Source organism: Rhodococcus sp. IEGM 1366 (genome assembly GCF_033142425.1).
GTDB classification, from domain to species: domain Bacteria; phylum Actinomycetota; class Actinomycetes; order Mycobacteriales; family Mycobacteriaceae; genus Rhodococcus_F; species Rhodococcus_F globerula.
Map to the genome: position 1 here is coordinate 291,664 of NZ_JAWLRZ010000002.1, position 56,275 is coordinate 347,938.

The 56,275-nt window shown below is 63.2% G+C and carries 55 protein-coding genes and 1 pseudogene (2 of these 56 running past the window's edge); 36 read left to right on the forward strand and 20 right to left on the reverse strand.

Annotated features, from left to right (window positions below; genetic code table 11):
* Window positions 1–1,443 carry the 5' portion of an alpha/beta fold hydrolase gene (locus R4P64_RS07240; protein ID WP_317820012.1) on the reverse strand. 1,092 nt of this gene lie to the left of the window's left edge, so the window shows 1,443 of its 2,535 coding nt (coding positions 1–1,443); the start codon lies at window positions 1,441–1,443; its stop codon lies beyond the left edge, outside the window.
* Between the two features lie 163 nt (window positions 1,444–1,606).
* On the opposite strand from R4P64_RS07240, the gene R4P64_RS07245 reads away from it, so the two are divergent.
* From R4P64_RS07245 to bluB, 3 genes are read left to right on the forward strand one after another with little or no spacing between them, the layout of a single operon-like run.
* A complete protein-coding gene (locus R4P64_RS07245; RefSeq protein ID WP_033231114.1) occupies window positions 1,607–2,221 on the forward strand; it encodes a lipocalin family protein in 615 nt (204 codons plus the stop codon).
* Between the two features lie 34 nt (window positions 2,222–2,255).
* On the forward strand, window positions 2,256–3,278 hold the full coding sequence (locus R4P64_RS07250) for a GTP-binding protein (protein WP_317820015.1): 1,023 nt from the start codon (window positions 2,256–2,258) through the stop codon (window positions 3,276–3,278).
* Complete coding sequence (gene bluB / locus R4P64_RS07255; protein ID WP_033231112.1) at window positions 3,275–3,904, forward strand: 5,6-dimethylbenzimidazole synthase; 630 nt, start codon at window positions 3,275–3,277, stop codon at window positions 3,902–3,904. Before R4P64_RS07250 ends, bluB begins: the two co-directional genes overlap by 4 nt.
* Before the next feature lie 15 nt (window positions 3,905–3,919).
* On the opposite strand, the gene R4P64_RS07260 is transcribed toward bluB, so the two are convergent.
* The 4 genes from R4P64_RS07260 to glp form a co-directional block, all read right to left on the reverse strand.
* On the reverse strand, window positions 3,920–5,332 hold the full coding sequence (locus tag R4P64_RS07260) for a DEAD/DEAH box helicase (protein ID WP_033231111.1): 1,413 nt from the start codon (window positions 5,330–5,332) through the stop codon (window positions 3,920–3,922).
* A 234-nt stretch (window positions 5,333–5,566) separates the two neighbouring features.
* Window positions 5,567–5,980, reverse strand: a complete 414-nt coding sequence (locus tag R4P64_RS07265; RefSeq protein WP_033231110.1) for a molybdenum cofactor biosynthesis protein MoaE — start codon at window positions 5,978–5,980, stop codon at window positions 5,567–5,569.
* Window positions 5,973–6,965 (reverse strand): bifunctional molybdenum cofactor biosynthesis protein MoaC/MoaB, encoded by a 993-nt coding sequence (gene moaCB / locus R4P64_RS07270; protein ID WP_317541500.1) that lies wholly within the window; start codon window positions 6,963–6,965, stop codon window positions 5,973–5,975. The genes R4P64_RS07265 and moaCB overlap by 8 nt, the downstream gene beginning before the upstream one ends.
* A gap of 50 nt (window positions 6,966–7,015) precedes the next feature.
* Complete coding sequence (gene glp / locus R4P64_RS07275; RefSeq protein WP_317820018.1) at window positions 7,016–8,215, reverse strand: gephyrin-like molybdotransferase Glp; 1,200 nt, start codon at window positions 8,213–8,215, stop codon at window positions 7,016–7,018.
* Window positions 8,216–8,332: 117 nt separating this feature from the next.
* Between glp and moaA the strand changes: the two genes are divergently transcribed.
* From moaA to R4P64_RS07290, 3 genes are all read left to right on the forward strand, one after another.
* On the forward strand, window positions 8,333–9,406 hold the full coding sequence (moaA, locus tag R4P64_RS07280; RefSeq protein ID WP_317820512.1) for a GTP 3',8-cyclase MoaA: 1,074 nt from the start codon (window positions 8,333–8,335) through the stop codon (window positions 9,404–9,406).
* Window positions 9,399–9,656 carry a MoaD/ThiS family protein gene (locus R4P64_RS07285; RefSeq protein ID WP_080711593.1) on the forward strand — a complete coding sequence of 86 codons (258 nt, stop codon included), beginning with the start codon at window positions 9,399–9,401 and terminating at the stop codon, window positions 9,654–9,656. Before moaA ends, R4P64_RS07285 begins: the two co-directional genes overlap by 8 nt.
* Before the next feature lie 364 nt (window positions 9,657–10,020).
* A complete protein-coding gene (locus tag R4P64_RS07290; protein WP_116101516.1) occupies window positions 10,021–10,785 on the forward strand; it encodes a hypothetical protein in 765 nt (254 codons plus the stop codon).
* A gap of 80 nt (window positions 10,786–10,865) precedes the next feature.
* On the opposite strand, the gene nadE is transcribed toward R4P64_RS07290, so the two are convergent.
* A complete protein-coding gene (nadE, locus tag R4P64_RS07295) occupies window positions 10,866–11,690 on the reverse strand; it encodes an ammonia-dependent NAD(+) synthetase (protein WP_317820020.1) in 825 nt (274 codons plus the stop codon).
* Between the two features lie 33 nt (window positions 11,691–11,723).
* Between nadE and R4P64_RS07300 the strand changes: the two genes are divergently transcribed.
* Window positions 11,724–12,278: a nucleosidase gene (locus R4P64_RS07300; protein WP_317541506.1), complete on the forward strand. Its 555-nt coding sequence runs from the start codon at window positions 11,724–11,726 to the stop codon at window positions 12,276–12,278.
* Window positions 12,279–12,293: 15 nt separating this feature from the next.
* Here the strand turns inward: R4P64_RS07300 and R4P64_RS07305 are convergent, their stop codons facing one another.
* Together R4P64_RS07305 and R4P64_RS07310 are read right to left on the reverse strand one after the other, a co-directional pair.
* A complete protein-coding gene (locus R4P64_RS07305) occupies window positions 12,294–13,073 on the reverse strand; it encodes an META domain-containing protein (RefSeq protein WP_317541508.1) in 780 nt (259 codons plus the stop codon).
* Window positions 13,074–13,109: 36 nt separating this feature from the next.
* A complete protein-coding gene (locus R4P64_RS07310) occupies window positions 13,110–13,709 on the reverse strand; it encodes a TetR/AcrR family transcriptional regulator (protein ID WP_033231103.1) in 600 nt (199 codons plus the stop codon).
* A 107-nt stretch (window positions 13,710–13,816) separates the two neighbouring features.
* Here R4P64_RS07310 and R4P64_RS07315 point away from each other — a divergent pair, with 107 nt between their 5' ends.
* A complete protein-coding gene (locus R4P64_RS07315) occupies window positions 13,817–14,383 on the forward strand; it encodes an NAD(P)H-dependent oxidoreductase (protein WP_033231102.1) in 567 nt (188 codons plus the stop codon).
* Window positions 14,384–14,458: 75 nt separating this feature from the next.
* Here the strand turns inward: R4P64_RS07315 and R4P64_RS07320 are convergent, their stop codons facing one another.
* Complete coding sequence (locus R4P64_RS07320; RefSeq protein ID WP_317820024.1) at window positions 14,459–15,298, reverse strand: siderophore-interacting protein; 840 nt, start codon at window positions 15,296–15,298, stop codon at window positions 14,459–14,461.
* Window positions 15,299–15,600: 302 nt separating this feature from the next.
* On the opposite strand from R4P64_RS07320, the gene R4P64_RS07325 reads away from it, so the two are divergent.
* From R4P64_RS07325 to nrdE, 3 genes are all read left to right on the forward strand, one after another.
* Window positions 15,601–15,831: a redoxin NrdH gene (locus R4P64_RS07325; protein ID WP_033231100.1), complete on the forward strand. Its 231-nt coding sequence runs from the start codon at window positions 15,601–15,603 to the stop codon at window positions 15,829–15,831.
* Between the two features lie 102 nt (window positions 15,832–15,933).
* Window positions 15,934–16,413 carry a class Ib ribonucleoside-diphosphate reductase assembly flavoprotein NrdI gene (nrdI, locus tag R4P64_RS07330; protein ID WP_033231099.1) on the forward strand — a complete coding sequence of 160 codons (480 nt, stop codon included), beginning with the start codon at window positions 15,934–15,936 and terminating at the stop codon, window positions 16,411–16,413.
* Window positions 16,371–18,554 (forward strand): class 1b ribonucleoside-diphosphate reductase subunit alpha, encoded by a 2,184-nt coding sequence (gene nrdE, locus R4P64_RS07335; RefSeq protein WP_411742645.1) that lies wholly within the window; start codon window positions 16,371–16,373, stop codon window positions 18,552–18,554. Before nrdI ends, nrdE begins: the two co-directional genes overlap by 43 nt.
* A gap of 70 nt (window positions 18,555–18,624) precedes the next feature.
* Here the strand turns inward: nrdE and R4P64_RS07340 are convergent, their stop codons facing one another.
* Both R4P64_RS07340 and R4P64_RS07345 read right to left on the reverse strand, forming a co-directional pair.
* A complete protein-coding gene (locus R4P64_RS07340; RefSeq protein ID WP_317820026.1) occupies window positions 18,625–18,837 on the reverse strand; it encodes a hypothetical protein in 213 nt (70 codons plus the stop codon).
* A gap of 12 nt (window positions 18,838–18,849) precedes the next feature.
* On the reverse strand, window positions 18,850–19,767 hold the full coding sequence (locus R4P64_RS07345) for an SPFH domain-containing protein (protein ID WP_033231097.1): 918 nt from the start codon (window positions 19,765–19,767) through the stop codon (window positions 18,850–18,852).
* Window positions 19,768–19,938: 171 nt separating this feature from the next.
* Between R4P64_RS07345 and nrdF the strand changes: the two genes are divergently transcribed.
* Window positions 19,939–20,904: a class 1b ribonucleoside-diphosphate reductase subunit beta gene (gene nrdF, locus R4P64_RS07350; protein WP_033231096.1), complete on the forward strand. Its 966-nt coding sequence runs from the start codon at window positions 19,939–19,941 to the stop codon at window positions 20,902–20,904.
* An 89-nt stretch (window positions 20,905–20,993) separates the two neighbouring features.
* Here nrdF and R4P64_RS07355 read toward each other — a convergent pair whose 3' ends face one another.
* From R4P64_RS07355 to R4P64_RS07365, 3 genes are read right to left on the reverse strand one after another with little or no spacing between them, the layout of a single operon-like run.
* A complete protein-coding gene (locus tag R4P64_RS07355; protein WP_219111972.1) occupies window positions 20,994–21,470 on the reverse strand; it encodes an NUDIX hydrolase in 477 nt (158 codons plus the stop codon).
* A 4-nt stretch (window positions 21,471–21,474) separates the two neighbouring features.
* On the reverse strand, window positions 21,475–22,539 hold the full coding sequence (locus R4P64_RS07360; RefSeq protein WP_317820028.1) for an ABC transporter substrate-binding protein: 1,065 nt from the start codon (window positions 22,537–22,539) through the stop codon (window positions 21,475–21,477).
* A 37-nt stretch (window positions 22,540–22,576) separates the two neighbouring features.
* The gene (locus R4P64_RS07365) at window positions 22,577–23,569 is read right to left on the reverse strand and encodes an iron-siderophore ABC transporter substrate-binding protein (protein WP_317820029.1); all 993 of its coding nucleotides are present in this window, start codon (window positions 23,567–23,569) and stop codon (window positions 22,577–22,579) included.
* Window positions 23,570–23,928: 359 nt separating this feature from the next.
* Here R4P64_RS07365 and ctaD point away from each other — a divergent pair, with 359 nt between their 5' ends.
* From ctaD to R4P64_RS07385, 4 genes are all read left to right on the forward strand, one after another.
* Window positions 23,929–25,662, forward strand: coding sequence for a cytochrome c oxidase subunit I (gene ctaD / locus R4P64_RS07370; RefSeq protein WP_072782333.1), 1,734 nt, complete (start codon window positions 23,929–23,931; stop codon window positions 25,660–25,662).
* 150 nt (window positions 25,663–25,812) lie between these two features.
* Window positions 25,813–27,033 carry a phosphoserine phosphatase SerB gene (gene serB / locus R4P64_RS07375; protein WP_033231092.1) on the forward strand — a complete coding sequence of 407 codons (1,221 nt, stop codon included), beginning with the start codon at window positions 25,813–25,815 and terminating at the stop codon, window positions 27,031–27,033.
* Complete coding sequence (locus R4P64_RS07380) at window positions 27,030–27,803, forward strand: peptidyl-tRNA hydrolase (RefSeq protein ID WP_317820030.1); 774 nt, start codon at window positions 27,030–27,032, stop codon at window positions 27,801–27,803. The genes serB and R4P64_RS07380 overlap by 4 nt, the downstream gene beginning before the upstream one ends.
* Window positions 27,804–27,923: 120 nt before the next feature.
* Window positions 27,924–28,613 carry a membrane protein gene (locus R4P64_RS07385; RefSeq protein WP_317820516.1) on the forward strand — a complete coding sequence of 230 codons (690 nt, stop codon included), beginning with the start codon at window positions 27,924–27,926 and terminating at the stop codon, window positions 28,611–28,613.
* 14 nt (window positions 28,614–28,627) lie between these two features.
* Here R4P64_RS07385 and glgX read toward each other — a convergent pair.
* A pseudogene (gene glgX / locus R4P64_RS07390) lies at window positions 28,628–30,568 on the reverse strand (glycogen debranching protein GlgX); the annotation flags it as partial.
* Window positions 30,569–30,601: 33 nt separating this feature from the next.
* Between glgX and R4P64_RS07395 the strand changes: the two are divergent.
* Genes R4P64_RS07395 through R4P64_RS07415 form a run of 5 tightly spaced genes read left to right on the forward strand, consistent with a single transcriptional unit; the run spans window position 30,602 to window position 35,310 of the window.
* The gene (locus R4P64_RS07395) at window positions 30,602–31,453 is read left to right on the forward strand and encodes an ABC transporter ATP-binding protein (protein ID WP_033231090.1); all 852 of its coding nucleotides are present in this window, start codon (window positions 30,602–30,604) and stop codon (window positions 31,451–31,453) included.
* 11 nt (window positions 31,454–31,464) lie between these two features.
* The gene (locus tag R4P64_RS07400) at window positions 31,465–32,292 is read left to right on the forward strand and encodes an NUDIX hydrolase (RefSeq protein ID WP_033231089.1); all 828 of its coding nucleotides are present in this window, start codon (window positions 31,465–31,467) and stop codon (window positions 32,290–32,292) included.
* Window positions 32,293–32,302: 10 nt separating this feature from the next.
* The gene (locus R4P64_RS07405) at window positions 32,303–33,082 is read left to right on the forward strand and encodes an enoyl-CoA hydratase/isomerase family protein (RefSeq protein ID WP_317820032.1); all 780 of its coding nucleotides are present in this window, start codon (window positions 32,303–32,305) and stop codon (window positions 33,080–33,082) included.
* Window positions 33,083–33,134: 52 nt separating this feature from the next.
* A complete protein-coding gene (locus R4P64_RS07410; protein WP_372472364.1) occupies window positions 33,135–34,148 on the forward strand; it encodes a class I SAM-dependent methyltransferase in 1,014 nt (337 codons plus the stop codon).
* 4 nt (window positions 34,149–34,152) lie between these two features.
* Window positions 34,153–35,310: a THUMP-like domain-containing protein gene (locus R4P64_RS07415; protein WP_317820033.1), complete on the forward strand. Its 1,158-nt coding sequence runs from the start codon at window positions 34,153–34,155 to the stop codon at window positions 35,308–35,310.
* A gap of 19 nt (window positions 35,311–35,329) precedes the next feature.
* On the opposite strand, the gene R4P64_RS07420 is transcribed toward R4P64_RS07415, so the two are convergent.
* Entirely contained in the window at window positions 35,330–36,637 is a 1,308-nt protein-coding gene (locus R4P64_RS07420; RefSeq protein WP_287162655.1) for a PQQ-binding-like beta-propeller repeat protein, read from the reverse strand.
* 117 nt (window positions 36,638–36,754) lie between these two features.
* Here R4P64_RS07420 and R4P64_RS07425 point away from each other — a divergent pair, with 117 nt between their 5' ends.
* Together R4P64_RS07425 and R4P64_RS07430 are read left to right on the forward strand one after the other, a co-directional pair.
* Window positions 36,755–37,516, forward strand: a complete 762-nt coding sequence (locus R4P64_RS07425) for an acyltransferase (RefSeq protein ID WP_033231084.1) — start codon at window positions 36,755–36,757, stop codon at window positions 37,514–37,516.
* A 28-nt stretch (window positions 37,517–37,544) separates the two neighbouring features.
* A complete protein-coding gene (locus R4P64_RS07430; RefSeq protein WP_287162657.1) occupies window positions 37,545–38,174 on the forward strand; it encodes a maleylpyruvate isomerase family mycothiol-dependent enzyme in 630 nt (209 codons plus the stop codon).
* On the opposite strand, the gene R4P64_RS07435 is transcribed toward R4P64_RS07430, so the two are convergent.
* Genes R4P64_RS07435 through R4P64_RS07445 form a run of 3 tightly spaced genes read right to left on the reverse strand, consistent with a single transcriptional unit; the run spans window position 38,160 to window position 41,775 of the window.
* Complete coding sequence (locus R4P64_RS07435) at window positions 38,160–39,404, reverse strand: glycosyltransferase family 4 protein (protein ID WP_033231082.1); 1,245 nt, start codon at window positions 39,402–39,404, stop codon at window positions 38,160–38,162. The two genes, R4P64_RS07430 and R4P64_RS07435, sit on opposite strands and share 15 nt — an antisense overlap.
* Window positions 39,401–40,936, reverse strand: coding sequence for a glycoside hydrolase family 57 protein (locus R4P64_RS07440; protein WP_317820518.1), 1,536 nt, complete (start codon window positions 40,934–40,936; stop codon window positions 39,401–39,403). Before R4P64_RS07440 ends, R4P64_RS07435 begins: the two co-directional genes overlap by 4 nt.
* Before the next feature lie 29 nt (window positions 40,937–40,965).
* Window positions 40,966–41,775 carry a class I SAM-dependent methyltransferase gene (locus tag R4P64_RS07445; protein ID WP_045070389.1) on the reverse strand — a complete coding sequence of 270 codons (810 nt, stop codon included), beginning with the start codon at window positions 41,773–41,775 and terminating at the stop codon, window positions 40,966–40,968.
* 247 nt (window positions 41,776–42,022) lie between these two features.
* Between R4P64_RS07445 and R4P64_RS07450 the strand changes: the two genes are divergently transcribed.
* From R4P64_RS07450 to R4P64_RS07490, 9 genes are all read left to right on the forward strand, one after another.
* On the forward strand, window positions 42,023–42,823 hold the full coding sequence (locus tag R4P64_RS07450; RefSeq protein WP_033231080.1) for an electron transfer flavoprotein subunit beta/FixA family protein: 801 nt from the start codon (window positions 42,023–42,025) through the stop codon (window positions 42,821–42,823).
* Window positions 42,824–42,871: 48 nt separating this feature from the next.
* Entirely contained in the window at window positions 42,872–43,828 is a 957-nt protein-coding gene (locus tag R4P64_RS07455) for an electron transfer flavoprotein subunit alpha/FixB family protein (RefSeq protein WP_045070388.1), read from the forward strand.
* 135 nt (window positions 43,829–43,963) lie between these two features.
* Window positions 43,964–44,794 (forward strand): GNAT family N-acetyltransferase, encoded by an 831-nt coding sequence (locus R4P64_RS07460; protein ID WP_172936101.1) that lies wholly within the window; start codon window positions 43,964–43,966, stop codon window positions 44,792–44,794.
* Complete coding sequence (locus R4P64_RS07465; protein WP_317820036.1) at window positions 44,791–45,648, forward strand: lysophospholipid acyltransferase family protein; 858 nt, start codon at window positions 44,791–44,793, stop codon at window positions 45,646–45,648. The genes R4P64_RS07460 and R4P64_RS07465 overlap by 4 nt, the downstream gene beginning before the upstream one ends.
* 44 nt (window positions 45,649–45,692) lie before the next feature.
* Window positions 45,693–46,922, forward strand: a complete 1,230-nt coding sequence (locus R4P64_RS07470) for a cysteine desulfurase family protein (RefSeq protein WP_317820037.1) — start codon at window positions 45,693–45,695, stop codon at window positions 46,920–46,922.
* Entirely contained in the window at window positions 46,922–48,034 is a 1,113-nt protein-coding gene (mnmA, locus tag R4P64_RS07475) for a tRNA 2-thiouridine(34) synthase MnmA (protein WP_033231077.1), read from the forward strand. The genes R4P64_RS07470 and mnmA overlap by 1 nt, the downstream gene beginning before the upstream one ends.
* Window positions 48,031–49,053, forward strand: coding sequence for a methionine synthase (locus R4P64_RS07480; protein WP_317820039.1), 1,023 nt, complete (start codon window positions 48,031–48,033; stop codon window positions 49,051–49,053). The genes mnmA and R4P64_RS07480 overlap by 4 nt, the downstream gene beginning before the upstream one ends.
* 105 nt (window positions 49,054–49,158) lie before the next feature.
* Complete coding sequence (gene ligA / locus R4P64_RS07485; RefSeq protein WP_202026010.1) at window positions 49,159–51,198, forward strand: NAD-dependent DNA ligase LigA; 2,040 nt, start codon at window positions 49,159–49,161, stop codon at window positions 51,196–51,198.
* A 53-nt stretch (window positions 51,199–51,251) separates the two neighbouring features.
* Window positions 51,252–51,740 (forward strand): GNAT family N-acetyltransferase, encoded by a 489-nt coding sequence (locus tag R4P64_RS07490; RefSeq protein ID WP_317820042.1) that lies wholly within the window; start codon window positions 51,252–51,254, stop codon window positions 51,738–51,740.
* A 55-nt stretch (window positions 51,741–51,795) separates the two neighbouring features.
* On the opposite strand, the gene R4P64_RS07495 is transcribed toward R4P64_RS07490, so the two are convergent.
* Window positions 51,796–52,446 (reverse strand): ACT domain-containing protein, encoded by a 651-nt coding sequence (locus tag R4P64_RS07495; protein ID WP_033231073.1) that lies wholly within the window; start codon window positions 52,444–52,446, stop codon window positions 51,796–51,798.
* A gap of 254 nt (window positions 52,447–52,700) precedes the next feature.
* Here R4P64_RS07495 and gatC point away from each other — a divergent pair, with 254 nt between their 5' ends.
* The 4 genes from gatC to R4P64_RS07515 form a co-directional block, all read left to right on the forward strand.
* Window positions 52,701–53,000: an Asp-tRNA(Asn)/Glu-tRNA(Gln) amidotransferase subunit GatC gene (gene gatC / locus R4P64_RS07500; protein WP_033231072.1), complete on the forward strand. Its 300-nt coding sequence runs from the start codon at window positions 52,701–52,703 to the stop codon at window positions 52,998–53,000.
* Complete coding sequence (gene gatA, locus R4P64_RS07505; protein WP_317820044.1) at window positions 52,997–54,478, forward strand: Asp-tRNA(Asn)/Glu-tRNA(Gln) amidotransferase subunit GatA; 1,482 nt, start codon at window positions 52,997–52,999, stop codon at window positions 54,476–54,478. The genes gatC and gatA overlap by 4 nt, the downstream gene beginning before the upstream one ends.
* Window positions 54,479–54,673: 195 nt before the next feature.
* On the forward strand, window positions 54,674–55,801 hold the full coding sequence (locus R4P64_RS07510) for an NDMA-dependent alcohol dehydrogenase (protein ID WP_033231475.1): 1,128 nt from the start codon (window positions 54,674–54,676) through the stop codon (window positions 55,799–55,801).
* A 72-nt stretch (window positions 55,802–55,873) separates the two neighbouring features.
* Window positions 55,874–56,275, forward strand: partial view of a hypothetical protein gene (locus R4P64_RS07515; RefSeq protein WP_045070373.1) — the 5' portion only. Its footprint extends 129 nt past the window's final position; 402 of the gene's 531 nt are visible here — the first part of the coding sequence; its start codon is at window positions 55,874–55,876; its stop codon lies off the right edge, out of view.

Here is a 56,275-nt window from a genome sequence, read left to right on the forward strand (position 1 = left end):
CGAGGCCAGCATCACGATGTGGCGGGGAACCATCCAGCCGGGCAGGCTCAGAGATACCGCGCGTCGAATCTCCGCGGGAGACAGAGCAATTCGCTGTGAATCACTCACGACGTATGCGCAGAGCTCTGGGTGGTCGTTCTCGGTCCGAACGATCACGGCCGCATCGACGACGCCGGCCACCGCGCGGATGGCGACGTCGACTTCGGTGGGTTCGACAAGGTATCCACGAATTTTCACAGCATCGTCGAGTCGGCCTTTGAGTTGCAGTTCGCCGTCCCTGTCGATGCATCCGCGGTCGCCGGTGCGATACAGGCTGATGCCGTCGCCCAGCGGTGTGAATCGTTGCGCTGTCCGCTCCGGGTCGCCGTGATACCCGTCGGCCAAGTCGCTGGAAATGACATGGATTTCGCCGATCTCGCCGTCGGGCAGCTGGTTGCCCTCGGAATCGACTATCCGGACTTCCTTCCCGTCACGTGCTCGACCGGCGGGGACGATGCCCTCCGGGAACGTGGCTGCGGGAGGAAAGACGTTGTAGGCGACGACCCCCGTTTCCGTGGTTGCCATCCAGTTGACATAGGTCACGTCCGCGAACCCGCGATCACGGTGACGTTGGTAGTCGTCGCCGTGAACAGCCTCGCCGTAGGTAACGACAACGCGTAGGGAACTCTGGGGATCTGCGCCCGGTTCGGCGGCATTCTGCTGCGTCCATGCCCGCAGGAACGACGGTGCGCAATGAGCTGTGGTGATCGAGTTTCTCCGGAGCCAACTGCCCAGGGTGGAACTGCCGTCGACGCGGGGGTCCCAGCAATACACGGTGACACCGTTCATCAAACCCATGATGAGTGCGGTGATACCCGCGCCGAAGCTGACGGGCAGAAGGTTCCCGATGTGATCGTCCGGTCGGAGATCGATGGCGGCGGCAAGTTCGTCCGCCTTGTTCAGACACATCGAATGGCTGAGCACCACTCCCTTGGGTGCGCCGCTGGTGCCGGAAGTGAATGCGATCATGGCTGGATCGGAGCTCAGTGACTCGAGTGCGTTGCCGAAACGGAACGGAGTGGCAGCGGCGTGTTCGAGGATTGTTGCGATGGAGACCGCGCCCGACGTGGACAGGATGTGCTCGCGCCTGGCCGGCGGCAGCTGCGGGTCGATCATGACGAGTGGCCGACCGGAGATCAGTGTGGCAAGGATGCGGACAACGGCCTCGGCGGTGGGGTCGAGTTCGACAGCTACCGGACAGCGGCCGTGCGGCCCGCGAATATCGAGTTCACGCGCGAGTGCGTCTGCGCGGACTTCGAGATCTGCGAACGTGATCTGATCCCGTGGGGTGACGACGGCAACGGTGTCGTGCTGCATAGAGGTGACGCGGCGCCACCGCGATTCGATGGTTTCGTCGATGACGGCATACCGCGTCCGTTCGAGCCCTAGATCGACCACGTTCATGTCTGACGCTCCGTTCCAGCTATCAGTTACTTATTAGCAAAGACTACAGAAGGTTGGGTATCGAGGTCTATAACAAACCAAAAGTAGTTTTCCATACGACCAATCCGCGGGACCATCCGCTCCGAATGTCAGGCGAGAAAACAAACGAACGGAAGGCAATGACATGAAGTGGTCGGGGAGATGTGCGATTGCGGCAGTCGGAGCGGGTGTCGGTATGGCGATGACGGCCATGCCGGCGCAGGCAGCTCCGATGTCAGCGGACTTGTGGCAGCCGTTGGCACCCGTCGAAAAATTGGATGTCGAACGCTACGTCGGCGACTGGTACCAGCTGGCAGCGGTGCCTCAGCCGTTCAACCTGATGTGCGCCAAGGACACCCGGGCGCGATACGAGGTGCTCGACTCGTCGAATGTGAGCGTGCAGAATACGTGCACGACCTGGGCTGGGGACCAGAGCGGCATCGCCGGTAATGCGCGGGTTACCGATACGCAGTCCGCAGCGCAACTTCATGTCAGTTTCCCGGGCGTACCTTTTCAGGATGGACTGGACGGGCCGCCCAACTACATCGTCACCTACATTGCCGACGACTACTCGTGGGCACTGGTGGGTGACCCGCTTCGAACGTCCGGGTTTGTATTGTCGCGTTCACCCGCAGTCGATGCCGCGGGGTGGAGTGAGATACGCCGAGTTGCCGAGAGTCGCGGGTACAACGCATGCACGATCGTGACGTCACCGACAACCGAAGGCAAGAAGGAGATTCAGCCGCTCTGCACAATCTGACGGCCCGCTAGGATTGCGTGGTGCCTAGGATTTCTTGGTGAAAAAACAGATTCCCGTGATCGTCGTCGCAGGATTTCTGGGTTCGGGAAAGACGACGCTCCTCAATCACCTTCTGCACAACAACAACGGTGTGCGCATCGGGGTCATCGTCAACGACTTCGGCTCGGTCAACATCGATTCGATGATGGTGGCCGGCCAAGTCGACTCGACGCTCTCACTGAGCAACGGGTGCCTGTGCTGCGCGGTCGATGTCTCCGATATGGACGAGATGCTCGACAAGTTGGCGCACAGCCAATCCGAGATCGACGTCATCGTCATCGAAGCCAGCGGGCTGGCGGAGCCGCGCAACATGATCAGGTTGGTGCTGGGCAGCGAGAATCCGCGGGTCGTGTACGGCGGCCTGGTTGTTGTAGTCGACGGGGCCAACTTCCGATTGACACGTAGCACCCATCCCGAGCTCGATCAGCACGTCGGGTTAGCGGATCTACTCGTCGTGAACAAGATCGACTGCGTCGACTCTGCGGAACGCGACGTCTTCACGGAGGTGATTCGTGGGCTCAACCCCCGAGCACCGATTGTGGACACGACTCACTCTCGCGTGGACCCAGCTCTGCTGTTCGATTTCGCGGCCGCGCCGCAGCCGTTACCTGGTCAGCAGATGAGCCTCGACGAACTGCTGCGCGACGATCATCACGACCACATTCACACCCACTACGAGGCAGTCGATTTTGTGTCCGACACGGCGCTCGATGCGCGCGCCGTCACAAAATTTCTCGAGAACCAACCGGCCGGTGTGTACCGGATCAAGGGGTTCGTGAACTTCGATATCCGGGGTTACACAGGCAAATTCGAAGTACAGACAGTGGGTGATCACGTGCGAATCACACCATTACGGTGGAAGGCCGGCGAGCCGCGGACTACACAGTTGGTCGTGATCGGCAGCGGCATGGACAGTGCGGTCGTCCGGGACATGTTGAGTGAGTGCATACGCGTCGAGGGAGTCGAGTTGCACCCCGATGCGATGCTGGGATTGCACCGCTATACCGTCGGAGCGTGAGTGAATCAGCTGTATCTGTGTACGAAGCGATCCGGCGCCGGCGCGACGTGCGGGCAGAGTTTTCCGGTGAGGTTATTCCGGACGATGTGCTGATGCGCATCCTCGACGCGGCACATCGGGCGCCGAGCGTCGGGAACACGCAGCCGTGGGATTTTGTGGTGGTCCGCAATCCGGACACGCTCTCGACATTTGCCGCGCACGTCGCGGAGGCGAGGGTCAATTTTGCTCAGTCTCTGCCTGACGATCGGCGCGAGACGTTCGACCCCATCAAGATCGAGGGGATCACGGAAAGCGGTACCGGGATCGTTGTCACCTACGACCCGTCGCGCGGAGGCCCCAACATTCTCGGCCGTCACACGGTCGACGACACCGGCTTGTTCTCTGCAGTTCTCGCAATTCAAAACCTGTGGCTGGCCGCGGTTGCCGAGGACATCGGCATCGGGTGGGTGTCGTTCTACGACGAGGAATACCTCACCGAACTGATGAACATTCCGGCTCCGGTGAGGCCCATTGCCTGGCTGTGCATCGGGAAAGTAACTCAGTTCCAACAGGTTCCGGATCTCGAGCGCTTCGGATGGAAACAGCGCCGGCCATTGGCCGACGCTGTCCATTTCGAAACCTATTGAGTTGTCCGCTCGCGGTTAGCGGGCCGCGGGACGTCCACCGGTACGGGCCCGGCCTGCGCCGCCGGACCGCGCGCCACGAGACTGACCACCCTGGCCGCTGCGAGCCTGACCGCCCTGACCTGAACGTGCCTGGCCGCTGCGAGCCTGACCGCCCTGACCGGAACGGGCCGGACGAGATCCGCGGCCGCCGCCCTGCGGTGCCACCGGAGCCTTGGGTGCGGGGGTGACATGCGGTGCGATGTCGCCGACAAGCTTCACGACGTGCTCGGAGTTCGCAGTCGATCGAACGGGCGTCACCTTGATAGCTGCCTTGCGCATGAGGATCGCGAGATCCTTGCGCTGCTCGGGCAGGACGACGGTAACTACGTCACCGGCGCTGCCGGCGCGAGCGGTACGGCCACTGCGGTGCAGGTACGCCTTGTGCTCGGCCGGGGGATCGACGTGCACAACCAACTCGACGTCGTCGACGTGAACGCCGCGAGCGGCAACGTCGGTGGCAACCAGAACGCGAGCCTCGCCGGCGGAGAACGCGGCAAGGTTGCGATCGCGGGCAGCCTGCGACAGGTTGCCGTGCAGGTCGACGGACGGAATGCCCGACTCGGTGAGCTGGCGTGCCAACTTACGAGCCTGGTGCTTGGTGCGCATGAAGAGGATGCGTCGGCCGGTGCCGGACGCCAGCTTCTCCACCAGAGCCTTCTTCGCTTCGACGCCGTCGACGTCGAACACGTGGTGCGTCATCGCGGCGACGGGGGAGTTGGCCTCGTCTACCGAATGCATGACCTCGTTCTTGAGGAAACGCTTGACGAGCTTGTCGACGCCGTTGTCCAGGGTGGCGGAGAACAGCAGTCGCTGGCCGTCGGCCGGAGTGGACGAGAGAATGCGGGTGACGACGGGCAGGAAGCCGAGGTCGGCCATGTGGTCGGCCTCGTCGAGGACCGTGATCTCGACGGCGTCGAGGCTTACGAACTTCTGCTTCATGAGGTCTTCGAGGCGACCGGGGCACGCGACGACGATGTCGACTCCGGCCTTGAGTGCCTGGACCTGACGGTGCTGCGAGACGCCACCGAAGATGGTGGTGACGCGCAGGTCGTAGGCCGCGGCAAGCGGCTCGAGGGTTGCGGTGATCTGGGTGGCTAGCTCGCGGGTCGGCGCGAGAACCAGTCCGAGCGGGCGGCCCGGACGACGCTTGCCGCCGGCCAATTCACCCGCGAGGCGCGAGACCATGGGGATGGAGAAGGCAAGCGTCTTACCGCTGCCGGTCTTTCCGCGGCCCAGGACGTCGCGTCCCGACAGAGTGTCGGGGAGGGTGTCGATCTGGATCGGGAAGGGGGAGGTGATTCCGCCGTCTTCGAGTGCTTTGACCAGCGGCGGACGTACACCGAGGGAAGCGAAGGTAGCGGTAGTGGTGACAGTCGAGGTGTCGGACAAGTGTGTTCAGAGCCTTTCGGGGCACTTTGCGTGCCCGGATGCCGACACGGCAAAACAGCCGTATCTGACAATCAAGCACAGTGGTGGCGGCGCTGCCGGTCGGCAGGCTTCTTCGCCGTAAGAAGTGCGGGTGCGTTAAGCACTCTTCGCGAACTGAAGTTGCGTTCTTTCGACGCTGGGTGCCCACTTTCGGACACCTAGTGATGCTGAGTCTACCTGGACCGCGCGACTTCTCTACAACCCGACCCACTCGGAAACGCCACTGGCGAAGCGCTGACGCTTCCAGATCGGCACTTCGGCCTTGATTCGTTCCACCAGTTCGGCGCACGCTGCAAACGCTTCCGCGCGATGCGGGGCAGCGACCGCGGCAACCAAAGCGTGGTCGCCGATCTCGAGATGTCCGACGCGGTGAATCGCTGCGACGGGTAGGCCGGTAGAAGCCGACACTTCCTCGCAGCAGGTGCGCAGAAACCGTTCGGCGTCGGGGTGTGCCTGGTACTCGAGGGCTGAAACAGCTTGGCCGCCATCATGATTGCGCACCGTGCCGGTGAAGACGACAACTGCGCCGTTCTTCGGTCCGGCGACGGCAGCGTCGACGGTGGCGGCTTGAATCGGATGTTCGGAAATTCGTGCGAGCAGTTCAGTCATCGTGCATTCCTCCGCCTGCAACCTGCGCGAGCAAGTGATCGATGATGGGGTCGAGGACGGCAAGTCCGTCCTTCACGCCGCCCGGAGATCCGGGCAGATTGACGATGACAGTGCGCTCTGTGAGTCCTGCCACTCCGCGGCTGAGCGAGGCGTGTGGGGTCTTTTCGAGCCCCTTTGTGCGGATCGCTTCCGCGATTCCCGGTAGTTCGCGGGTGAGAACGGCAAGCGTCGCTTCGGGCGTGGCATCAGTGGGAGAAGCGCCGGTTCCGCCGGTGCTGATGATCAGGGCTGGGGAACCGGTTCTGGCGTCGTCGATGCCCGCGGCGATGTCGGCGTCGGCGTAGACCAGTGGGCCGCGCACTTCGAAATCGCGATCCCGGAGCCATTGTTCGATGACCGGGCCGGTTGTGTCGTGGCGGGTCCCAGCGGCGCCCCCGGTAGACGCGACAAGGACGGCCGCGGTGCGCGTGGTGTCGAATGTGTTTGGGGCAGTGCTAGATTCAGGCGCCGGGCCGCTCTCGCGCGTCCAATGTCCGCGTTTACCACCGTCTTTGGTGAGCAGGCGGACGCCGTTCATGGTGGCAGCGGGGTCAATGGCTTTGACCATGTCGTGCAACGTGAGCCCGGCCACGGCAACCGCTGTCAGCGCCTCCATCTCGACGCCCGTCTGCCCGCGAGTCTTGGCCGTAGCTTCGACGGTGATCGAGGTCTCGGTGAACCCGAACTCCACTTTGACGGACGACAACGCGAGTTGATGACACAGCGGAATGAGCTCGGACGTCTTCTTTGCGCCCGCGATGCCGGCGATCCTTGCTGTCGAGAGGACATCGGCTTTGGGCATTCCGTCGGCCCGGACGAGGCGAATGACTTCCGCAGTGGTGACCAGTTCACCTGCGGCCACCGCAATGCGCGTCGTCTCGGCTTTTGCGCTCACGTCGACCATGCGGGCGCGGCCCTCGCCGTCGACGTGTGTCAGTTCGGTCATTGAAAGTCCTTACCGTCCTTTTCAGTTCCAGCGTTTCAGTTCCAGCGTTTTCAGTTCCAGGCAGAGAGCGGAATGACGCTTACCGGTGTTCCGGCATCAAGTTCGGTGACGTCGGCTGGAATGTCGAGAAGTACGTCCGCCCAGGCCATCATGGCAACAAGATGGGAGCCGGTGCCGGACACCGGTTCGACGCCGTCGCCGGAGCGTCGTCCGCGGAGGAACTGGCGCTTGCCGGGGATTGATCGCAGCGCGGCAGTCAAGGGGCGACGTTCGGATGCGATGGGTGGCAGTCCGGCGGCGCGTCTGATGTTCTCGCGTGCAAACACTTCGAACGACACCATTGTGCTCACCGGGTTTCCGGGGAAGCTCAGTATCGGAACCTCGTTGACCACAGCTGAGCCCTGCGGACCGCCCGGCTGCATCGCGACGTGACCGAACGCAGCACCGAGGGGTTGCAGCGTTTCCTTCACGACCTCGAAGTCGCCCATGGACACACCGCCGGAGGTGAAGACAAGGTCTGCGACAGATGTTGCGTACGAAAGTAATTCGCGGAACACATCCGGATCGTCGGTGCTGCGGGCGATGGATACGACGTCGGCCCCGTTGGCGCGGGCCAAGCTCGCCAGAGCGGGCCCGTTGGAGTCGTAGATCTCGCCGGGGTTGAGTTGTGTTCCTGCGCTTTTCAATTCGGCGCCGGTAGTGATGACGGCGACCCGTGGCGGTGTGTATGTGATGACAGTTGCTGCGCCGACGGCCGCGAGTGCCGCGATGTGCCGCGGTTCCAGGCGAGTGCCTTCTCGAACCAGGAGCATGCCAGCCGTGATGTCGCTTCCGCGTTCACGGACGAACTCTCCGGCGGCGCGTCCACGGTTGATCGTGACGGCGTGCTTCGAGACGCCGGTGGTGTCTTCGACTGGGATGACGGTGTCTGCGCCTTCGGGCATGGGTGCGCCGGTCATGATCCGAAATGCCGAGCCCGCGAGATGTTTCGGGGGAGTGCCACTACCCGCTGCGAGAACTCCTCGGACAGCGAGTGTGACGGGCGTGTTGCGTACGGACTCGGCGTCGACGGCGTAGCCGTCCATTTGCGAATTGCGGAACAGAGGCAGATCGACAGGGGAGGTGACGTCCGCCGAGACTATCGACCCCAGCGCCTCGGTGAGGGGCAGGGCGGTGGGTGCCAAAGTGTGCAACGCGGCCAGCAATCCGGATACGTGCTCTTGATGGTCTTCGACGGAACGTGCGCTCACAGCGATAGCCTCGACATGGTCCGATTCTAGATGGTCTGGTTCCAGGTCGAGTGATACGAGTGACACTTCCCGTTGCCCGCTGCGCCATACTGGAGTGATGTGGAACCTGGTGCAGCGATGACTCCGGTGGTGGTGGGGATCCCCACTGTCCGGAGCAATTCTGTCCGCGGCAATCCCGCGTCGATGACGGGCCGGCCTGACACCGACGTATTGATCGACAAGTTCGGGCGCGTTGCCCGTGACTTGCGAATCTCGATCACCGAAAAGTGTTCACTGCGTTGTACATATTGCATGCCAGAGGAAGGCCTGCCGGTCATTCCCGCTGAAGATCTGTTGTCCACCGAAGAGATTGTTCGCGTTGTAGGTATCGGAGTCGATCGTCTCGGCATTCGAGAAGTTCGTTTTACCGGCGGCGAACCGTTGATGCGCAAAGATCTCGAGAAGATTATCTCCGGCTGTGCTGAGCGTGTTCCCGGAATTCCTTTGGCAATGACTACTAATGCCGTCGGATTGGAACACCGCGCGCAGCAATTAGCGGCAGCCGGATTGACCCGCGTCAATGTCTCTTTGGATTCAGTGGATCGCGCGCATTTTGCAGAACTGACGCGTCGCGACAGACTGCCGTCGGTGTTAGCGGGAATTCACGCTGCGGCGCGAGTAGGTCTGGCTCCACTGAAAGTGAACGCTGTTCTTATGCGTGAGACGTTGAGCGGGGCGGCGGAGCTTCTCCACTGGTGCGTGGACGCCGGCGTGGAATTGCGATTCATCGAGCAGATGCCCCTCGACGCCGATCACACGTGGGCGCGAGAGAACATGGTGACCGCCGAGGAACTTCTCACCGTATTGGGCACTCGATTCACTTTGGCCGCGATCGGGCGTGACGACCCCAGTGCACCGGCCGAGGAATGGAAAATCGACGGCGGTCCGGCGACGGTGGGAATTATCGCTTCGGTGACTCGATCTTTTTGCGCCGACTGCGATCGGACACGTATGACAGCCGAGGGAACTATTCGGTCATGTCTGTTCAGCGATCGTGAAGTGGACCTGCGAGCAGCACTGCGTTCAGGCGGCGGTGACGATGAGATCGCTGATCTGTGGCGGGGCGCAATGTGGAACAAGTGGGCAGGTCATGGGATTGCGGCAGAAGGCTTTGTGCCGCCGGAGAGAAGTATGGGTGCAATCGGTGGCTGATTCGGAATCGATGTCGGTTCGATACTTCGCTGCAGCCGCAGACGCTTCGGGTTGTCGTAGCGAGACACTCGCGCTGCCGCATTCAAGCACGCTCGCTGATCTTGTTGCTGTTCTGTCTGACAAATACGGCCCCGACATGAAGCGCGTTTTGTCCGTTTCTGCGTATCTCGTCGGCGAGGAATTGACGCGTGATACCGGTCGCGTGGCGGGGCCTGCGGTAGACATTTTGCCGCCTTTCGCGGGCGGCTAGGGCTGTCGATCAAAATAAACCTCAAAATTCTTTTGCGGTTTACTGTCGCTGACAGGTACCGACCTAAATGATGAGATCGGATGTCCTAAGAGACCCGGTATGACGTGTTGATTCGATTTGCGATGCAGCTTCGTTGTGCTGGTCAGCGCATTTTACCTCGGTGTTCGACTGACATTTGATTGTCGTTCTGATTAGTCGGAATTGCCTGACTGAACTCATACTTTTGGGGGATGTAACATTTTTGGTATCCAGGTAGATGCGTCATTCACATGAATGACAAGGGATTTTCCGAGTCGAAATTTTCACCAAATTCATGTGTTACCTTTTGTCGTAATTCCCCCCGTGAATGGTGAAAGGTACTTACATGTCCCGCAATTCCACACGTCGTCTCGGTTTCGCTTTTGCTCTCGTCGGCGCAGCAGCGCTGACGGCTCCGGCACTTGCCGGAGCGACCACCGGCTCACTCGGTTCTTCCGATGCCCCCGCCGCAGGCTTCACCTGCTCGGCACTGTCGACCGAGACAACCCCCAATGGCTGGGGCATTCCGTTCGACGACGAGAAGAAGCAGGTTGCCTTCTACTCGGACACCGATGTCCTCGATACGGATGGTTCACTGAAGCTGGAGATCACCGCACCCTCGCCTGACAACCGTTCGGTGTCGTACCACTCTGCCGGCTCGATCAAGCTCTCTGACGCCGTCAAGACGGAGATCGGCTTCGCGGAGAAGGCAGCCAGTTCACAGGCATCGTTCCAGCTGCGTCTGAGCGGCACCACGAACCCGGCTGACAATGGATTTGCGACCGTGTACTGGGTAGCAAACGGAAACGACTCCGTTGACACCACCAACGGCGGAGCACACACCAACATCCAGAACGGCAAGTGGATCAGTACCCGTGACATCGGCGGTGCCCCTAAGAACGTTCCGACGGACCTCGCGGCAATCGCCGCAGCAAACCCCGACGCTACGGTTGAGCATTACGGCGTCAGTATCGGTCGCGCAGATGCCGGGCTGACCCACGTCGACGCTGTGAAGTTCAATGGCTGCACCACGAACTTCGCGCTGAAGGACGAGCCTGCCAGCCCGTTCGGCAGCCTGGGCAACATCTTCGGCAGCCTCTCGGCCAGCTGATAACAGCAGAACGAAGCACGGCGCCCACCTTCCTCTCGGAAGGTGGGCGCCGCGTTCGTATGTAGGGGGAGCGGGCCGGGCTAGCGCCACCAAGTGTCGAGCGGGGTAACCGGAACGGTCCGCTTGTGACGGGTGTTCAGGTACATCTTTTCGAGTTTGTCGGATACCTCCGTGGAGACGTCCTTGCCTTCGAGGTAGTCGTCGATCTGGGCGTAGGTAAGGCCAAGCGCCACCTCGTCGGGGAGGGCGGGGCGGTCGTCTTCGAGGTCGGCGGTGGGCACTTTGCGCCACGTGCTCTCGGGCGCGCCCAGTTCCCGCAACAGTGCGGCGCCCTGCCTCTTGCTCAGGCCGGTCAGCGGGGTGATGTCGACTCCGCCGTCGCCGAACTTGGTGAAGAATCCCGTGATGGCCTCGGCAGCGTGATCGGTGCCGATCACGATGTACCCCAATTGGCCGGCGATGGCGTACTGGATCATCATGCGCTCCCGAGCTTTGATGTTGCCGCGCACGAAGTCTCGCAGTTCACCGTCGCCCAGGGCCTCGGAAGCTTCACGGGCTGTGGCGTCGGCTCCTGGCTTGACGTTGACGGTCAGGCTGCGGTCGGGCTTGATGAAACCGAGCGCGATCTGCGCGTCGGACTCGTCGGCCTGCTCGCCGTACGGCAATCGAACGGCAACAAACTCGGCGCTGTGGCCCTCCTCGCGCAGTTCTGTCACCGCGCGCTGAGCGAGCGCACCGGTCAGTGTGCTGTCCTGCCCGCCGCTGATGCCCAGCACGTATCCCTTGGCGGGAGTGGACAGCAGATAGTCCTTCAGGAACTGAACCCTGGTGCGGACTTCGGCCGCCGGCTCGATGGACGGCTTCGCGCCTAGTTCGTCGATGATGCTCTCGCGCAATGTGGCCATGAGGGAACTTTAGCGACAGGTATCGTCTCGCGCATGAGTGCGAAGAAAGTTCTGGTGGTCAGCGCAACCAAGGCGGAGGCGGCGTACGTTCCGCAGGAGTGCGAGTTGGTGATCACCGGTATCGGAAAGGTCAGTGCGGCAACGGCAGTCGCGTCGGCGCTGGCACGGTTTCTTCCCGGAGAGTTGCCGTTGGTCGTCAATATCGGCACTGCAGGCGCGCTGCACGTGCATCACGGCGGGCTGTTCGTGCCGGGTGTCGTGATCAATCACGACATCAGCAGTGCGGCGATCAGATCGTTCGGCCACGAGGTTGTGGATCGACTGGCCTTAGTCGACGGCGACGATTCGGTTCTGGCCACCGGCGACGCATTTGTCTCCGACGCGGCCGTCCGGGATGCGCTCGCGCAGCGGGCCGATCTGGTGGACATGGAAGGTTTTGCGGTCGCCTACGCGGCGCAGGCCGCCGGTGCTCGGTGCCGGTTGGTCAAGCATGTGAGCGATCAGGCTGACGATTCCGCTCTGGACTGGCCGGCCCAAATCGATGCCAGCGCCCGCGAATTGGGGCGCTGGCTGGCCGAGAACGCCTGAGTCGGACTCGTTCGATCAAGCCTGGGCTGTCAGGATCAAGCCGTTGCCGTCGGGCTTTCGGAGCGTCATGGTTCCGGCGTCGACGGCGACGGTGACCTCACCGTCGAGCACTGTCAGGACGTGCCGTTCGATGTCGGCAACCTCTGGCTCGCACGCCATCCTCGTGGTACCCATCGGGGCGAAGGTGATGGTGGTGTCGGTGACCGTTGCCGAGCCCATCATGCGGTTGCATCCGGTGCTGCCGGTAACCGATCCGTCGGCGGCGATCGTGAGTTCCGGCGCCGAGGTTTCGAGTGCCAGGCTGGATGTGACGGCGTCGGGAGTGATGAGTGACGTCACGGTCCAGGCAGTGCCCTGAACAGGACGGTCCGGGTCGACGACCTTCTTGTCGGCCAGCGTGACGGTGATCGTGTCGGTGGAGAGCGTGAGCGTGTCACCGGACAGTGTCCAGGACGGCTGCGCGGACAGGAGCGTTGTCACCCAAGCATCGGATTCCATGACGGTGGGCTCACACGCCATCATCGTCGAGGCCATCGTGTCGGTGGCGATCTTGCCGTCCGTGAATTCGACTGCGCCGCTCGCTGTATTGCAGCCGGCAGTCGCCGCCACCAGGCCGGGCGTCGTGAAGTCGAGGGACAGCGGGCCGCCGCCGGGAATCGGGGTTCCGTCCACCTGGGTGGAGATGAATACCCGCCCTGCGGGATCGGCGACCGAGTCCGGTGTTTCCGAGTTGCTGGAACAGCCGCTGACGGCTGCGATGGCGAGGAGGCCGAGGACGGCGGCTGCGATGCGCATTGGCTCAGACTAGGCGCTGGAATGTGTTCGAGGTCTTCAACATCGAGTAACGCGCCGGGCAAGATTTTCCCAACCGTCAGCGAGTCTTTCCGTCGTCATCCCGAGGTCGCGAACCTGGTACAGAACCAACGACGCTTCGAGTGGCGCCAATAGTGCCGAGGCGAGAAGTTCCAGATCGCCCTCGACGCCGGCCGTGCGGAGCAAACTGATCACGTGCGCGATGCTCAGCGAGCGGGCCGGGCCACCGAAGCGAAACTCCGGCGCGTTCTCGGCAGCGCGGAGAACGTCGCCCTGGACCTCGACCATGGCGATGCGGGCGCGACCGAAGGCGACCAGTCGGTCTATCGGCGGCGCGCCAGGCCCCAGTGGCGGCGGACCGAACATGAAGGCGTGCTGCAACTCTCGCTCGGTGTGGTCCAGGAGTGCTTGCATCAATCCAGCACGACTGCCGAAGCGGCGAAAGACTGTGCCCTTGCCCACACCTGCGCGGCACGCGACGGCGTCCATGGTGACGGCGTCGACTCCGCGTTCGGCCACGAGCAGCGCTGCGGCGTCGAGCAGAAGTGCCCGGTTACGTGCGGCGTCGCCGCGCTCGGCCGGTTGCGCGCCGATCTGGGGTAGGGGGATTGCGCTCACCCGGTCGAGGTTACATGGCTGTTGAATATAAGTGGACCGTGGTCCGTTTAGAGGGTATAACTTTCAACCAGAGCCGCCCACCGCACCAATCTCGAAGGAATCACCCAATGTCACAGAGCAATGTTCTCGTTCTCGTCGGAAGCCTGCGCGCCGGATCCGTCAACCGTCAGCTCGCCGAGACTGCAGTGTCCGCTGCGCCGGAGGGTGCTGCCCTGACGATCTTCGAAGGCCTCGCCGACGTTCCCTTCTACAACGAAGACCTCGACGTCGAAGGTGCATCGATCCCCGCAGTCGACGCCCTGCGTGCCGCAGCCGGCAATGCCGACGCCTTCCTGCTCGTCACCCCCGAGTACAACGGCACCATCCCCGCTGTCCTCAAGAACGCCATCGACTGGATCTCGCGTCCCTACGGCGCGGGTGCTGTCTCCGGCAAGCCGGTTGCAGTCATCAGCGCATCGCCCAGCGGCAACGGTGCGAAGTGGGCCAACGACGACACGGTCAAGGCTGTCGGCATCGCAGGCGGCAACGTGCTCAGCGATTCCGCTCTTGCTGTCGCCAGCACGTTCGACAAGTTCGGCACCTCGCACGCACGCGAGAACGCTGAGGTTGTCGCACAGGTGTCCAAGGTTGTCGCAGACCTGGTCGACGCCACGAAGACGCTCGTCAACGCATAATCTGTACCAGTTCTCGAACGAGGGTCACGCCGGACAGGCGTGACCCTCGTTTCATGTCAGCCGGGGTCGGCCGCGCTACAGGCCTTCGCGTTCCATGGCGGCGTCGACGGCATCACGAACGGACTCGAAGTCCTTGCCCGCCATCATTGCTGCGCCCATTGCCTCGTCGATGCGCTCCGCGGCGAGAGCATAGCGACGTTCCCAGTTCTCCTTGTCCGCGCGCCAGTAACCCATGGTGTGCATGGCGGTCGCGGGGATCTTCAGCGTGTGACGCAGGTAGGCGCGAACCTTGCGCGCTGCTGCGGCCTCGACTGCGCACCAGACGTATCCGGTGCCGGGGGGTAGGGGATCGGCGGCCAACTCGGTGAGAAGGGAGTCGGCGTCACCGATCCATCGGATGTCGGCGTCGGCTGCGGTCGTGAAGCTCTGCTGCTCGCTCGGATCGGGAATCTGCGCGATCAGCTGTACGGAAATCCCGGCCGGCAGGCTCTCGAGAATTCGGCTGACTGCGGGGAGTGCGGCGTGGTCGGCGAGCAACGTCAGCCACTCGATGTTCTCGGGCGGGCGGAACCATCCGTTGGCGCTCGAGAGGTGCACGGTGTCGCCGGGGCTCGCCGTCTCGGCCCAGCGCGCCGCCCCGCCGTGTCCGTGCAGAACGAAGTCGATATCGAGCTCGCCGGTGTCCGCGCTCCAGCGGCGCACTGTGTAACTACGCGCGTGTGGGGGCTCGATTGGAAACCGGACAAGCACCCGTTCGTCGGGTAGGTCACTTGATGCGAAGTCGGCCAGGCCGGCGCCGCCGAAGGTGATTCTGCGCATCCCTGGCGTTATCTGCGTTGCCTCGAGAACAGTTGCCAGGTGGCGTGGGGCTTCGTCGCTGGGGAGGTCGATCGGGGCTGATTCCACGTCGCTCATGGTAGAGCTGCGGGGTGTTCCGAGACCCGGTCGAGTAGGCGGCGCACCTGTGAGCGCCGACACGCCGACACGGCGTGGAATTGGCGCGGAGTTATGGGTGCTGAGCTGGGTCGACCTGGGAATTTCATCTATGTGACTCACAACATCTTCGGTTATGTGATTCTGTCGGCCACTAGGTGTAGTGTCTTGAGCACTGAGAGACCACAACGCGGAACGCCTCGAGCGAAGCTCCGGCAATCGGTCGAATCGGTGCTGAACATCACTACATCGGCCTTTGTTGGCTAAGCGAAAGAGGGACTCTCATGAGCATCACCGTCTACACCAAGCCCGCTTGCGTTCAGTGCAATGCCACCTACCGCGCCCTCGACAAGGCCGGTCTCGAATACGACATCATAGACATCACCGAGGATGCCGAGGCACGTGACTACGTCATGGCGCTCGGATACCTCCAGGCACCCGTCGTGGTTGCCGGTGAAGATCACTGGTCGGGTTTCCGTCCCGATCGCATCAAGACGCTGGCCGTCGCTGCTTGAAGCGCGGCTGCGCCGGTGGCCGACGACGCTGTCGGCCCTGTAGTTGAAAGTGTTGAATAGTCGAAAAGTTCCGGGCACCGCATGAGGAAATGGTGACAACCGATGACTTCGCTGGTTTATTTCTCCAGCGTGTCGGAGAACACCCACCGATTCGTTCAACGTCTCGGGCTGCCTGCGACACGCATACCCATCCATGACCGTGACGGCTCATTTCTCGTCGACGAGCCCTATGTACTGATCCTGCCGACTTACGGCGGCGGGGCAACAGTGACAGGCCGCGACACCAGCTATGTGCCCAAGCCGGTCATTCGTTTTTTGAACAATCCACACAACAGGTCGTTGATCAGAGCTGTGATCGCGGCAGGAAACACCAATTTCGGTGAATCCTTTTGTTACGCAGGAAACATCATTTCCCAGAAATGCCACGTTCCTTTTCTGTACCGCTTCGAACTCATGGGCACTGCCGAGGACGTCGAACGGGTACGAGAAGGCTTGGGGGAGTTCTGGAATCATCTCGAAGCAGAGAAGGAGAACGGGCAGTGGCGCCAACCATCACTGACACGATCGCGGCTGGAAGCGTAGAACGTGACGCACGCGGCGGTGATTCCACCAACGGTCTCGACTACCACGCACTCAATGCCATGCTCAACCTGTACGGCGCAAACGGCGAGATCCAGTTCGAGATGGATGTCGCGGCGGCCCGTCAGTACTTCCTGCAGCACGTCAACCAGAACACGGTGTTCTTCCACAATCTCGACGAGAAGCTCGACTACCTCGTCGAGGAAAACTACTACGAGCCTGAGGTTCTCGATCAGTACTCACGTACGTTCGTGAAGTTCCTGATCGATCACGCGTACTCCAAGAAGTTCCGCTTCCCGACGTTCCTGGGCGCGTTCAAGTACTACACGTCCTACACGCTCAAGACGTTCGACGGAAAGCGCTACCTCGAGCGTTTCGAAGACCGCGTGTGCATGGTGGCCCTGACGTTGGCTGCCGGCAACGAAGATCTGGCCGTCGAACTTGTCGACGAGATCATTGCCGGTCGCTTCCAGCCCGCAACCCCCACATTCCTCAACTCCGGCAAGAAGCAGCGCGGCGAGCCCGTTTCCTGCTTCCTCCTGCGCATCGAAGACAACATGGAGTCCATCGGGCGCTCCATCAACTCGGCTCTGCAGCTCTCCAAGCGTGGCGGCGGAGTTGCGTTGCTGCTCACCAACATTCGTGAGCACGGTGCGCCGATCAAGAAGATCGAGAACCAGAGCTCGGGTGTCATCCCGATCATGAAGCTCCTCGAGGACTCGTTCTCGTACGCAAACCAGCTCGGAGCGCGTCAGGGTGCCGGTGCCGTCTACCTGCACGCACACCACCCCGACATCTACCGCTTCCTCGACACCAAGCGTGAAAACGCCGACGAGAAGATCCGCATCAAGACGCTGTCGCTCGGCATCGTGATCCCGGACATCACGTTCGAGCTGGCGAAGAAGAACGAGGACATGTACCTGTTCTCGCCGTACGACGTCGAGCGCATCTACGGCGTTCCGTTCTCCGACATCAACGTCTCCGAGAAGTACTACGAGATGGTCGACGACAAGCGAATTCGCAAGTCCAAGATCAAGGCTCGCGAATTCTTCCAGACCGTCGCAGAGTTGCAGTTCGAATCGGGCTACCCGTACATCATGTTCGAGGACACGGTGAACAAGGCCAACCCCATCGAAGGCAAGATCACGCACTCGAACCTGTGCTCGGAGATCCTGCAGGTCTCCACGCCGTCCGAGTTCAACGAGGACCTGACCTACAGCCACGTCGGCAAGGACATCTCCTGCAACCTCGGTTCGCTGAACATCGCGAAGACCATGGACTCGCCCGACTTCGCCAAGACCATCGAGGTCGCGATCCGCGGCTTGACCGCGGTGTCGGATCAGACGCACATCTACTCCGTGCCGTCGATCGAGCAGGGCAACAACGACTCTCACGCCATCGGCCTCGGCCAGATGAACCTGCACGGCTACCTTGCTCGTGAGCGAATCTTCTACGGCAGCGAAGAAGGCATCGACTTCACGAACATCTACTTCTACACCGTGTTGTTCCACGCTCTGCGGGCATCGAACCGGATCTCCGTCGAACGCGGTTCCTACTTCAAGGGCTTCCCGCAGTCGAAGTACGCGTCGGGTGAATTCTTCGACAAGTACACCGACCAGGTGTGGGAGCCAGCCACGGACAAGGTTCGTGGACTGTTCGCCGCCGCCGACCTTCACATTCCGACGCAGGACGACTGGCGTGAGCTGAAGGCGTCGGTGCAGAAGCACGGCATCTACAACCAGAACCTGCAGGCCGTGCCGCCCACCGGTTCGATCTCGTACATCAACTACTCCACCAGCTCCATCCACCCGGTGGCGTCGAAGATCGAGATCCGCAAGGAAGGCAAGATCGGTCGCGTCTACTACCCGGCGCCCTACCTGACCAACGACAACCTGGAGTACTACCAGGATGCCTACGAGATCGGGTACGAGAAGATCGTCGACACCTACGCTGCCGCAACGCAGCACGTCGACCAGGGCCTGTCCCTGACCTTGTTCTTCAAGGACACCGCCACCACCCGCGACATCAACAAGGCGCAGATCTACGCATGGCGTAAGGGCATCAAGACGCTCTACTACATCCGTCTGCGTCAGCTGGCACTCGAAGGCACCGAGGTCGAGGGCTGCGTTTCCTGCATGCTGTAAAGGGCTCCGCCCCCGTGCGCCTTTTTGGTAGTAACCACTACCGGAAAGGCGCACGGGGGCATTTTCTTTGCTAGGACGCCGGCCGGCCGGGACCATGCATCTTGCCGGCGTTCTTCGGCATCCGGCCGTGCTCGGTGAGCGCCCGTCGGAGTAGGAATTCGATCTGGGCATTGGTACTTCGGAGGTCGTCGGCGGCCCAGCGGGCAAGAGCGTCGTGCACCGCCGGGTCCAACCGAAGAAGGATCTTCTTCCGCTCTGATCTCGGAGCTGGATCCGTGGCCATGTGGCCTTCCCTTTACTGGTAGAGCGAACCGGTGTTGAGCACCGGTTGTGCGTCGCGGTCACCGCACAGCACGACCAGAAGGTTACTGATCATCGTGGCCTTGCGTTCCTCGTCGAGTTCGACGACGTGCTTTTCCTCTAGCTGCTTGAGTGCCATGTCCACCATCGACACTGCGCCTTCGACGATCTGCGTCCGGGCTGCGATGACAGCGCCCGCCTGTTGGCGGCGCAGCATCGCGCTGGCGATTTCCGGTGCGTAGGAAAGCCGGTTGATGCGGGTCTCGATCACTTCGACCCCTGCCGCCCGCACGCGGGCGTGAACTTCCTCCGACAGCGTCGTTGTAATGATGTCGGCGTTCTCCCGCAACGAGACTCGGCCTTCGGCGTCGTACGGGTAACTGCCGGCGATGTGGCGTACAGCTGCCTCGGTCTGAACCGAGACGAACTCCTCGTAGTCGTCCACCTGGAATGACGCGAGCGCGGTGTCGGCCACCTGCCAGACGACAACGGCCGAGATCTCGATGGGGTTGCCGTCGGCGTCGTTGACCTTGGACTGGCCGGTCTCGTGGTTTCTGATGCGGGTGGAGATGGAACGACGCACGGTCAGCGGGTTTGTCCAGCGCAGTCCAGGGGTGCGCAATGTGCCGCTGTACGAACTTCCCAGGAATTGCAGAACACGCGCCTGGTTCGGCTGCACCAGTGTCAGGCCGATCAGTGCGGGGAGTGACGCGAGGAACAGCACCACTCCGATGGGAATCAGCGCTATGAGTCCGAGGAGCCCTCCGACAACGGCCAGGGCGATTCCGCCGAGGAACAGAATCAATCCGCCGAGGAGCATCCAGCTGCCCGACAGGTCCCAACCTGGGCGTTCGGCGATTGTGGTGGTGGCAACTCCGGTTGGTTTCTCGGCCACGGTGGGCGTGCTGGTCATGTGAGACTCGCTTCCTCATCGGTAAGTGATATTTAATTGATATCACATTTTTCACGTTGGCGGGTGGGCGCGTACGACACATCTTGTTGTGTTGGCGTCTGGAGTCGGACACAACGGGTAGTGTTCAGGCAAGCCAACATTCGGCAGTATCTCTCGCGCTAGGTAGGAATCATGGTCAAGCTGGTCAGTCGCGTTTCCGCAATCAACTGGAATCGCGTCCAGGACGAGAAGGACGCCGAGGTGTGGGACCGCCTCGTCAGTAACTTCTGGCTGCCCGAAAAGGTGCCGGTCTCCAACGACATCCCGTCCTGGGGGACTCTGACCGCGCCTGAGCAGCAGCTCACGATGCGCGTATTCACGGGTCTGACGCTGCTCGACACCATTCAGGGAACCGTCGGCGCCGTCAGCCTCATCCCCGACGCCATCACCCCGCACGAAGAAGCGGTGTATACCAACATCGCCTTCATGGAATCGGTGCACGCCAAGAGCTACAGCTCCATCTTCTCGACGCTGTGCTCCACGCCCGACATCGACGACGCCTTCCGCTGGTCGGAGGAAAACCCGAACCTGCAGCGCAAGGCTCAGATCGTTCTCGACTACTACAACGGTGAGTCGCCGCTCAAGCGCAAGGTCGCGTCGACCCTGCTCGAGAGCTTCCTCTTCTACTCGGGCTTCTACCTGCCGATGTACTGGTCCTCGCGGGCCAAGCTCACCAACACGGCCGACCTCATCCGCCTCATCATCCGCGACGAGGCCGTGCACGGGTACTACATCGGCTACAAGTACCAGAAGGGCCTCGAGCAGCTGTCCGAGGCAGAGCGCGAAGAGCTCAAGAACTACACGTTCGAGCTTCTCTTCGAGCTGTACGAGAACGAGGTCGAGTACACCCAGGATCTCTACGACGAGGTCGGACTGACCGAGGATGTCAAGAAGTTCCTGCGTTACAACGCGAACAAGGCGCTCAACAATCTCGGTTACGAAGGCCTGTTCCCGAAGGACGAGACGGACGTCAATCCGGCTATCCTGTCGGCACTTTCACCCAACGCCGACGAGAATCACGACTTCTTCTCCGGCTCGGGCAGCTCCTACGTCATCGGCAAGGCCATCAACACCGAAGACGACGACTGGGACTTCTAGAGCGACGCGCTCAGGATTTCCAGCCCCTGACAACTGAGCCCGATTCCTGCGCATGCGGGAATCGGGCTTTTGTTGTCGGTGGGGGAGGGCTAGCTCGCCGAGAACCAGGCTTCTGCCTTGTCCTGCAACGCTTTTTCCAGACGCAGGCGCGACGTGTCGGTCAGATCCGACGGCAGGTTGTCGGGCTCGAACCACGCAACCTCGAGATTCTCGTCGTCCGCGACATGCGCGTCGCCGCCCGTCCAGCGGGCCAGGAAACAAACGTCGAGATACTGTGTGATATCCCCATTGGGGTACGTAATGGGTTCTGTGACATCGACACTCGTGATGCGAACCAACTCCGCGTCGACGCCCGTCTCTTCCTTGGCTTCGCGAACGGCAGCCGACGCGGGTTCCTCGCCGGGCTCGAGAACGCCGGACACCACTGCCCACAATCCGTTGTCGGCGCGGCGGGTGAGGAGCACGCGGCCCTCGTCGTCGCGAATCACGACACTGACTCCGGACAGCCAGAGTGGCGCGTGACCGATTTTTTCGCGTAACTCGACGATGAACTCAGGGATCGGCATCGCGTCAGCTCGCGTAACCGTTGAGGGTGTGCTGGAGATCGTCGAGAACGGCGCGCGCGGCGGTCATACCGTTGCCGTTCCAGATCTCGTCCTCAGCGACGAAGACGCGGTTCCCGGAGGGCGCTCCCAGATCGTGCCACTGGTCGCTCTTCATCACCTCGGTTCCGTACTTCAGTCCGTTCGGACCGTCGAACAGCACGTAAATCAGATCCCCTTCGGCGGCGCTGAGATCGTCGGCGGGAACCTCGGCGGTCACGGTGTCGGTGAGTCGTTGGGCTGGGGGCCGGCGCACCCCGACATCGCTCAGAATCTGACCCGAGAACGAGGCGGGGCCCTCGATGTTCAGCGAGTCCGAATCGAACCGCACCACAGATGCCTGCGTCTGCGCCGAATTGAGAGACTCACCCAGTTCCCGAGCGTCCCGTTGGTAATCGTCCAGAGCGGCTGCTGCTGCGGCGGATCGGCCGAGAGCCTGGCCCGCCAGTGCGAACTGCGACTTCCAGTAGACCGGGTCGGAACCGGCAAACACTGTCGCGGCGATGCCGGTCAGTTGCCCGTACAGGTCCGCCGACGCCGGACTCGATCCGAGAATCAGATCCGGTGCTGCTGCCTTGATCGCAGCGACATCGGGCGCGCTGACCGGGCCGACGCTCGGAATCTCCGAAATGCCGAAACCGAGGTACGACGGCTGAGGTGAATCGACGCCCGTCGCGGCGCCCACCACACGTTCCCACAATCCCAATGCACACACCGCGTCCATCGACGCACTGTCGAGCACAACGATGCGCGCAGGATCCGAGGGAACCTCGGCCGTGCCTGCCGTGTGCGCGACCTGTCGCGTCACCGTGGGGCCGGCTCCGGCGTCGGCCGCTGTCGGGGTGGGGCACGCGCTCGCCGTATCGCGCGCGAGCCCCATGACACCGGCTCCGGCGATGGACGTCGTGGTCCGCACGATGCTGCTGGCGATGTCGTCGGAGGTGTCCGACGAACAACCACTCAATACAAGGAGTGTGGCTGCGATGCCGAGTATCGAGACGCGGCGAACGGTAATGCGGGAGAGAACGGTCAAGTCGACGGCTTCCTGTGTGGGCGGGCGCCGCTTTAGGTTAGCTGCTCGACTTGTCCACTCCGAACGTGTCCGCGAGGTCGTCCAGAATCAGGTGCGCGCCCTGAATACTGACCGGAGACATCCACTCCGAATCGTCGACGTCGACGGTACGGCCACGCAGAGTTTGCCACAGCGGACTCGTGAGGAACGGCTTCGCGGCTTCGGCGCTCTTGCCCTCGGGATCCTGCCACGTGCTGACGAAGATGACGTCGGCGTCGGCCTCGTTGATCAGCTCTGGACTGATCTTCATCATGATATTGCCCGGGTCGGCAGGATCGGGGCCCTGGTTGCTCGGGCGGGCGAGGCCGGCGTCCTCGAGGACGATGCCGCTGAACGAGGTGGTGCGGTACAGGCGTGCTGTCGGTTCGCCGGCAAAGCGGACGACGGAGATGACCGGGTTGTTCGCGGCCTGGTTGACGGCGCTTCCGACGGCGGCGGCACGCGCTTCGTATTCGCCGATCTTCTGCTCGGCAAGATCTTCCTTGCCGAGGGCCTCACCGACGAGTCGGATGTTGGCCTTCCACGTCGGTCCCGTCGTCTGTGTGAACACGGTCGGGGCGATTGCGGAGAGTTGTTCGTAGTTCTTGCCGTCGCGGACTTCGGCCGAGATGATCAGATCGGGCTGGAGTGCCGCGATCTTCTCGAGGCTGACGGCGCCGACTGTTCCGACGGAAATTGCGTCGGCCGCGAACTCGTCGCGGGTTGATCCGAGGTAGTCGGGCAATCCCGGCTCGCGGTAGTCGACGTATCCCACGAGGGGTGATTCGAGGAGCAGTGTGGCGTCGGTGAAGCTGTTGTCGAGCGCAACGATCCGCTTGGGCTGTGACGGAATCTCGGTGCTACCGCGGAAGTGTTCGATCGTGCGGGGAAATGCCCCCTGTTCGGTCGACGTCGCGGTGGTGTCCGGCTCGTCACTCGAACATGCGGGGACGATCAACGCCAGGGCGGCAACGACGGAAATCGCCGCGGTTCGGCGAGCAAAGTGTTTCACGGGTACTCCTGTACTAGGTTAGGCAAGCCAGACCTTAACAACCAGACTTAACGACGGGACAGTTCGGGCATTGGCTCCCTGGCAACGCGAACTCGAGGTGCGACACGCCGCAACACGAGATCACACTCGTCACTTCGGGAACATAAACCGCAGGTCGATCGTTTAGTGGGAGCCAAAACGGTCCCTCGAGTACGACGCTGAGTAGGACCGGGTCGCGAGGCGTCACGGTCACGGTCTACGATTCGATGAGCGCAAGCCAGAAGCCGTTTCCCGCACGCCGGGAAATGGACCCTGCGGCGCGACCAAAGGCTCTGTCGAAGGAGCCTGCGGAGCGACCAAAGGCACATTCAGGAGGATCAGTGACTGCCGTAGCGCCCCAGCCAGTCCCCGCGATAGCTGCAGCCAGGCCTTACCCGCCGCGGCAGGGACCCAAGGGCTCATTCATTTTCAAGATGATCACGACCACCGACCCCAAGGTGCTCGGAATCATGTACTTGGCGACTTCCATCGCCTTCTTCCTCATCGGTGGCCTCATGGCACTGATGATGCGTGCCGAGCTAGCTGTGCCCGGCATGCAGTTTCTCTCGAACGAACAGTTCAACCAGCTGTTCACCATGCACGGCACCATCATGCTGCTGCTGTACGCGACGCCGATCGTCTTCGGCTTCGCCAACTACATTCTTCCGCTGCAGATCGGCGCGCCCGACGTTGCGTTCCCGCGTCTGAACGCGTTCAGCTACTGGCTGTACCTGTTCGGTGCGATCATCGCGACGGCCGGATTCGTGACCCCCGGTGGCGCAGCCGACTTCGGTTGGACCGCCTACACCCCGTTGACGAATGCACTGCATTCTCCGGGCGTCGGCGCTGACCTCTGGATCATGGGCCTCGCTGTCGGTGGTCTCGGCACCATCCTCGGTGGCGTCAACATGATCACCACCGTGATCTGCCTGCGTGCACCCGGTATGACCATGTTCCGCATGCCGATCTTCACCTGGAACATCTTCATCACCAGCATTCTCATCCTGCTGGCGTTCCCGCTGCTGACCGCTGCACTGCTCGGCCTGTTCGTCGACCGACATCTGGGTGGTCACATCTTCGACCCGGCAACAGGCGGTGTGTTGCTCTGGCAGCACCTGTTCTGGTTCTTCGGTCACCCCGAGGTGTACATCATCGCGCTGCCGTTCTTCGGCATCGTCTCGGAGATCTTCCCGGTCTTCAGCCGTAAGCCGATCTTCGGCTACAGCGGTCTGGTGTACGCAACGCTCGCCATTGCAGCTCTGTCGATCGCCGTGTGGGCGCACCACATGTACGCAACCGGCGCAGTTCTGCTCCCGTACTTCTCGTTCATGACGTTCTTGATCGCAGTGCCGACAGGCGTGAAGATATTCAACTGGATCGGAACGATGTGGAAGGGGCAATTGACCTTCGAGTCGCCGATGCTCTTCTCGATCGGCTTCCTGATCACCTTCCTCTTCGGTGGTCTGTCGGGTGTCATCCTCGCGAGCCCGCCGCTCGACTTCCACGTCACGGACAGCTACTTCGTGGTTGCCCACTTCCACTACGTGGTCTTCGGCACCGTTGTGTTCGCCACCTACGCCGGTATCTACTTCTGGTTCCCGAAGATGACCGGCCGCATGATGGACGAGCGCCTCGGCAAGTGGCACTTCTGGACCACGTTCGTCGGCTTCCACGGCACGTTCCTCGTGCAGCACTGGCTCGGAGCCGAAGGCATGCCGCGTCGTTACGCCGACTACCTGCCGTCCGACGGCTTCACGTCGCTGAACACGGTCTCGACAATCTTTGCCTTCGTACTCGGTGCCTCGACGCTGCCGTTCATCTGGAACGTCTTCAAGAGCTACCGCTACGGCGAAGTTGTTACGGTCGACGACCCGTGGGGTTACGGAAACTCGCTCGAATGGGCAACCAGTTGCCCGCCGCCGCGTCACAACTTCACCGAGTTGCCACGCATCCGCAGCGAGCGTCCGGCATTCGAACTGCACTACCCGCACATGGTTGAGCGGATGCGCGCAGAAGCGCACGTCGGCCCCGGCCACAACAGTAAGAACGACGCCCTCGAAGGCAGTTCTCACTAAATGAGCAACCCGACCTACACGTAGGTCAACGCCAAAGGCCCCGCCCGAACAACGGGTGGGGCCTTTCGCTTGTTCGATTGCCGATTGGCACAATAGGTGTCGACGCATGTCGATCACGACACGATTTCCAAGAAATGATCGGAGTTCTCGGTGGGTGCCTCAGACACCACTGTTCTGGTGACCGTGACCGGGCCTGACCGGCCCGGTGTCACCTCGGTACTGTTTGCCGCACTGTCGCGGCACAATGTGAGCCTGCTCGACGTCGAGCAGGTGGTCATCCGAGGTCGGCTCACGCTCGGCGTCCTCGTTGCATGCCCGAACGATCCGGAGGCGCTGCAAGAAGAACTCGAGCAGGCGATGGCGACGGTCGGCATGAACGTCGACATCGAAATCGGCGCAGATCCCGGTCGGCCCGCTGTGTCCACCCATGCCGTTGTCGTTCTCGGCAGTCCCGTGAATGCTCGCGCGATGCGCGGAGTGGCACGCGAGTTGGCCAAGCAGGGCGCCAACATCGATTCCATTCGCGGTGTTGCCGACTACCCGGTGACAGGCCTGGAACTCAGTGTCAGCTCCGCCGGCAGCGCCGACGCAGACGCGAAGTTGCGCACCGGTCTTGCCGAAGTCGCAGCACTCGAGAACGTCGACATCGCGGTCGAGCGCGCCGGTTTGGCAAGGCGCGCCAAGCGTCTCATTGTGTTCGACGTCGACTCGACGCTCGTTCAGGGTGAAGTCATCGAGATGCTCGCTGCCAAGGCCGGCGTCGAAGACGAGGTTCGCGCTGTCACGGAAGCTGCGATGCGCGGCGAGATCGACTTCACCGAATCGCTTCATCAGCGAGTGGCCACCCTCGCGGGACTGGACGCCTCGGTGATCGACGAGGTAGCTGCGAGCATCGAACTGACTCCAGGTGCACGCACCACCATCCGCACCTTGCGTCGTCTCGGCTTCCATTGCGGCGTTGTCTCCGGCGGATTCCGTCAGGTCATCGAAGGATTGGCACACGAACTCGAACTGGACTTCGTTCACGCCAACACCCTGGAAATCGTCGACGGCAAGTTGACCGGCCGAGTGATCGGCGAAATTGTCGACCGCGCCGCCAAGGCGGTCGCGCTCCGGAAGTTCGCCGATCAGGTCGGCGTCCCCATGGAACAGACCGTGGCCGTCGGTGACGGCGCAAACGACATCGACATGCTCAATGCTGCCGGCCTGGGTGTGGCGTTCAACGCGAAGCCGGCACTGCGCGAGGTTGCCGACGCGGCGCTGTCGCATCCGTTCCTCGACGCCGTGCTCTTCATCCTCGGTGTGACTCGCGACGAGGTCGAAGCAGCAGACGCGATCGACGGCGGCGTTCGGCGCGTGCCGATCCCATGATCGACGACCCCTGCGCCGCGGTGATGTCGGGCCCGGACGCGCTCTGGCGCGCCCGGCACGCCGTGCTGGCTGCGGGTTACGGTGGCCGGCCCGATCCGGCCGATCCCGCGCAGGTTTTGGCGATGCCGATGGTCCTGCATATTCCGAAAGCTGATCCGCCCCTGCGCAGTTCGCTCCTGGAAGCGGCCGCATCGGCGGCGGTCGCTTTGTGTCTCGACGAGCGAGTCGGGTTGGCCGAGGACGGCGAACCCGGCCCGTGGCGAGGCAACTTCACGGAATGGGTGAGTGGGCGTATCCGTAAGGTGTCGCGCCGCGCGCGGGGAGCGCAGTGGTTGGCGGCGCAGGATGTCGCGGGAATCACTGTCGAGGTCGGCGGTGCCCAGGCCCGGGCTCTGGTGCCCGGACCTGTCGGGGAACTTGATCCGCGGATCAAGAAGTTGCAGATCGGCGGCACCGATCTCGAACACGACAACCCGGGTCCGCCCATACCTGAACTGCCCGTGCTGTGGATTGACCCCGCGCTCGAGATGACCGTGGGAAAAGCATCGGCACAGGTCGGTCATGCGTCAATGCTGTTGGCGGCAGCCATGTCCGACGAGGAAGCCTGGCGCTGGGCTCAGGCCGGATTCCGGTGTTCGGTTCGTGACGCGGACCCGGCGCAATGGGCGGATGCTGTGGCTCGGCTGAGTTCCGACGCCGTCGCCGTCAGGGATGCGGGATACACCGAAGTGGCGCCCGGGTCGATGACGGTGATTGCGGTTCCCGGCTAGACCAGTCCAGTATCGCCATCTTGGCTATGGGTTAAGTGTCCAGTGAGCCTGCAGGATGGCTGAGTGCTCATACGTAGATTTGCCTCGCTGTTCCTCGGCCTGTGGCTGTACGGCTTCTCGATGGCGATGATGATCGCCGCCGGGCTCGGCTTGGACCCCTGGGATGTTTTCCATCAGGGTGTGGCAGAGCGGTTCTCCTTGAGTTTTGGTGTCATCACCGCGATCACCGGTGCGCTTGTGCTGTTGTTATGGATCCCGCTACGTCAACGACCGGGATTCGGAACCGTCGCCAACGTTGTTGTCATCGCCATTTCAGTGGATACCTCACTGGCCTTTTTGCCGGACTTTGATTCCATGCCAGTTCGAATCCTCATACTGGTATCCGGTGTTCTTCTCAACGGGTTGGCCAGTGTCCTGTATATCGGAGCGGGCATGGGGCCTGGCCCACGCGACGGCCTGATGACGGGATTTGTCGCGCGCACCGGGCTGTCCGTTCGCCTGGTTCGGACCAGCATCGAGGTTGTTGTCCTGGCCGTGGGGTGGGTCCTCGGCGGCACGGTCGGTGTGGGAACCGTGCTGTACGCCTTGGGAATCGGACCCACCATTCAGCTCCTGATCAAGGTGCTGCCGGACTCCATGACGGCGGCAGTGACAGGGACGCGTAAGGCCAGGACCGTCGGACCGCTCACCGTCAGCGTGGAACCTACTGCGACGGGGCCGGCCGAACCGGGTTCGCCGGTGGCGGTGGCCGAATCGAACACCGGCACCAGTGAACCGTCGAACCATTCCGGGGTTCCGACCGTGATCTGAGCCGGTCCGCCGGAATGCAGAATCAGTAGCCAGCTGCTGTCGCCGAGTGGTCGCCCGGCACGCGTATGCGAGCGGACGTCGGCGCCGTCTATCCACGCTTGCACTGTTCGGTTGCGCTCGTCGTACCAGGCGCTGTCGTCGAATTCGGTTCCGGTGGAGTCGAACCAGACGAGGTCGGGATGGTCGATGCGTCGGCGCCCCTCGAAGAACTCAGGTTGCCGGAGGGCAGGTGCCGATCTGCGCAGTGCAAGTGCTCGGGAGACAAAACTGATCAGGGTGGTATCCGCACTCGACCAATCGAGTGCCCACGACTGTGCCGGCGTTGCATGCGTGGGAACGCAATACGCGTTGTTGTTGCCGCCGAGGCTGCGTCCGAACTCGTCGCCTGCGGTCAGCATCGGTGTGCCGGTGGAGAGGACGAGTGTTGCCAGGAGTGCCCGGACGTGTCGGCGACGGGCTTCGATGACGTCGCTGTCGTAACTGGGGCCTTCGATTCCGTGGTTGAACGAATCGTTGTTGTCGGCGCCGTCGCGGTTGTCCTCACCGTTGGCCTCGTTGTGTTTTGCGTTGTACGACACGAGATCGGCCGCGGTGAAGCCGTCGTGGGCGGTCACGAAATTTATCGACGCCCATGGTCGCCGGCCGTTGCCGGCAAAGACGTCCTCCGAACCCGCGAGCCGTGACGCGACCTCCCGGACACTGGAGTCGCCGTTCCAAAAGCGTCGAATACTGCTGCGGTACTTGTCATTCCACTCGGACCACTGCAAGCCGAAGTTGCCCACCTGATAGCCGTCGCCGGTGGCGTCCCACGGTTCGGCGATCAATTTGCGACGCGTCAGGACGGGGTCGGACGAGATCGCCGAGAGCACGGCAGCTCGCGAATCGAAGGCCGCGCCGCGTGGTCGTCCCAGCGCGCTGGCAAGGTCGAAACGGAAGCCGTCGACGCCCATCTCATCGGCCCAGTAGCGCAGGCTGTCGGTAATCATGCGCACCGAGACAGGGGAGGAGGCGTCGACGGTATTGCCGCACCCGGTCAGGTCGATATCGCTGCCGTTTTCGCTCAGGAGGTAGTAGCCGCGCGCATCCAATCCGCGCCAGCTGACGCTGATTCCGTCGACGCCTTGCTCACAGGTGTGGTTGTAGACGACGTCGAGAATCACTTCGATTCCGGCGTGGTGCAACGCGTCGACCATGAACCGGAACTCGGAGACCTCGTTGCCCGGGGTCGCCGCATAACCGGGGTGCGGCGCGAAGTACGACGCCGTCGAATAGCCCCAGTGATTGCGCATTCCGCGCGACCGAACGCTGTCTTCGGTCAGAAATGCTTGGACGGGAAGCAGTTCCACGGCCGTGACGCCGAGGCCTACGAGGTAGTCGACGATGGCTGGGGCTGCAAGCCCGAGATACGTTCCGCGGTGCGCGATCGGTACGTCGGGATGAGTGGCGGTGAAGGCGCCGACGTGGAGTTCGTAGATCACCGTCTCCTCCCACGGTGTCTCGAGTCGATGGTGCGGCGGTGTCAGGCCGGCCGTCACGACGCAGACGGGGACGTGGCCGAGCGAGTCGACCGTCGACGGTTCGCCGAACGGATCGTGTTGGTAGTCGCGCAGCGCTGCAGCGTCGCCGAGGTCACCTTCGATGCGGCGCGCCCACGGGTCGATCAGAAGTTTGTGGGGATTGAACCGCTGACCTGTCCGCGGACTCCACGGTCCGTCGGCGCGGACGCCGTAACGTTGCCCGGCCCCGACGCCGTTGATCACTCCGTGCCAGATTCCGTACGTGTGTTGGCGGAGGTTCACACGCTGTTCTCGGCCGGCGCTGTTGATCAGGCAGATCTGTACCGCGGTGGCGTCCGGCGAATGGACGGCAAACTGGGTTCCGCCGTCGACGACGGTCGCTCCGAGTGGGAACGGAGAACCCGGAAGTGGGGTGTGAGATTCATCTAGAGGCGACACGCAAGTAGATCCTGCCGTGGATGGCCGGAGAATGTGCGGGAAGATGGTCGGGTGCCAACACCTGATCCTGACCTGCTCATCGATTTCGACAACGTTCTCATCCGCCGCGGCGGGTCCACTCTTGTGGGTCCGGTGACGTGGAAGGTGGAGCTCGACGAGCGATGGGTGGTGCTCGGACCCAACGGTGCGGGCAAGACGTCGCTGCTGCGTATCGCGGCCGGCGAGGTGTTTCCCACCAGTGGTACCGCGCATCTGCTCGGCGAGGTGCTCGGCCGCGTCGACGTCAACGAACTCAAGCCGCGCATCGGCCTGTCGTCGTCCTCGCTGGCCAACCGGGTACCCGCCGACGAGAAGGTCAGCGACCTTGTTGTCTCGGCTGGCTATGCGGTTCTCGGCCGCTGGCGCGAGGAGTACGAGTCGATGGACACATCCCGTGCCGTCGAGATGCTCGAGAGCCTCGGCGCCGAACATCTCGCGGACCGCACGTACGGGACTCTTTCCGAGGGCGAACGTAAGCGAGTGCTCATCGCGCGTGCCCTGATGACCGATCCTGAACTGCTGTTGCTCGACGAACCCGCAGCCGGCCTCGACCTCGGTGGCCGCGAAGAACTGGTCGCCCGCCTCGCTGTACTCGCGGCCGATCCCGACGCGCCCGCCACTGTCCTGATCACCCACCACGTCGAGGAGATCCCGCCGGGATTCACTCATGCCCTCCTGCTCAAGGAAGGTGGCGTCGTGGCGCAGGGGCTGCTCGAGGACGTCATCACCGCCGAGAACCTCAGCAACGCGTTCAGTCAGTCGATCACCCTCGATCAGGTCGACGGTCGGTACTTCGCGCGTCGTACGCGAGCATCCGGAGCACACCGGGCACCCGTGACGGTGTAGGTTCCCGAAACATGGCTAACGAGTTTGCGGACGCTGTCCCCACACCCAAGGACGCATCGACGGTGATTCTGGTGCGCGACGCGGAAAACGCGGCATCGGGCATCGAGATATTCCTGCTCCAGCGGGTGAAGGGGATGGCGTTTGCCGGCGGGATGACCGTGTTCCCCGGCGGCGGCGTCGACAAGTCCGACGGCACGGCCGAGGTCGAGTGGGCGGGTCCGTCGGCGCAGTGGTGGGCGGAGCGTTTCAGCACCGATGTCGCGCGAGCGAAGGCGCTCGTGCTGGCAGCAGTTCGTGAGACGTTCGAGGAATGCGGTGTCCTGCTCGCCGGGCCGAGTGCGGATACCGTCGTCGCAGACACGTCCGGATACTCGGCGTCGCGGGTTGCTCTCGAGAACCACGAACTCACGTTCAGCGATTTCCTGAAGCAGGAGAATCTGGTTCTGCGTACAGATCTGTTGCGTCCGTGGGCGAACTGGATCACCCCGATCGGTGAGGCCCGTCGATACGACACTCGCTTCTTCGTGGCCGCCTCACCCGAGGGCCAGGTGGCCGATGGAGTTACCTCCGAGGCAGCCGAGGTTCGCTGGCAGAGTCCGCAGGACGCGCTGGACCATTGGCGCGCCGGCGACAGTATCCTGTTGCCGCCCACCTGGACTCAGCTGACGGAGTTGGCGAAGTACAACTCCGTTGCCGACGTCCTGGCGGCCGAACCCGAGATTCCGATCATCCTCCCGACGCTGTACCGCGACGAGACGACGTTCCGGATCGACTTCCCGAATCAGGATGACTACTACATCCCCGGGCCGCATCCTTGGGCTGCCCGGCCCGCCAAGTAATCTCCAGGGCATGTCTGAATTTGTAACTCTCGAGGTTTCCGACGGTATCGGCACGATCCGTCTCGCGCGCCCCCCGATGAACGCTCTGAACCGTCAGGTCCAGGACGAACTCGCGGTCGCGGCACGCGCGGCGGCAGTCGATCCGGCAGTGAAGGCCGTCATCGTCTACGGCGGCGAGAAGGTCTTTGCTGCCGGTGCAGATGTCAAGGAAATGGCCGAGATGGACTTCGCTCAGATCAGTGACGCGGTGGCCGGAATCCAAGCCGGAATCGGCGCCGTCGCCGCGATCCCGAAGCCGACCGTTGCAGCGATCACCGGCTATGCCCTTGGCGGCGGACTCGAAGTTGCACTCTCCGCGGACCGTCGTATCGCGGGAGACAATGCCAAGGTCGGCGTACCGGAGATCTTGCTCGGCATCATCCCCGGCGGCGGCGGCACCCAGCGATTGGCCCGTCTCATCGGACCGGCCAGGGCCAAGGATCTGGTGTTCACCGGTCGCTTTGTCGGCGCTGACGAGGCGTTGGCAATGGGCTTGATCGACGAGGTTGTTGCGCCGGACGACGTGTACACCGCTGCCCGGAAGTGGGCGTCGCAGTTCGTGGGCGGCGCATCGCGTGCGATTGCGGCTGCTAAGGCTGCTATCGACGAGGGCCTGAACACGGACCTGGAAACGGGCCTGAAGATCGAGCAGCATCTGTTCGCAGGACTGTTTGCGACCGAGGATCAGTCGATCGGCATGGCGTCGTTCATCGAGAACGGTCCAGGCAAGGCCGAGTTCACGGGCCGGTAGGCTTCCCTAAATTAGAACTTGTTCATCTCTTACCAGCGAGTAGGATAGCCGAATGACTGCCAGCCCCACTGACGACGACATTGCCACGCCGCCTGCTGCCGAGGAAGCAGTAATGGACCCCGCGCCGCGGCCGCACGCCACGGCCGAAGAGGTCGAGGCCGCTCGCAAGGACACCAAGCTTGCCCAGGTGCTCTACCACGACTGGGAAGCCGAGACCTACGACGACAAGTGGTCCATCTCGTACGACGAGCGCTGCATCGACTACGCCAGGGGCCGGTTCGACGCCGTCGCCGGTGATCAGCCGCTGCCGTACGAGCGGGCACTGGAACTGGGTTGCGGCACCGGCTTTTTCCTCCTCAACCTGATGCAGGGTGGGGTTGCAAAGACGGGTTCGGTCACTGACCTCTCGCCCGGCATGGTCAAGGTCGCGATGCGCAACGCCGAAAACCTCGGTCTGCCCGTCGACGGACGCGTCGCCGACGCCGAGACCATTCCCTACGAGGACAACACCTTCGACCTCGTGGTCGGACACGCTGTGCTGCACCACATTCCCGACGTGGAGAAGTCGCTGCGCGAGGTTCTTCGTGTCCTCAAGCCCGGTGGACGCTTTGTCTTCGCGGGGGAGCCGACCACCGTCGGTAACTTCTACGCTCGCTGGCTCGGCCGCGCGACGTGGGAAGCCACCACCACGGTGACCAAGCTGCCTTTCCTCGCCGACTGGCGTCGTCCGCAGGAGGAGCTCGACGAATCCTCCCGCGCAGCGGCCCTCGAAGCTGTTGTCGACATTCACACGTTCGACCCGACGGACCTCGAGAACATGGCGAAGTCCGCAGGCGCCGACCAGGTTCACGCCGCCACCGAAGAATTTGCCGCAGCACTGCTCGGGTGGCCGGTTCGCACCTTCGAAGCCGCAGTTCCGCAGGAAAAGCTCGGTTGGGGCTGGGGGCGCTTCGCTTTCGGTGGTTGGAAGACCCTCAGTTGGGTCGACGAGAAGATTCTGCGTCACGTCGTACCGCGCGGCTTCTTCTACAACGTCATGATCACCGGCGTAAAGCCAGGCAACTGAAACATTGGGTTATGACTTCACCCTCGCTGACATCGCCTATCTGGAAAGTGATTCCGGCATAGCGGCATTGGCCGAGATGGAACAGTTCGAGCTGTCCACGCGTACGCGTCTGGCCGACATCGGCCGGGCGCGTACGCGTTTCGGCGACCACATGCCCGCGCTTGTCGACACGGTTCTGCTGCGCCGAAAGGCGGCTGCAAAACTCCCCGGCAGCGGGGGCTGGTTGTTCACCGACGACGCGATGCAGCAGGCCACCCCGGCGGCTGTCGCAGATCACCGTGCGAAGCGACTTGTCGGGCGCACGGTGCACGACGTGACGTGTTCCATCGGTGCGGAACTGCACGCCCTCACCGGCGTTGCGGATCGGGTAATCGGTAGTGACATCGACGCCGTCCGTTTGGCGATGGCCCGTCACAACGTGCCGTCGGCGGCGCTGTTGCGGGCTGATGCTTTGCGTCCGACAACGCGCGGCACCGTGATCCTTGCCGACCCGGCACGCCGTTCGGGTGGACGGCGAACACACGATCCGGCCGCATTGATGCCGCCGCTCCCGGATCTGCTCGATGCGTACGACGGCCGCGACATTGCTGTGAAGTGTGCTCCCGGACTCGATTTCGACAACCTCGGCTGGAACGGCGAGGTCGAGGTCGTCTCACTCGACGGCGGTGTCAAAGAGGCCTGTCTGTGGTCGGCGGGACTTACCGAGGCGGGCGTGACCCGTCGGGCATCGGTACTGCGGTCCGACGGCACCGGGTGGTCGGTGACCGACGCCGAGGACGACATCATCCCCGAGCAGGAACCGGGGGAGTGGATCATCGACCCGGACGGCGCCGTCGTTCGCGCGGGCCTGGTGCGCCACTACGCGGCCAGACATGGTCTGTGGCAAATGGACCCACGGATTGCGTATCTCACCGGAAACAGCATCCCCGAGGGTGTTCGCGGATTCCGGATTCTCGAACAGATCAAGTACTCCGAAAAGCTGTTGAAGCAGACACTCTCGAAGCGCGACTGCGGCGTCGTCGAGATCCTGGTTCGTGGTGTCGACGTCGATCCGGCAGTGCTGCGTCCACGGCTCAAACTCAAGGGTTCTGTGTCGCTGAGTGTGGTGATCGTGCGCATCGGACGCTCGGCGTCGGCCTTCATCTGTGAGGCGTCGCGCTAGCCCTGAGTCGTCGCACAGCTCACTTGAAGACGAACAGCTCACCGATTGCGCTGGGCGTCAACACTTCACCGTTCGGGCCGACGGAGGTGCCGACGGTGAAGCCGACCGCGCCTGGCAGGGTGTTCTGAGCAACGGTTTCACCGGATCGGGTGTCGAACGTGATCAGGCTCAGCCCGTTGTCGCCTTCGCGGACGACGGTGTACCCGGTGTCCCCGGCAGTTTGAGCCGGAACACCCAGCTGCAGTAGATCCTTGCGCTCCCAGACGAGTTCGGCGTGATCGCCCTTGTCCTGGACGGCAAGCAGGTGACCGTCGGCAGCTCCGGCGGGGATGATCAACCCGTCGTCGGAGGTGGAGGGGCTACCCGCGGAGTTGAAGCCGATGTCGTAACTCCACACCGGGTCGCCGGTTGCGGCATCGATCGCCCACAGCGTTCCGTTGTTGTCGGTGGTGTAGACGGTCTTTCCGTCCTTCGACAGGTCCGGGCTCGACGCGGTTCCGCCGGGCAGTGCGTCGGTGGACCACTCTGGGGTGATCGAGGGATTGTCGCCGCCTGTGTACTTCATGGCGACCAGATCGGCGGCCTGGGAGTTGGGCCCGTAGAACGTGAAGTAGAACGTGCCGCTTTCCAGATCGATTGCGGGGGTGTTTGCCACCGGGCAGCCCGACGTGCCGAGGAAGCACTCGTCGAGTCCCTGGTTGTCGGGAATGAGTTCGGCGTTGGTCTGCTGCTCGAACGTCGGCGGCGGAATCAAATTGAACGACGAGACAACCTTTGCGCCGGTCTGGGGATTGAGAACATTGATCTGACCGAGCTGCGTGATGAACAGCAGGTTGCCGTCGCCCGTGAACTGCGCCGACAGGGGAGTGCCGACAACAAGTGTGCGCCAACGCAACTGGCCGTTGCGGGTGTACGACGCCATCGCCCCGCTTTCACCCACGTAGACGTTGGTCGCGGTGTCCACGATGGGCGTCGACGCGGCAACGCCGTCGTTCATCCGGGTGCACCACACCTTGCGGCCGGTGTCGAGCTGAAACGAGAAGAGGTTGCAGCCGTTCTCGGCGCGCGCCGTCACGAAACTCTGGCCGTTTGCTCCCACGGACGCATACGCGGCAATGGGGCCGCCGAGTGGACGCGACCACGCGAACTCGAGATCGCGAGATCCCGTGACCTCGCTGGTGTCGCTGTTTCGGGCGTCGGCGTGCATCGCCGGCCAACCGGCAGTTGCGTAGCGGTCGACGACGGAACTCTCGCTTCCACAGCCGGCAGCCATCACCGTAGCGATCGCCGCCATCACCATCACGGACGACCGTAGGACCCGCCGCATCTCACATCTCCCTGCCGCTCGCGAAAGTAGTTCGGACCAGAGACTATCCCGCCGTAGGCAACGTGACGGGGCACACCCCGAGGGTCGGTGCGTCGACTGCCCGTACTCTGAATACTCATGACGAGCATGTGGGGCGCACCGTTGCGCACTCGGTGGCGGGGATCACGCCGAAACGACAGCGATCAGGCCAAGTTCCTGACCGTCGATTCCCTCAAATGGGTTCTGGCGAACAAGGCATATACCCCCTGGTACCTGGTGCGGTACTACCGTCTTGCCAAGTTCAAGATGGCCAATCCGCACGTGATTCTGCGCGGCATGGTGTTTCTCGGCAAGAACGTCGAAATCCACTCGACTCCCGATCTGTCCCGCCTCGAAATCGGGCGCTGGGTCCACATCGGTGACGGCAACGCGATCCGCTGCCACGAAGGCTCCTTGCGCATCGGAGACAAAGTGGTCTTCGGCAAGGACAACGTCGTCAACACGTACCTCGACATCGAAATCGGCGCCTCGACGCTGGTTGCCGACTGGTGCTACATCTGCGACTTCGACCACCGCATGGACGACGTCAACACTCCCATCAAGGATCAGGGCATCGTGAAGGGCCCCGTGCGCATCGGTCCGGACACCTGGGTTGCCGCGAAGGTCACCGTCCTGCGTAACACCCGCGTCGGTCGGGGTTGTGTTCTCGGAGCGCACGCCGTAGTCAAGGGCGACATCCCGGACTACAGCATCGCCGTCGGTTCCCCGGCCAAGGTCGTCAAGAACCGTAAGGCCGACTGGGAAGCGGGCGCAGCGGACCGTGCCGAGTACATCGCGGCCCTCGAAGACATCGCGCGGAAGAAGGCAGCCGCCGAGGCGGACAAATCTGTCAAGAAGTAGAGCGTGACGCTCGGGAGGGGAGTGCGGCATGAGCGAACAGACACCCGATTGGGTTGTGGAGCACCGACGCGAGTTGGTGACCTTCCTGGACGGTCTCACCACTTCGCAATGGGACACACTCTCGCTGTGTGAGGGGTGGCGTGTGCGTGAAGTGGTCGCGCACATCACCATGCCGTACCGTTATCCCGCTTCGCGATTCGTACTCGAAATGGTGAAATCGCGCGGCAACTTCAACCGCATGTCCAACCGCCGTGCGCTTGCGGACGCACGCGATCTGACCGAGCAACAGCTGCTTGGCTCCCTGCGCGAGCACGTCGCATACCCCTGGAAGCCGCCCGGTGGCGGCTTCGACGGGGCGCTGTCCCACGACGTCATTCACGGCCAGGACATCCGCGTTGCCCTCGGCGACGACTACGTCGTACCGGAGGACCGCCTCAGTCGTGTTCTGGGCGGCTTGTCACCCAAGAACGTGAAGTACTTCGGCGCGGACCTCGAAGGCGTGCGTCTGCGCGCTGACGACCGGGACTGGGAATTCGGCGCAGGCGCCGAAGTGCACGGCGCTGCACAGGACTTGCTGATGGTGCTGTGTGGCCGCATCCTGCCGCCGGGCCATCTGCTCGGCGACGCGCGGATGCGGTTCACGTCAGCGTCCGGGTAGGGGGCGCTCCGGAATCACCGGGCGGGCCAGGGGATGGCGCACCCGACGCTTGGCTCCCGCGTACACGTGCGCGGTTTCTTCAGCCACTTGGTGCCAGTCGAAGTCCGAGGTGAGGCGCGCCCGCGCTGCGACGGCGCGTTCCTGAGCGCCCGCCGGATCGTCGAGCACTTCGCGTACGGCCGACGTCAGTCCCGCAACATCGCCGGGTTGGAACGACATGCCGGTTACGCCGTCGACAACGGCTTCGCCCAATCCACCTGCAGTAGAAGTAATCAGCGGTGTACCGGCTGCTGCGGCTTCGAGAGCGATGATGCCGAACGGTTCGTACCGTGACGGCAGAACTATGGCGTCGGCGCCGTGCAGCCAACTCAGAAGCTCGGAGTGGTCGAGGTTGCCGAGAAAGTTGACCGACCGCACGACGCGATGGGTGCGCGCCTGTTCGGCGAGCCAGCCGAACTGAGTGCCCTCGCCCGCGACAGCGAGTGTGGTGCCGGGATGGCTACGACGGATTCGTGGCAGCGCAGCAATAGCGTCCTGGACACCTTTCTCGTATTCGAGGCGTCCGACAAAGAGTAGTTTCGGTGGCCCCGACCTCGGTGCACGTTCGCGAAAGTTCCACGTGGTCAGGTCAATTCCGTTGCGGATGACCGTGAGCGGCGGCAGTGAAGGGCCGTAGAGCTCGGTAACCTCGTCCTGCATTGACGCGGAACATGTTATGAGAGCGTCGGATTCGTTGGCCAGCCACCATTCGACGGAATGGACCTGACGGTTGATGCGTCCGGAGATCCAGCCGCTGTGCCGGCCGGCTTCCGTGGCGTGGAGCGTGGAAACCAGTGGCACATCGTAGAATTCGGCCAAGGCGATTGCGGGGTGAGCGACCAGCCAGTCGTGGGCGTGAACCACGTCAGGCTGCCAGCCTTCGCCGACGCCGGGCTTGTGCAGCGCCGTTCCGGCTCTGACCATCGCGTGACCCATCGCGAGTGTCCAGGCGAGCATGTCCTCGCCGAACACGAAGTGTGCTGGGTCCTCGGCAACCGCGACGACTAGCACGCCTTCGGAGATGTGCGTGACCGTCGGGTGCGTCGACGCGTCGGTACCGGACGGACGACGCGACAGAACAACCACCTCGTGCCCGGCCGCGGCCAGTTCGGTGGCGAGATGGTGGACGTGCCGACCCAGTCCGCCGACCACAACCGGGGGGTATTCCCACGAAACGATGAGAATTTTCACGAGATGCTCCCGTTTGCCAGTTCGCGCTGGCGCAGACGCCGTGCGTCGAGGCCGGGGAACAGGCCGTCCGCGCGATTCCAGCCGTCGGCGAGGCGGGTGGCAACCGCATCCCTGCCGGAGACCACGGCGTCGGCGATCTCCCTGGTTGCGTGAGCGTGCTTGTGTGCGCGTTCGCGCGCATACCCCGCTGCGGAATCCTTGCTCACCATGAACGCCCAATCGCTCGACACTGTCATCAGTGTCTCCCGAAGCACCTGATCGTTTACCCGGTTTCGCAGTTCCGGACGTCCGGGGACATTGTCGTGCCCACGAGACTTGTCCACCGCATTCAGTGCCGTGTCGACAACTTCGGTGTTGAGTTGCACGAGATCACTGACCTGATCGCCCGCCCACACTCGCCAGTCCTTGCCAGATCCCCACGACGAATCCTCCAGTTGCACAGGCTTACCCACGTATCCGGCGGCCTGCGCATCGCCTAGGGTTCCGACGCGGATGCCCGCCTCTGGTAGGGCGCGCAGAACCTTTTCGAGCCACTGCGGACCCTCGTACCACCAGTGCCCGAACAGCTCGGTGTCGAATGCCGCGACCACCAGTGCGTCGCGCCCGATGCGCGCGGATTCCGATCGCAGTCGCGCACGGACGGCCTCGACGAAGTCGGTGACATGCTTGTCGACGGCGGCCGCTGCGAGGTCCGGATCGTAGGGAGCCTTGTCAGCGGAGTCGACCGTTCGGCCGGTGACCCGGGACGGTTTCAGGCCGGTCTCGTGGTCGTACGTGTGGAAATCGCGGTACGCGCCGTGGCCGGGATATCCGGATTTCGGAGACCAGACGCGGTAGCTGACCTGCAGGTCGCGGCCGAAGGCCACGACATCGGAGTCGCGGACCGGGCGGCCGAGGGTGGTGTCACCGCGCAGGGCAGGGCCGTCGACCATGAAGTGTGTGACGCCGGCTTCGGCGTACCCACGTTCCATGCCGGGGGTGTACCCGCATTCGGGTCCCCAAATGCCGGTGGGAGTGTGGTTCCACCGCGCCTGAGCGTCGGCGAGGCCCTCGCGGAGGGAGAACGCGCGCAGCCGAGGATCGAGAAGCGGCTGGAACGGATGAGCCAGCGGGCCCCCGAGCAATTCGAAGGCGCCGCGGTCGATGAGATCGCGGAAAACCGGGGAAGCGCCGTGCTGCCAACGGGTTTCGAAGTCTTCCAATGCTGCGGCAGACGCACGGTGCTCGCGCGCGCCGAGTTCACGGTGCGCCGCGTCGGGCATCCCGGCCGCTTCGTGCGCGCGGATCTGCCAATTGCCGAGCCAGTGGTGCATCCCGGCGAGGCAGTGTGGATCGTCGAGCTGTGCCGCGAGTACCGGCGTGATTCCCAGCGTCAGAAGGTTGGATCGACCTTCGTCGGCGAGGCGTCGTAGCGCCGCTGTGAGGGGGAGGTACGACCCGGCCCACGACTGGTAGAGCCATTCTTCGCCGACGGGCCATCGCCCGTGGTTGGCGAGCCACGGCAGGTGCGAGTGCAGGACCAGGGCGAACATCCCCGGTTCTTGGACGGGTGTTGCGTTACTCACTCGGCAGGATCTTTCACTGCGGGGTCTTTGACAGCGGCGTCTTTCACGGCAATTGCGACGAGGTCGAGGCTTGCGTCGATGTCGGGGACGGCGAGCGTGAAGTCGTCCACGGTGATGCCTTCGACGTCGCGGGTCAGGTCCGCCGGCCATGGCTCACCGGCGAGGGCACGGTCGATCTGCGCATTGATGAACGATCCGCCGTGTTTGGCGTCGAGGTCCTTCAGTCGCGGGCCGTGATGGACACCCGTCATGAGTTGGACGCGGAATCCGGCGTCGACCAGGAGTTCCGTCATCTCGTCTGCGTTGAGTTCGCGGGTGTGAAACGGGTTGAGCGGTGTGTCCCGGCCGGGGGAGAATGTGATCCGATTGGGGGTGCTGATGAGAAGTTCGCCGCCAGGAGCCAAGACTCGGAAGCACTCGCGCAGGAATTGTCCCTGGTCCCACAGGTGCTCGATTACCTGGAAGTTCACTACTACGTCCACCGAATTGTCTTCGAGTGGCAATTCGGCGAGATTGCCGTGGACCATCTCGACGCGGGGGTAACGAGCGCGGACGTGTTCGACGGCGGAGATGTCGTAATCGAGACCGGTGACCTTTGTGGCGACATCGGCAATCATGTTGGCGCCGTAGCCTTCTCCGGAACCGGCTTCGAGCACGCGGCGATCGGTGCAGCGTTCCAGCAACGCGCGGTAGACAACTTCGTGGCGCCGGAACCAGTAGTTCTCCTCGGGAATTCCCGGCACAGTTCGTTCGCCCGTCAGGGGCAGGGGTGCGTCCTCGTGGTTGCTGACACTTGTTTCACTCACCTCTGGGAGATTAGTGCCAAACGGATAGAACGTGTTCACGTGGTCCAGATCACAGCGATAATTTGCACTCCGTGCCGTTATGGTGAGGGTGGTTCCACGTTAAGTTACCGACGGGTAACTTAACGTGAGGTAATCTAACGCACAGCCGACGTGAGACGAGAAATCCATTTGCGGAATCCCTCGGCCTGCGCGTAGCAACACAGACGATTTATCAGGTGAAATACACACAGGAGGTCGACGAAGACCCATGACGAATATCGTTGTTTTGATCAAGCAGGTCCCCGACACATGGTCCGAGCGCAAGCTGACCGACGGCGACTACACGCTTGACCGTGAAGCCGCAGACGCAGTGCTCGACGAGATCAACGAGCGCTCCGTCGAAGAAGCACTCCTCATCAAGGAAGCTCAGGGCGGTGAGGTGACGGTGCTGTCCGCAGGCCCCGACCGCGCCACCGACGCTATCCGCAAGGCACTGTCGATGGGCGCCGACAAGGCTGTCCACATCAACGACCCCGCGCTGCACGGCTCCGACGCCATCCAGACCGCGTGGACCCTCGCAGCCGCACTCGGACAGATCACGTTCGAGAACGAAGAGCCTGCAGACCTGATCATCGCCGGCAACGAGGCCACTGACGGCCGTGTCGGCGCTGTTCCGGCCATCATTGCCGAGTACCTGGGCATTCCGCAGCTCACGCAGCTGCGCAAGCTCGTCGTCGCTGACGGCACCGTCACCGGTGAGCGCGAGACCGACGAGGGCGTTTTCGGCCTCGAGGCTTCGCTGCCCGCAATCGTCTCGGTCACCGAGAAGATCAACGAGCCGCGCTTCCCCTCCTTCAAGGGCATCATGGCCGCGAAGAAGAAGGAAGTTCTCGTCTACACACTGGCCGACCTCGGTGTCGACCCGGAGACCGTGGGTGTTGCCAACGCCGGCACGACCGTGACCTCCTCCACTCCGAAGCCCCCCCGCACCGCTGGTGAGCGCATCGCCGACGAGGGAGACGGTGGCACCAAGATTGCCGCGTACCTCGTCAGCAACAAGGTCATCTGATCGCGCCCTTCTAGGCAACCAGCAGAAAAACTCAGGGAGAGTTAAGTCATGGCAGAAGTACTTGTGCTCGTAGAGCACGCAGAAGGTGCGCTGAAGAAGGTCAGCACCGAACTCATCACCGCTGCACGCGCACTCGGTGAGCCGTCGGCAGTTGTCGCCGGCCCCGCCGGCACCGCAGCCAAGCTCGCCGACGCACTGGCAGCAGCCGGCGCAGAGAAGATCTACGTCGCCGAGTCCGACGACATCGAGGGCTACCTCGTCACCCCCAAGGTCGACGTTCTCGCCGCACTCGTCGAGTCCACCAGCCCCGCAGCGGTCATCACCGCAGCCGGCACCGAGGGCAAAGAGGTTGCCGGTCGTCTGGCCGCACGTCTGGGCTCCGGTCTGCTGACCGACGTCATCGAGATCAAGGCCGACGGAACCGGCGTCCACTCCATCTTCGGTGGCGCGTTCACCGTCGAGGCCAAGGCAAACGGCGACGTCCCCGTCTACTCGGTTCGCCCGGGTGCAGTCGAAGCAGCTCCGCAGGCCGGCGCCGGCGAGCAGATCGCTGTCGAGGTTCCGGCTCAGGACGAGAGTGCCGTCAAGGTCACCTCGCGTGAGCCGATCGTCGGTGGCGACCGCCCCGAGCTCACCGAAGCCAGCGTTGTGGTTTCCGGTGGACGTGGCGTCGGCAGCGCCGACAAGTTCTCCGTCGTCGAAGAGCTCGCCGATTCCCTCGGCGCAGCAGTCGGCGCTTCGCGTGCGGCTGTGGACTCGGGTTACTACCCCGGACAGTTCCAGGTCGGTCAGACCGGTAAGACGGTCTCCCCGCAGCTGTACATCGCACTCGGCATTTCCGGTGCCATCCAGCACCGCGCCGGCATGCAGACGTCCAAGACCATCGTCGCGGTCAACAAGGACGAAGAGGCACCCATCTTCGAGATCGCCGACTTCGGCATCGTGGGCGACCTGTTCAACGTCGCACCGCAGCTCACCGAGGCTGTGAAGGCTCACAAGGGCTAAAAAGCACCACCTGCTGTGCGCCCTTATCAACCCCCAGCGGTTGATAAGGGCGCACAGTGCTTTATTCACCCGGCCTGCATCGGCGCGTCACTTTGCTGATGCCGCGCCGTCGCGTCCGGTCGATAAACCTGGCGCATGACAATTACGTCAGTCCTTCGCCCCGCGAGTGACAATCTCGGCCGTGAGGTCGCCGCGCCGAGATATTCCCTGATCGTCTCCTCCGACCGTGAACATCGAGTGGCCGCGCAGCGCCTTCGATACCGGGTATTCGTCTCCGAGCCCGGATTCTCGATTCCCGCTTCACCTTTCGAGCTCGACGCAGATGCGTTCGACGATTTCTGTGACCACATCCTGGTCTACGACGATGTCACCGGCGATTACGTCGGGTGCTACCGCATGCTCACCCCGGATGCCGCGGCCAGAGCAGGTGGGTATTACACCGCAACGGAATTCGATATCTCGGCTATCGATCCCGCGGCGCGCCGAGTGGTCGAGATGGGCCGCGCATGTGTCGATCCGGCGCATCGCAACGGATCGGTACTCGGACTCATGTGGTCCGGGATTCTGCAGTACCTCGAACTGACCGGCCACGAATGGGTGATGGGGTGCGTCTCCGTTCCGATCACCCCGCACCCCGGTGCCGTCCCCGGCGCGGATGTGCGTGGCGTCCGCGATTTTGTGTTGAACAAGCACGCCAGTCCGTTGGAGAGGCGGGCCGTTCCCCGAAATCCTGTCGTTCTCGGCGGCCGCACACTGGATCAGATCGCACCACCCGCACGCGTGACCATGCCACCGCTGCTGCGCGGATATCTGCGCATGGGCGCCGTGATCTGCGGTGAACCCGCCTACGATCCCGCGTTCGGCGTCGCGGATTTTGTTGCGCTGCAAGGTCTGCACTCGGCAAACAAGCGGTACCTCGATCGGCTTCGATCGGCGGCGTCAACCCAGCAAGGGTTCGCGGGATGACCCCCTACTGGGTGCCGTCGAGCCCGTGCGGCGACGGGTGTCTGCCGTCCGATCCGGCGCGTGTGTCGAATATCACGGTAGGGATTCGAGCGGTGATGGTCGGGTGCGCGTTGCTGACTGCGCCGATACTGTCAGCGGGCTGGTTGCTGCCGCGAACCTGGCGCGTCCATCTGCAGCGTGCGTACTCACGCCTGCTGCTCCGCTGCCTCGGCATGAAACTGAGCGTCGACGATCAGCGATTGGGCAGGCCTGAACCGGACGGGGTAATGGTGGTCGCCGGCCATGTGTCCTGGACGGACGTACTGGTTGCGAGTGCTGTTGCGCCCGCGAACTTCGTCGCCCGGGCGGATCTGCTCGAGTGGGCGGTCCTTGGATCGCTGGCACGTCGGATGCGAGTTTTGCCGATCGATCGCTCTCGGCTGCGTGAGCTGCCCGAAGTCGTCGCAGCTGTGCGTGAGCGCCTGGAACGAGGCGTGCGCATCATGGTCTTTCCGGAGGGAACGACCTGGTGCGGGCGGGCGTACGGCGGATTCCGCCCGGCGATGTTCCAGGCCGCGGTCGATTCGCAGTGCCCGGTCCAGCCCATGGCGATCCGGTACGCCAACGCCGACGGCTCCCTGTGTACCGGCCCGTGTTTTGTCGGCAGCGAGACGATCGGGCAATCCATCGGGCGAATCCTGCGTCAGAAAAGTGTGGAGGTCGAGGTCCGATTGGCGCCGCTCGAAGAGGCAGGGGAGTGCCGGCGCGAGCTTGCGGAGCGGTGTGAGCGGGCAGTACGCGGCACAACTGCTCTGGTGCCCGATCTGGAGATGCGGATCACCGCCGCGCCGGAGGATGTTCGCTTAGCCGGGTAAGCGGCGCGAAGCGAGCCGCCGTGCTGGGCTATCCTGGTCAGGCCATGACTCTGCCTGCACACCGTGTTGACACCGCATTTCCGGTGTACCTCGATCATGCCGCCACCACACCGATGACGGCAGCTGCTATCGAGGCGATGACCGATATCTTCACAACCGTGGGCAATGCGTCCTCGCTGCACGGCTCCGGCCGTGCTGCGCGCCGCCGTGTCGAGGAATCGCGCGAGTCGATCGCGGCCTGCCTGGGCGCTCGGCCGTCGGAGGTCATCTTCACGTCCGGCGGTACCGAGAGTGACAACCTCGCAGTCAAGGGAATCTTCAGGGCCCGCCGCGACGCCGACCCGAGGCGCAACCGAATCCTGGCGAGCTCGGTAGAGCACCACGCGGTTCTCGACACCGTGGAGTGGCTCGAAAAGCACGAGGGTGCCAAGGTCACCTGGTTGCCGGTGGACGCCAACGGAGTAGTCGACCCGCAGACCCTGCGAGACGAGTTGTCGGTGCACGCCGACGAGGTTGCACTCGTCACGATCATGTGGGCGAACAACGAGGTCGGCACCGTCATGCCGATTCTCGAATTGGCCGAGATATCAGCGGAATTCGAAATCCCGATGCACAGTGACGCAGTCCAGGCCGTTGCCCAGTTGCCAGTCGATTTTGCCGCGAGCAAACTCTCTGCTCTGAGTATCGCGGCACACAAGTTCGGCGGCCCGCACGGCGTCGGCGCACTGCTGCTGGGACGTCAGGTTCCGTGTGTGCCGCTCCTGCACGGCGGCGGACACGAGCGTGATCTTCGTTCGGGAACCCCGGATACCGCGGGCGTGGTGGGCATGGCCGCGGCGCTGCGCGAGAACACCGCGCACATCGATTCCAGTGCACGGGAATTGGCGGAACTACGCGATCGTTTGATCGAGGGTGTTTTCCGGATTCTTCCCGAATCGGTACTCAACGGCCCGACCGGTTCGGACCGTCTGCCCGGCAACGCGCACTTCACTTTTCCCGGCTGTGAAGGGGACTCGTTGCTGATGCTCCTCGACGCTGCGGGTATCGAATGCTCCACCGGTTCGGCCTGCACCGCAGGTGTTGCCCGGGCCAGCCACGTGCTGATCGCGATGGGCGTAGAACCGTCGACCGCGCGGGGCTCCTTGAGATTTTCACTCGGACATACGTCGAGTGTCACCGATGTGGATGCGCTCATCGCAGCGCTGCCACAAGTAGTAGAGCGCGCTCGGGCCGCCGGTCTTGCCGGTGCCGGTTCGCGTGGAGGGGATCGCTGATGCGAGTACTCGCAGCCATGAGCGGAGGCGTCGACTCCGCCGTTGCCGCCGCCCGCGCAGTTGCCGCCGGCCATGACGTCGTGGGAGTTCATCTGGCGTTGTCGACGGCACCTGGCGCTTTGCGCACGGGTTCGCGTGGATGCTGTTCCAAGGAAGACGCGGGCGATGCCAGGCGCGCCGCCGACGTTCTGGGAATCCCCTTCTACGTCTGGGACTTTGCGGATCGCTTCAAAGAAGACGTGATCGACGATTTTGTGGCGTCGTACGCCGCGGGTGAGACGCCTAACCCGTGCCTGCGCTGCAACGAGAAGATCAAGTTCACCGCTCTCGCGGATCGCGCGGTTGCGCTCGGATTCGACGCCGTTGCCACGGGCCATTACGCCCGCCTCGAAGACGGCGTTCTGCGCCGCGCAGTCGACTCCGACAAGGATCAGTCGTACGTCCTGGGAGTTCTGACAGCAGCGCAGCTTTCGCGCGCGATGTTCCCGATCGGCGACACACCGAAGGAGCAGATCCGCGAAGAGGCCGCCGAGCGCGGACTTGCCGTCGCGAACAAGCCGGACAGCCACGACATCTGCTTCATCCCGACCGGCGACACCCGAGCATTCCTCGGCGCCCGGATCGGTGTTCGCCCGGGAAGCGTCGTCGACGCCGATTCCGGTGAGGTCCTGGCAGCACACGACGGCGTGCACGGCTTCACGATCGGTCAGCGTAAGGGACTGGGCGTCGAAGGTCCGGCGGTGGACGGACGCCCGCGGTACGTCACGTCGATCGAACCCGAAACCGGCACTGTCCGAGTCGGTTCGGCCAAGAATCTCGATGTGTGGGCGATCACGGCGCAGCGTGCGATCTGGACGTCCGGTCAGGCCCCCGAAGGCCCGGTCGAGTGCATGGTGCAGGTTCGGGCTCACGGCGGACTTGCGCAGGCAGTGGCAGAGGCAGTTGACGACGGCACTTCAGGCGGCGGCATCACGATTTCCTTGCGTGAACCGCTGACGGGTGTCGCGAAGGGGCAGGCAGTGGTTTTGTACCGTCCCGACAGTGAACTGGGCGATCAGGTACTCGGCAGCGGCACTATCGCCGGAACCGAATCCGAGCCGAACACACTGTGACACAGCAGGTTTCCATCGGTGGCCTGGTCACCGGAATCGGATCCTGGCCGGGCACGGATGCCCGGGAAAGTGCCGCCACCATCCTCGGTGAGCTCGGCGGATTTCCGCACCTGGTGGAACTACCGGCACGCGGTCTCGGCGCAGACACCGTGGGCCGAACCGGTGCCATCCTCGTCGATATCAACCTCGACGCGTCGACGCGCTCGTACCGGGTTGTGCCCCGGCGCGGCAACATCGCGAAGCGCGCGGAGGACTTCCTGAACCAGGATCTCGACGCTCTCGAGGAAGCCTGGGAAGCAGCGCGGCTGGTCGGCAGAGATCACGTGATCAAACTGCAGGCTGCCGGACCGCTGACGCTCGGCGCCGAGATCGAGGTCGCAAACGGTTCACGTGTGCTCGTGGATCGCGGAGCACTGCGTGACATCGCCGAATCGTTGGGCGAGGGGTTGGCCCGCCACGCCGCCGAGGTGACCCGCCGCACGGGTGCCCGCGTGATCGTTCAGCTCGACGAACCGCAGATGACTGCTGTGCTCGCCGGGTCTTTGCCCGGACGCACGAGAATGGAAAGTGTTCCGGCGCTCCCCGAACCGGAAGCCCTGGCGATTCTGGACTCGGCCATCGAGGGCTGCGGATTGCCGACCATCGTGCACAGTTGCAGCGCGGATCTCCCGTGGGATCTGCTGCGACGCAGCAAGGCGAGTGCCGTGAGCTTCGACCTGTCCCTGATTTCCTCGCGCGACTTGGACGGCATCGGCCAGTTGTTCGATGCCGGCAAGCAGCTGGCGTTGGGTCTGGTTCCCTCCACGGCGCCCGAGAAGCCGCTGACGTGGAAAGAATGCGCAATGCCTGCCGTGACGCTGATCGACCGTCTCGGGTTCTCACGGGAGCTGCTGCAGACTCAGGTGGCGGTGACCCCGCGATGCGGTCTGGCCGGCGCCGGCCTCGACTACGCCCGCACGGCGCTGAAGGTGTGCACCGACGTCAGCAAGGCCTTGGTGGACGATCCGTCGGCGTTCTGACTCGCGGTGCTTTTCTGTCGGTGAGAACCGATATTCTCTTGTCTTGTGAGTGAAACCACCGAGGGAACCGTGCAGCCTGCGCCCAACGAGGCGCGTGAGCAGTGGATGGAGCTGGCCGAGGAGGTCCGTCAGCATCAGTTCCGTTACTACGTTCGTGATGCACCGACCATCTCGGATGGCGCATTCGACACACTGCTCGGTCAGCTCAATGCCCTCGAAGAGCAGTATCCGGACTTGCGGACTCCTGACTCACCGACGCAGTTGGTGGGCGGCGGGTTCGCAACGGATTTCACCTCGGTCGATCACCTCGAGCGCATGCTCAGCCTCGACAACGTTTTCGACGAGTCCGAACTGCGGGGCTGGATTGCCAAGGTAGAGCAGGAAACCGGGCCGGATCTGCACTACCTGTGTGAAGTCAAGATCGACGGCGTTGCGCTCAACCTCGTCTATGAGAACGGCAAGCTCGTGCGGGCTGCCACCCGTGGAGACGGCCGCACGGGCGAATTGGTCACGCTCAACGCGCTCACCATCAACGACATCCCGGAATACCTCACCGCGACGGACGAGTACCCGATCCCCAGCGTGCTCGAAGTGCGTGGTGAGGTGTTCTTCCGCCTCGAGGACTTTGCCGCACTCAACGCGTCGTTGGTCGCAGAAGGCAAGGCGCCCTTCGCAAACCCGCGAAACTCTGCCGCCGGATCGTTGCGCCAGAAGAATCCCGCGGTGACGGCGCGTCGACGCCTCGGCATGATCTGTCACGGTTTCGGCCGCATGGAGGGCTTCGAGCCCGCGTCGCAGTACGACGCCTATGTCGCGCTCGCCGCGTGGGGTCTGCCGGTGTCGACGCACACGTCACGCGTTGTCGGGGCGGACGCCGTGGTGGACAAGATGAAGTACTGGGGCGAACATCGCCACGACGTCGAGCACGAGATCGACGGCCTGGTGGTCAAGGTCGACGAAATGTCGTTGCATCGCCGTCTCGGCACCACGTCACGAGCGCCGCGTTGGGCGATTGCGTACAAGTACCCGCCCGAGGAGGTCACGACCAAGCTTCTCGACATTCGCGTCAGCGTCGGACGAACCGGACGTGTGACGCCGTTTGCGTACATGGAACCGGTAACGGTAGCCGGTTCGACTGTGTCGTTGGCCACGCTGCACAACGGCAGTGAGGTCAAGCGCAAGGGTGTGTTGATCGGTGACACCGTGGTGCTGCGTAAGGCGGGCGACGTCATCCCCGAGGTTCTCGGACCGGTGGCCGACGTCCGCGACGGCACCGAGCGCGAGTTTGTCATGCCGACGCATTGTCCCGAGTGCGACACTTTGCTGGCGCCCGCAAAAGAGGGCGACGTCGACGTGCGCTGCCCCAATCAGCAGCACTGCCCGGCGCAGCTGCGTGAGCGGGTGTTCCATGTTGCCGGCCGCGGGGCCTTCGACATCGAGGTGCTCGGATACGAGGCTGCGACCGGTCTTCTCGAAGCGAAGGCCATCGACGACGAAGGTGATCTCTTCTCACTCGACGCCGACACTCTGATCGGTGTGCCGATCTTCCGGACCAACGCCGGAGCGCTCTCGGCAAACGGAAAACGCTTGCTGGCCAACCTGGATTCGGCCAAGGACAAGCCGTTGTGGAGAGTGCTTGTGGCACTGTCCATTCGGCATGTCGGTCCAACGGCGGCGCGAGCGTTGGCGGGGGAATTCGGTTCGCTGCAACGCATTCGGGAAGCGTCGATGGAGCAGTTGGCAGCTGTAGACGGCGTCGGTTCCACGATTGCCGCCGCAGTGGTCGAGTGGTTCACGGTGGACTGGCATCAGCAGATCGTGGACAAGTGGGCGGCCGCTGGAGTGCGAATGGAGGACGAGCGAGACGATTCCATTCCGCGCAACCTCGAGGGCCTCTCTATCGTGGTCACCGGTTCCCTCGAGACGTACTCCCGCGATCAGGCGAAGGAAGCGATCCTCGTGCGCGGCGGTAAGGCAGCCGGTTCCGTTTCGAAGAAAACGGCGTTTGTGGTTGTCGGTGAAGCACCGGGTTCCAAGCACGACAAGGCGGTCGAATTGGGCGTGCCCGTGCTCGACGAGGACGGCTTCCGTCGGTTGCTCGAAGGTGGCCCGGACGCGGTAACACCCACCGAATTGGACGAATAACTACTTCGCTTTGCGATTTCCGAGTTCGGTACGCAGGGTGCAATAGTGACGCCATGATCGAGATTCGCGAAATCCTCCCCAACGAGTTCGACACCGTAGGGGAGCTGACTGTGCAGGCTTACGTGGGTGGCGGATTTGTTGCCGAAGGAACCCCGTACGCGGAGCGTCTGCGCGACACGGCAACTCGGGCGCAGGACGGCCGAGTGCTGGTCGCGGTTCTCGCTGACCGCGTTGTGGGATCGCTCACCGTGGCAGAACCGGGAACGCCGTTCGCGGACGTAGCGCAGGCCGGCGAACTCGAATTCCGCATGCTCGCAGTCTCACCCGATGCTCGCGGATCGGGAGCGGGTACGGCTTTGGTACGCGCCGTGATCGCCGAGGCGTACGACCGTGGCGATCACTCGGTGGTCATGTCGACTCAACCGGAGATGGTCGATGCGCGTCGTATCTACGATCGCAACGGATTTGTCCCTGACCCGGTCCGGGCGTGGGAACCGATCCGGGGTATGGAGCTGACCGTCTTGGTGCGCGACCTGGCCTGAGTAGTAACCCAGAGCTGTAGTAACCCAGAACTGTAATAACCCGGAACTGTCGTTGTCAGCTCAGAACTGTCGCGATGATCCCGGCGAGATAACCCAGCCGGGCAATCTCCGACGGCCGGAATTCCGGCCCGCCGGGGCGTCCGAGCATCAGGACTCGACCGCCCGAACCCAATGGTGCGGCGGCGAGGCTGGTGTCCATGTCGCGCCACACCTCGGGCACCCAGTCGGCTTCACCGTCGAGGACTGCCGGCTTCTCGAGGGGCATCCACGGGACCTCGGTGGCGTGAGTTTCGGGTGCGCCCGAGCTGCCGACCACCCGATATGCCCCTTGCGGGCCGATGTCGACGATGACGGACCAACCCACTCGCAGCACTCGCGGGGCGCCGTCAACGAGTACCTGGAGGCGATCGTCCTTTGCGGTGGCGACTGAGTCGATGAGTTCGAGCTCACGGTGGGTGTCGAGGATTCCCGCGTACGGACGGATGGAATCCACCGATACGCCGGGGAGATGCTCGGCTGCCGTGATGAGTGTGTCCGGTAGCGCTCCCGGTTCGACGTCGACAACAAGATCGTCGATGGCAAAACCGTCGCCTCGCTCTACGACGTCGAGGGAGAGAATGTCGGCTCCGACGGAACCCAGTGCGACGGCGAGTGCGCCGAGGCTACCGGGACGGTCGGGCAGACTGACGCGGAGCAGGTATGACACGTTCGTCCTTTCGCTTTCGGTTGTCGCCCGGGTCGTGGTGACTCGCGCTGTACGTCATCTTTGCACTTGTCGCCGTGTCGATGGTCGGCGCCGCGGCCCCGTCACGCCCGCTGTACGAGGTTGTGACATGACCGAAACACTTCGGTCGAACCGGACGTGGCGGTGGACACGCGAGGCGCGACTACAAGTGTGCTGAGCCGAGCAACTAGGCTGGACCGGCAATGAATACGTCCTCTTCCGAAAGGGGCCCCGCGGTGCCTGCCATCTCCCGTGACGAGGTCGCGCACCTCGCGCGGCTGTCCAGACTCGCACTGTCCGACGCAGAACTCGACGAGTTCGCCGGTCAGTTGGATTCGATTCTCAACCACGTCAAGGTGGTCACCGAGGTTGCGGCCGACGACGTTCCGCCCATGGCGAACCCCAATGCCGTCACCAACGTCACCCGACCGGACGTCATCGTGCCGGGGTTGACCCCGGATCAGGCGTTGTCCGGTGCACCCGCAGTCGAACAGGATCGCTTTGCCGTTCCGCAGATCCTTGGAGAGGGCGAATGACCGCCGACCTGACAACGCTGGACGCCTCGGTTCTGGCAGACAAGATCCATTCGCGTGAGGTGTCCTCGGTAGAGGTCACCCAGGCGCACCTCGATCGCATCGCTGCAGTCGACTCCGAGTACCACGCCTTCCTGCACGTCGCCGGCGATCAGGCGCTCGAAGCCGCTGCTGCCGTCGACAGCTCCCTGGCAGCCGGAAACGAGCCCGTATCGCCGCTCGCCGGTGTGCCGATTGCGCTCAAGGACATCTTCACCACCACGGACATGCCGACGACCTGCGCGTCGAAGATGCTCGAAGGATGGGTGGCGCCGTACGACGCGACCCTGACGAGCAAGCTTCGCGCCGCAGGCATTCCGATCCTCGGCAAGACCAACCTCGACGAATTCGCGATGGGTTCCTCCACCGAGAACTCGGCGTACGGCCCGACGCGTAACCCGTGGGACACCACGCGTATCCCCGGCGGCTCGGGCGGCGGTAGTGCAGCTGCGCTGGCGTCCCGTCAGGCACCGTTGGCCATCGGCACCGACACCGGTGGATCCATTCGCCAGCCGGCCGCAGTCACGGCAACCGTCGGCACCAAGCCCACGTACGGAACCGTCTCGCGTTTCGGTCTTGTCGCGTGTGCGTCGTCGCTCGATCAGGGTGGCCCGTGTGGTCGCACCGTGCTCGACACCGCGCTGCTGCACGAGGTCATCGCCGGACACGATCCGCGCGACTCCACGTCTATCGACGCTCCCGTGCGTCCGGTGGTTGCCGCGGCTCGCGAAGGTGCCAACGGAGACCTGCGCGGCGTCAAGGTCGGCGTCGTCAAGGAGCTGCACTCCGACAGCTACCAGCCCGGAGTCATCGCGTCCTTCGACGCGGCTGTCGAGCAACTGAAGGCTCTCGGCGCCGAGGTTGTCGAGGTGTCGTGCCCGAGCTTCGAGTACGCGCTCGCGTCGTACTACCTGGTGCTGCCCAGTGAGGTCTCGTCCAACCTGGCGCGCTTCGACGCGATGCGTTACGGCATGCGCGTCGACGACGGCAACATGAGCGCCGATCAGGTCATGGCAGCCACTCGCGCTGCCGGCTTCGGTCCGGAGGTCAAGCGCCGCATCGTGATCGGCACGTACGCACTGTCCTCGGGCTACTACGACGCCTACTACGGCTCAGCCCTGAAGGTTCGCACTCTGATCGCTCGCGATTTCGACAAGGCGTACGAGCAGGTCGATGTTCTGGTCTCGCCGACCAGTCCGTTCACGCCGTGGAAGTTGGGGGAGAAGGTGGGCGATCCGCTCGCGATGTACCTCTCCGACCTCTGCACCCTGCCTACCAACCTGGCCGGCCATTGCGCCATGTCGGTGCCGTCGGGTCTCTCGGCGGACGACAATCTGCCTGTCGGTCTGCAGATCATGGCTCCGGCCATGGCGGACGAGCGTCTGTACCGTGTCGGTGCGGCGTACGAAGCAGCGCGTGGCCCGATCGGTACCGCTGTCTGAGCGAAGATCTCGTGCTTTCGACAATGCCGTCACTAGTTTCTCGGTGGCGGCATTGTCGCGTCTGAAGGTGATCGTCTGAGCGCCGATATTTTCGGCCCCCATCGGGCACACTCGTAGGTGGAGTGTGATCGAGGACACAAGTCCCGATTCGGTCCGTCGTCGTCCGTGCATCACGAATAATTTCGAGGAGTGCTGGTGAAGGTCAAGGCAGCAGTAGTCAAGGCGCCAGGTCAGCCGTGGGAAATCGAAGAGGTCGATCTGGGTGATCCGATTTCCGGAGAAGTGCAGATTCGGCTTGCCGCATCGGGGCTGTGCCATTCGGACGAGCACTTGCGGACGGGTGCAAGCCCGCTTCCCTTCTATCCTGCCGTGGGCGGGCACGAAGGTGCCGGAGTGGTGACCAAGGTGGGACCAGGCGTTACGAGCGTCGTCGAAGGTGATCACGTTGTACTGGCGTTCATTCCGGCGTGTGGACGCTGTCCGTCATGCGCAAAGGGATTGCAGAATATCTGCGACCAGGGTGCGGGTCTGCTTACCGGACAATCGATCTCGGATAATTCGTACCGAGTCACCCTCGATGGTGAGCCCGTCATTCAGATGTGCCTGCTCGGCACGTTCTCTCCGTACGTGACGGTCAACGAGTCCTCGGTGATCAAGATCGAGAAGGACATCCCACTCGACAAGGCAGCGCTGCTCGGCTGTGGCGTCGCGACCGGTTGGGGATCGGCGACGGCTATCGGCGGCGCAAAGGTCGGTGACACGGTCGTGGTTATCGGAGTCGGCGGTGTCGGCATCAACTCGGTGCAGGGTGCCGCGTCTGCGGGCGCGCGCTTTGTTGTTGCGATCGACCCGGTTGAATTCAAGCGGCAGAAGGCCAAGGAATTCGGCGCAACTCATACCTTCGCTTCGCTCGAGGAAGCTATCCCCGCGATCGGTGAACTCACGTGGGGCAAGATGGCCGACGTCACCGTGATCACTGTCGGAGAGATCCACGGCGACATCATTCAACCTGCCCTCAGCGCCACGGGTAAGGGCGGTCAGGTTGTTGTGGTCGGCATGGGCCACTACGCCGATTCGCAGGTGACGCTCAGCCTGTTCGAGCTGACACTGCTGCAGAAGCGCTTGCAGGGAGCCATCTTCGGCGGTGTCGGCCCTCGTTCCCAGATTCCGAAGCTGCTCGATCACTACCGCAGCGGCGCACTCAAACTCGACGAGTTGGTGACCAACACCTACAAGCTCGAGGAGATCAACGAGGGCTACGCCGACATGCTCGCGGGAAAGAACTTGCGCGGCATGATCATTTACACCGAGGACGATTACTAATCTTTCACTGTCCTTGACTCGGGCTCTCCGGCAGTGGTGCCGGAGAGCCCGATTTTCTGCAAGGATTCTGTCATGACCAACAGCCTCACGGTGATCGATCAGGGAACGACCTTGGACTTCACCTTCGCCGACGCCCTGCGCTACCACGGACCTTTGGCGCCCGGCGGTGTTGCCCACGCCTACAAAGTGCTCGAACGTGCACTCGGAGTCCTGGGGCAGGATGAGCCCGTCGAGCGGCGCGAGCTTGTTGTCACGACATCGCACGGTGGCCCTGGAGTGCGGGACACTGTCGAACTGGTCACTCGCGCAGTCACCGAAGGTCGATACACCGTCGACGGCTCCCTTGCCCGCCCCGAGCGGGGAATTACGCTGGAACTGTATGTATTCCAGATCGACTACCGTGATGAGAGTGTCACGCTGATCCTGCGTGAGGGCTTCGTCGTGGACGAATTCATCGAGCTGTCACGCACTCCC

Bases quoted from the DNA above. Each gene is read 5' to 3' on its own strand.
- R4P64_RS07245 (WP_033231114.1), top strand. From the start codon at position 1,607: ATGAAGTGGTCGGGGAGATGTGCGATTGCGGCAGTCGGAGCGGGTGTC.
- R4P64_RS07265 (WP_033231110.1), bottom strand. From the start codon at position 5,980: ATGACTGAACTGCTCGCACGAATTTCCGAACATCCGATTCAAGCCGCC.
- moaCB (WP_317541500.1), bottom strand. From the start codon at position 6,965: ATGACCGAACTGACACACGTCGACGGCGAGGGCCGCGCCCGCATGGTC.
- moaA (WP_317820512.1), top strand. From the start codon at position 8,333: ATGACTCCGGTGGTGGTGGGGATCCCCACTGTCCGGAGCAATTCTGTC.
- R4P64_RS07290 (WP_116101516.1), top strand. From the start codon at position 10,021: ATGTCCCGCAATTCCACACGTCGTCTCGGTTTCGCTTTTGCTCTCGTC.
- nadE (WP_317820020.1), bottom strand. From the start codon at position 11,690: ATGGCCACATTGCGCGAGAGCATCATCGACGAACTAGGCGCGAAGCCG.
- R4P64_RS07300 (WP_317541506.1), top strand. From the start codon at position 11,724: ATGAGTGCGAAGAAAGTTCTGGTGGTCAGCGCAACCAAGGCGGAGGCG.
- R4P64_RS07305 (WP_317541508.1), bottom strand. From the start codon at position 13,073: ATGCGCATCGCAGCCGCCGTCCTCGGCCTCCTCGCCATCGCAGCCGTC.
- R4P64_RS07315 (WP_033231102.1), top strand. From the start codon at position 13,817: ATGTCACAGAGCAATGTTCTCGTTCTCGTCGGAAGCCTGCGCGCCGGA.
- R4P64_RS07320 (WP_317820024.1), bottom strand. From the start codon at position 15,298: ATGAGCGACGTGGAATCAGCCCCGATCGACCTCCCCAGCGACGAAGCC.
- R4P64_RS07325 (WP_033231100.1), top strand. From the start codon at position 15,601: ATGAGCATCACCGTCTACACCAAGCCCGCTTGCGTTCAGTGCAATGCC.
- nrdI (WP_033231099.1), top strand. From the start codon at position 15,934: ATGACTTCGCTGGTTTATTTCTCCAGCGTGTCGGAGAACACCCACCGA.
- R4P64_RS07340 (WP_317820026.1), bottom strand. From the start codon at position 18,837: ATGGCCACGGATCCAGCTCCGAGATCAGAGCGGAAGAAGATCCTTCTT.
- R4P64_RS07345 (WP_033231097.1), bottom strand. From the start codon at position 19,767: ATGACCAGCACGCCCACCGTGGCCGAGAAACCAACCGGAGTTGCCACC.
- nrdF (WP_033231096.1), top strand. From the start codon at position 19,939: ATGGTCAAGCTGGTCAGTCGCGTTTCCGCAATCAACTGGAATCGCGTC.
- R4P64_RS07355 (WP_219111972.1), bottom strand. From the start codon at position 21,470: ATGCCGATCCCTGAGTTCATCGTCGAGTTACGCGAAAAAATCGGTCAC.
- R4P64_RS07380 (WP_317820030.1), top strand. From the start codon at position 27,030: ATGATCGACGACCCCTGCGCCGCGGTGATGTCGGGCCCGGACGCGCTC.
- R4P64_RS07385 (WP_317820516.1), top strand. From the start codon at position 27,924: ATGGCGATGATGATCGCCGCCGGGCTCGGCTTGGACCCCTGGGATGTT.
- R4P64_RS07400 (WP_033231089.1), top strand. From the start codon at position 31,465: ATGGCTAACGAGTTTGCGGACGCTGTCCCCACACCCAAGGACGCATCG.
- R4P64_RS07405 (WP_317820032.1), top strand. From the start codon at position 32,303: ATGTCTGAATTTGTAACTCTCGAGGTTTCCGACGGTATCGGCACGATC.
- R4P64_RS07410 (WP_372472364.1), top strand. From the start codon at position 33,135: ATGACTGCCAGCCCCACTGACGACGACATTGCCACGCCGCCTGCTGCC.
- R4P64_RS07420 (WP_287162655.1), bottom strand. From the start codon at position 36,637: ATGCGGCGGGTCCTACGGTCGTCCGTGATGGTGATGGCGGCGATCGCT.
- R4P64_RS07425 (WP_033231084.1), top strand. From the start codon at position 36,755: ATGACGAGCATGTGGGGCGCACCGTTGCGCACTCGGTGGCGGGGATCA.
- R4P64_RS07430 (WP_287162657.1), top strand. From the start codon at position 37,545: ATGAGCGAACAGACACCCGATTGGGTTGTGGAGCACCGACGCGAGTTG.
- R4P64_RS07440 (WP_317820518.1), bottom strand. From the start codon at position 40,936: ATGTTCGCCCTGGTCCTGCACTCGCACCTGCCGTGGCTCGCCAACCAC.
- R4P64_RS07450 (WP_033231080.1), top strand. From the start codon at position 42,023: ATGACGAATATCGTTGTTTTGATCAAGCAGGTCCCCGACACATGGTCC.
- R4P64_RS07455 (WP_045070388.1), top strand. From the start codon at position 42,872: ATGGCAGAAGTACTTGTGCTCGTAGAGCACGCAGAAGGTGCGCTGAAG.
- R4P64_RS07460 (WP_172936101.1), top strand. From the start codon at position 43,964: ATGACAATTACGTCAGTCCTTCGCCCCGCGAGTGACAATCTCGGCCGT.
- R4P64_RS07465 (WP_317820036.1), top strand. From the start codon at position 44,791: ATGACCCCCTACTGGGTGCCGTCGAGCCCGTGCGGCGACGGGTGTCTG.
- R4P64_RS07470 (WP_317820037.1), top strand. From the start codon at position 45,693: ATGACTCTGCCTGCACACCGTGTTGACACCGCATTTCCGGTGTACCTC.
- mnmA (WP_033231077.1), top strand. From the start codon at position 46,922: ATGCGAGTACTCGCAGCCATGAGCGGAGGCGTCGACTCCGCCGTTGCC.
- ligA (WP_202026010.1), top strand. From the start codon at position 49,159: ATGGAGCTGGCCGAGGAGGTCCGTCAGCATCAGTTCCGTTACTACGTT.
- R4P64_RS07490 (WP_317820042.1), top strand. From the start codon at position 51,252: ATGATCGAGATTCGCGAAATCCTCCCCAACGAGTTCGACACCGTAGGG.
- gatA (WP_317820044.1), top strand. From the start codon at position 52,997: ATGACCGCCGACCTGACAACGCTGGACGCCTCGGTTCTGGCAGACAAG.